This window comes from Roseovarius sp. MS2 (assembly GCF_051447875.1).
Lineage (GTDB): Bacteria > Pseudomonadota > Alphaproteobacteria > Rhodobacterales > Rhodobacteraceae > Roseovarius > Roseovarius mucosus_A.
This window is the reverse complement of record NZ_JBKHVF010000002.1, coordinates 1-45,967: the sequence shown is the minus strand read 5'-3', so window position 1 is coordinate 45,967 and position 45,967 is coordinate 1. Positions and strand designations below refer to the sequence as shown.

46 protein-coding genes and 6 pseudogenes are annotated in these 45,967 nt (G+C 61.1%); 22 read left to right on the top strand and 30 right to left on the bottom strand.

Going from position 1 to position 45,967, the window contains the following annotated elements:
* The 4 genes and pseudogenes from ACLGGT_RS20660 to ACLGGT_RS20645 all read left to right on the top strand — a co-directional run.
* Positions 1-224 (top strand): annotated as a pseudogene (locus ACLGGT_RS20660) (hypothetical protein); the annotation flags it as partial.
* Between the two features lie 178 nt (positions 225-402).
* Positions 403-651: a plastocyanin/azurin family copper-binding protein gene (locus ACLGGT_RS20655; protein WP_437197502.1), complete on the top strand. Its 249-nt coding sequence runs from the start codon at positions 403-405 to the stop codon at positions 649-651.
* A gap of 216 nt (positions 652-867) precedes the next feature.
* A pseudogene (locus tag ACLGGT_RS20650) lies at positions 868-1,032 on the top strand (sigma factor); the annotation flags it as partial.
* 65 nt (positions 1,033-1,097) lie between these two features.
* Positions 1,098-1,373 (top strand): sigma factor-like helix-turn-helix DNA-binding protein, encoded by a 276-nt coding sequence (locus ACLGGT_RS20645; protein WP_437197501.1) that lies wholly within the window; start codon positions 1,098-1,100, stop codon positions 1,371-1,373.
* A 229-nt stretch (positions 1,374-1,602) separates the two neighbouring features.
* Here ACLGGT_RS20645 and ACLGGT_RS20640 read toward each other — a convergent pair whose 3' ends face one another.
* Together ACLGGT_RS20640 and ACLGGT_RS20635 are read right to left on the bottom strand one after the other, a co-directional pair.
* On the bottom strand, positions 1,603-2,154 hold the full coding sequence (locus ACLGGT_RS20640; RefSeq protein ID WP_437197455.1) for a carboxymuconolactone decarboxylase family protein: 552 nt from the start codon (positions 2,152-2,154) through the stop codon (positions 1,603-1,605).
* Positions 2,155-2,223: 69 nt separating this feature from the next.
* A complete protein-coding gene (locus tag ACLGGT_RS20635) occupies positions 2,224-2,709 on the bottom strand; it encodes a YkgB family protein (RefSeq protein WP_437197453.1) in 486 nt (161 codons plus the stop codon).
* Positions 2,710-2,861: 152 nt separating this feature from the next.
* Here ACLGGT_RS20635 and ACLGGT_RS20630 point away from each other — a divergent pair, with 152 nt between their 5' ends.
* Positions 2,862-3,464, top strand: a complete 603-nt coding sequence (locus tag ACLGGT_RS20630; RefSeq protein ID WP_437197451.1) for a TetR/AcrR family transcriptional regulator — start codon at positions 2,862-2,864, stop codon at positions 3,462-3,464.
* A gap of 4 nt (positions 3,465-3,468) precedes the next feature.
* Here ACLGGT_RS20630 and ACLGGT_RS20625 read toward each other — a convergent pair whose 3' ends face one another.
* The 6 genes from ACLGGT_RS20625 to ACLGGT_RS20600 form a co-directional block, all read right to left on the bottom strand.
* Positions 3,469-4,440, bottom strand: a complete 972-nt coding sequence (locus ACLGGT_RS20625) for a YeeE/YedE thiosulfate transporter family protein (protein ID WP_437197500.1) — start codon at positions 4,438-4,440, stop codon at positions 3,469-3,471.
* A gap of 163 nt (positions 4,441-4,603) precedes the next feature.
* Positions 4,604-5,287 carry an IS6 family transposase gene (locus ACLGGT_RS20620; protein WP_437197499.1) on the bottom strand — a complete coding sequence of 228 codons (684 nt, stop codon included), beginning with the start codon at positions 5,285-5,287 and terminating at the stop codon, positions 4,604-4,606.
* Between the two features lie 158 nt (positions 5,288-5,445).
* Complete coding sequence (locus ACLGGT_RS20615) at positions 5,446-6,549, bottom strand: dimethylsulfoniopropionate demethylase (RefSeq protein ID WP_437197498.1); 1,104 nt, start codon at positions 6,547-6,549, stop codon at positions 5,446-5,448.
* 6 nt (positions 6,550-6,555) lie between these two features.
* Positions 6,556-8,166, bottom strand: a complete 1,611-nt coding sequence (locus ACLGGT_RS20610; RefSeq protein ID WP_437197497.1) for an AMP-binding protein — start codon at positions 8,164-8,166, stop codon at positions 6,556-6,558.
* 16 nt (positions 8,167-8,182) lie between these two features.
* Positions 8,183-8,992 carry a methylthioacryloyl-CoA hydratase gene (gene dmdD / locus ACLGGT_RS20605; RefSeq protein ID WP_437197496.1) on the bottom strand — a complete coding sequence of 270 codons (810 nt, stop codon included), beginning with the start codon at positions 8,990-8,992 and terminating at the stop codon, positions 8,183-8,185.
* Positions 8,993-9,013: 21 nt separating this feature from the next.
* A complete protein-coding gene (locus ACLGGT_RS20600; RefSeq protein WP_437197495.1) occupies positions 9,014-10,702 on the bottom strand; it encodes an acyl-CoA dehydrogenase in 1,689 nt (562 codons plus the stop codon).
* A 183-nt stretch (positions 10,703-10,885) separates the two neighbouring features.
* On the opposite strand from ACLGGT_RS20600, the gene ACLGGT_RS20595 reads away from it, so the two are divergent.
* Entirely contained in the window at positions 10,886-11,935 is a 1,050-nt protein-coding gene (locus ACLGGT_RS20595; protein WP_437197493.1) for an AraC family transcriptional regulator ligand-binding domain-containing protein, read from the top strand.
* Between the two features lie 88 nt (positions 11,936-12,023).
* Positions 12,024-13,180 (top strand): IS3 family transposase gene (locus ACLGGT_RS20590; protein WP_437197492.1). Its coding sequence is split into 2 segments (ribosomal slippage): positions 12,024-12,276 and positions 12,276-13,180, totalling 1,158 coding nucleotides; the frame shifts between segments, so codons are not numbered across the junction.
* Between the two features lie 101 nt (positions 13,181-13,281).
* Here the strand turns inward: ACLGGT_RS20590 and ACLGGT_RS20585 are convergent.
* Positions 13,282-14,433 carry a helix-turn-helix domain-containing protein gene (locus ACLGGT_RS20585; protein WP_437197491.1) on the bottom strand — a complete coding sequence of 384 codons (1,152 nt, stop codon included), beginning with the start codon at positions 14,431-14,433 and terminating at the stop codon, positions 13,282-13,284.
* Here ACLGGT_RS20585 and ACLGGT_RS20580 point away from each other — a divergent pair.
* The 3 genes from ACLGGT_RS20580 (at position 14,432) to ACLGGT_RS20570 (ending at position 17,499) form a co-directional block, all read left to right on the top strand.
* Positions 14,432-15,445, top strand: coding sequence for an alpha/beta hydrolase family protein (locus tag ACLGGT_RS20580; protein WP_437197490.1), 1,014 nt, complete (start codon positions 14,432-14,434; stop codon positions 15,443-15,445). The two genes, ACLGGT_RS20585 and ACLGGT_RS20580, sit on opposite strands and share 2 nt — an antisense overlap.
* 219 nt (positions 15,446-15,664) lie before the next feature.
* Positions 15,665-16,738 (top strand): bifunctional transcriptional activator/DNA repair enzyme AdaA, encoded by a 1,074-nt coding sequence (locus ACLGGT_RS20575; protein ID WP_437197489.1) that lies wholly within the window; start codon positions 15,665-15,667, stop codon positions 16,736-16,738.
* Positions 16,735-17,499 (top strand): isocitrate lyase/PEP mutase family protein, encoded by a 765-nt coding sequence (locus tag ACLGGT_RS20570; protein WP_437197488.1) that lies wholly within the window; start codon positions 16,735-16,737, stop codon positions 17,497-17,499. The genes ACLGGT_RS20575 and ACLGGT_RS20570 overlap by 4 nt, the downstream gene beginning before the upstream one ends.
* Positions 17,500-17,644: 145 nt before the next feature.
* On the opposite strand, the gene ACLGGT_RS20565 is transcribed toward ACLGGT_RS20570, so the two are convergent.
* Positions 17,645-18,850, bottom strand: coding sequence for an NADH:flavin oxidoreductase/NADH oxidase family protein (locus ACLGGT_RS20565; protein WP_437197486.1), 1,206 nt, complete (start codon positions 18,848-18,850; stop codon positions 17,645-17,647).
* An 80-nt stretch (positions 18,851-18,930) separates the two neighbouring features.
* Positions 18,931-19,239, bottom strand: coding sequence for an ArsR/SmtB family transcription factor (locus ACLGGT_RS20560; protein ID WP_437197483.1), 309 nt, complete (start codon positions 19,237-19,239; stop codon positions 18,931-18,933).
* A gap of 141 nt (positions 19,240-19,380) precedes the next feature.
* Here ACLGGT_RS20560 and ACLGGT_RS20555 point away from each other — a divergent pair.
* A pseudogene (locus tag ACLGGT_RS20555) lies at positions 19,381-20,039 on the top strand (IS5 family transposase); the annotation flags it as partial.
* Between the two features lie 368 nt (positions 20,040-20,407).
* Here ACLGGT_RS20555 and ACLGGT_RS20550 read toward each other — a convergent pair.
* The 7 genes and pseudogenes from ACLGGT_RS20550 to ACLGGT_RS20520 all read right to left on the bottom strand — a co-directional run.
* A pseudogene (locus tag ACLGGT_RS20550) lies at positions 20,408-21,346 on the bottom strand (IS3 family transposase); the annotation flags it as partial.
* The gene (locus tag ACLGGT_RS20545; protein ID WP_437197482.1) at positions 21,331-21,597 is read right to left on the bottom strand and encodes a transposase; all 267 of its coding nucleotides are present in this window, start codon (positions 21,595-21,597) and stop codon (positions 21,331-21,333) included. The pseudogene ACLGGT_RS20550 and the gene ACLGGT_RS20545, both read right to left, overlap by 16 nt.
* Before the next feature lie 64 nt (positions 21,598-21,661).
* Positions 21,662-23,428: pseudogene (locus ACLGGT_RS20540) on the bottom strand (ParB/RepB/Spo0J family partition protein); the annotation flags it as partial.
* 113 nt (positions 23,429-23,541) lie between these two features.
* Positions 23,542-24,675, bottom strand: coding sequence for a helix-turn-helix domain-containing protein (locus ACLGGT_RS20535; RefSeq protein ID WP_437197481.1), 1,134 nt, complete (start codon positions 24,673-24,675; stop codon positions 23,542-23,544).
* Between the two features lie 203 nt (positions 24,676-24,878).
* The gene (locus ACLGGT_RS20530; RefSeq protein ID WP_437197480.1) at positions 24,879-25,802 is read right to left on the bottom strand and encodes a ParB/RepB/Spo0J family partition protein; all 924 of its coding nucleotides are present in this window, start codon (positions 25,800-25,802) and stop codon (positions 24,879-24,881) included.
* Positions 25,792-26,937, bottom strand: a complete 1,146-nt coding sequence (gene repA / locus ACLGGT_RS20525; protein WP_437197479.1) for a plasmid partitioning protein RepA — start codon at positions 26,935-26,937, stop codon at positions 25,792-25,794. Before repA ends, ACLGGT_RS20530 begins: the two co-directional genes overlap by 11 nt.
* 293 nt (positions 26,938-27,230) lie before the next feature.
* Positions 27,231-28,115, bottom strand: a complete 885-nt coding sequence (locus ACLGGT_RS20520; protein WP_437197478.1) for a recombinase family protein — start codon at positions 28,113-28,115, stop codon at positions 27,231-27,233.
* Between the two features lie 157 nt (positions 28,116-28,272).
* Between ACLGGT_RS20520 and ACLGGT_RS20515 the strand changes: the two genes are divergently transcribed.
* The gene (locus tag ACLGGT_RS20515; protein ID WP_437197477.1) at positions 28,273-28,530 is read left to right on the top strand and encodes a type II toxin-antitoxin system ParD family antitoxin; all 258 of its coding nucleotides are present in this window, start codon (positions 28,273-28,275) and stop codon (positions 28,528-28,530) included.
* On the top strand, positions 28,527-28,862 hold the full coding sequence (locus tag ACLGGT_RS20510) for a type II toxin-antitoxin system RelE/ParE family toxin (RefSeq protein ID WP_437197476.1): 336 nt from the start codon (positions 28,527-28,529) through the stop codon (positions 28,860-28,862). Before ACLGGT_RS20515 ends, ACLGGT_RS20510 begins: the two co-directional genes overlap by 4 nt.
* A gap of 6 nt (positions 28,863-28,868) precedes the next feature.
* Here ACLGGT_RS20510 and ACLGGT_RS20505 read toward each other — a convergent pair whose 3' ends face one another.
* Positions 28,869-29,996 (bottom strand): tyrosine-type recombinase/integrase, encoded by a 1,128-nt coding sequence (locus ACLGGT_RS20505; RefSeq protein ID WP_437197475.1) that lies wholly within the window; start codon positions 29,994-29,996, stop codon positions 28,869-28,871.
* Positions 29,997-30,109: 113 nt separating this feature from the next.
* Between ACLGGT_RS20505 and ACLGGT_RS20500 the strand changes: the two genes are divergently transcribed.
* From ACLGGT_RS20500 to ACLGGT_RS20485, 4 genes are all read left to right on the top strand, one after another.
* A complete protein-coding gene (locus tag ACLGGT_RS20500; RefSeq protein WP_437197474.1) occupies positions 30,110-30,994 on the top strand; it encodes a DUF1403 family protein in 885 nt (294 codons plus the stop codon).
* A gap of 2 nt (positions 30,995-30,996) precedes the next feature.
* Complete coding sequence (gene scpB / locus ACLGGT_RS20495) at positions 30,997-31,611, top strand: SMC-Scp complex subunit ScpB (protein ID WP_437197473.1); 615 nt, start codon at positions 30,997-30,999, stop codon at positions 31,609-31,611.
* A 424-nt stretch (positions 31,612-32,035) separates the two neighbouring features.
* On the top strand, positions 32,036-32,344 hold the full coding sequence (locus tag ACLGGT_RS20490; protein WP_437197472.1) for a hypothetical protein: 309 nt from the start codon (positions 32,036-32,038) through the stop codon (positions 32,342-32,344).
* Between the two features lie 12 nt (positions 32,345-32,356).
* Positions 32,357-33,907 (top strand): hypothetical protein, encoded by a 1,551-nt coding sequence (locus ACLGGT_RS20485; RefSeq protein ID WP_437197471.1) that lies wholly within the window; start codon positions 32,357-32,359, stop codon positions 33,905-33,907.
* A gap of 11 nt (positions 33,908-33,918) precedes the next feature.
* Here ACLGGT_RS20485 and ACLGGT_RS20480 read toward each other — a convergent pair whose 3' ends face one another.
* From ACLGGT_RS20480 to ACLGGT_RS20470, 3 genes are all read right to left on the bottom strand, one after another.
* A complete protein-coding gene (locus ACLGGT_RS20480) occupies positions 33,919-34,116 on the bottom strand; it encodes a hypothetical protein (protein ID WP_437197470.1) in 198 nt (65 codons plus the stop codon).
* Positions 34,117-34,334: 218 nt separating this feature from the next.
* Positions 34,335-35,951, bottom strand: a complete 1,617-nt coding sequence (locus ACLGGT_RS20475; protein ID WP_437197469.1) for an ISL3 family transposase — start codon at positions 35,949-35,951, stop codon at positions 34,335-34,337.
* A 141-nt stretch (positions 35,952-36,092) separates the two neighbouring features.
* Entirely contained in the window at positions 36,093-36,632 is a 540-nt protein-coding gene (locus tag ACLGGT_RS20470) for a peroxiredoxin-like family protein (RefSeq protein WP_437197467.1), read from the bottom strand.
* A gap of 59 nt (positions 36,633-36,691) precedes the next feature.
* Here ACLGGT_RS20470 and ACLGGT_RS20465 point away from each other — a divergent pair, with 59 nt between their 5' ends.
* Entirely contained in the window at positions 36,692-37,459 is a 768-nt protein-coding gene (locus tag ACLGGT_RS20465; RefSeq protein WP_437197465.1) for a helix-turn-helix domain-containing protein, read from the top strand.
* A 44-nt stretch (positions 37,460-37,503) separates the two neighbouring features.
* Here ACLGGT_RS20465 and ACLGGT_RS20460 read toward each other — a convergent pair whose 3' ends face one another.
* Both ACLGGT_RS20460 and ACLGGT_RS20455 read right to left on the bottom strand, forming a co-directional pair.
* On the bottom strand, positions 37,504-37,806 hold the full coding sequence (locus tag ACLGGT_RS20460; RefSeq protein WP_437197463.1) for an LmrA/YxaF family transcription factor: 303 nt from the start codon (positions 37,804-37,806) through the stop codon (positions 37,504-37,506).
* Positions 37,799-38,662 carry a hypothetical protein gene (locus ACLGGT_RS20455; protein ID WP_437197462.1) on the bottom strand — a complete coding sequence of 288 codons (864 nt, stop codon included), beginning with the start codon at positions 38,660-38,662 and terminating at the stop codon, positions 37,799-37,801. The genes ACLGGT_RS20460 and ACLGGT_RS20455 overlap by 8 nt, the downstream gene beginning before the upstream one ends.
* A gap of 307 nt (positions 38,663-38,969) precedes the next feature.
* Between ACLGGT_RS20455 and ACLGGT_RS20450 the strand changes: the two genes are divergently transcribed.
* Genes ACLGGT_RS20450 through ACLGGT_RS20440 form a run of 3 tightly spaced genes read left to right on the top strand, consistent with a single transcriptional unit; the run spans position 38,970 to position 40,638 of the window.
* The gene (locus ACLGGT_RS20450) at positions 38,970-39,389 is read left to right on the top strand and encodes a hypothetical protein (protein WP_437197461.1); all 420 of its coding nucleotides are present in this window, start codon (positions 38,970-38,972) and stop codon (positions 39,387-39,389) included.
* Entirely contained in the window at positions 39,389-39,913 is a 525-nt protein-coding gene (locus ACLGGT_RS20445) for a plastocyanin/azurin family copper-binding protein (RefSeq protein ID WP_437197459.1), read from the top strand. Before ACLGGT_RS20450 ends, ACLGGT_RS20445 begins: the two co-directional genes overlap by 1 nt.
* Positions 39,913-40,638 (top strand): RNA polymerase sigma factor, encoded by a 726-nt coding sequence (locus ACLGGT_RS20440; protein ID WP_437197457.1) that lies wholly within the window; start codon positions 39,913-39,915, stop codon positions 40,636-40,638. Before ACLGGT_RS20445 ends, ACLGGT_RS20440 begins: the two co-directional genes overlap by 1 nt.
* Before the next feature lie 230 nt (positions 40,639-40,868).
* On the opposite strand, the gene ACLGGT_RS20435 is transcribed toward ACLGGT_RS20440, so the two are convergent.
* Positions 40,869-41,420, bottom strand: a complete 552-nt coding sequence (locus tag ACLGGT_RS20435) for a carboxymuconolactone decarboxylase family protein (RefSeq protein WP_437197455.1) — start codon at positions 41,418-41,420, stop codon at positions 40,869-40,871.
* A gap of 69 nt (positions 41,421-41,489) precedes the next feature.
* Positions 41,490-41,975: a YkgB family protein gene (locus tag ACLGGT_RS20430; protein WP_437197453.1), complete on the bottom strand. Its 486-nt coding sequence runs from the start codon at positions 41,973-41,975 to the stop codon at positions 41,490-41,492.
* A 152-nt stretch (positions 41,976-42,127) separates the two neighbouring features.
* On the opposite strand from ACLGGT_RS20430, the gene ACLGGT_RS20425 reads away from it, so the two are divergent.
* Positions 42,128-42,730, top strand: a complete 603-nt coding sequence (locus ACLGGT_RS20425) for a TetR/AcrR family transcriptional regulator (RefSeq protein WP_437197451.1) — start codon at positions 42,128-42,130, stop codon at positions 42,728-42,730.
* Positions 42,731-42,734: 4 nt separating this feature from the next.
* Here the strand turns inward: ACLGGT_RS20425 and ACLGGT_RS20420 are convergent, their stop codons facing one another.
* From ACLGGT_RS20420 to ACLGGT_RS20405, 4 genes and pseudogenes are all read right to left on the bottom strand, one after another.
* Complete coding sequence (locus ACLGGT_RS20420) at positions 42,735-43,601, bottom strand: YeeE/YedE thiosulfate transporter family protein (RefSeq protein ID WP_437197504.1); 867 nt, start codon at positions 43,599-43,601, stop codon at positions 42,735-42,737.
* 266 nt (positions 43,602-43,867) lie between these two features.
* Positions 43,868-44,550, bottom strand: a protein-coding gene (locus ACLGGT_RS20415) for an IS6 family transposase (protein WP_437197449.1) whose coding sequence is annotated in 2 segments (ribosomal slippage) — positions 43,868-44,013 and positions 44,013-44,550 — 684 coding nt in all. Because the reading frame shifts where the segments join, the coding sequence is not laid out codon by codon here.
* A gap of 157 nt (positions 44,551-44,707) precedes the next feature.
* Positions 44,708-45,804: pseudogene (locus ACLGGT_RS20410) on the bottom strand (dimethylsulfoniopropionate demethylase).
* Positions 45,795-45,967 (bottom strand): AMP-binding enzyme (locus tag ACLGGT_RS20405; protein WP_437197503.1); only part of this gene is annotated, 173 nt, incomplete at its 5' end. The gene ACLGGT_RS20405 and the pseudogene ACLGGT_RS20410, both read right to left, overlap by 10 nt.

Here is a 45,967-nt window from a genome sequence, read left to right as displayed (position 1 = left end):
ACCTGCATGTCGGCGCGCACAACGTCACCAGCGTCGACATCTACTACAATGCCGGCCATCCGGGCGTCGAGGCGCGCACGCCATGTCGTACTTTTTCACGACGAAGAAGCCCGCGGGCGTCTGGCCGAGTGATGCTGACACGTCGCCAGATCCTGGCGGCCGGGGTGGCAGTCTCGCTACCCTCGCTGCGCCGTCCCTGTTGCGTGCGCAACAGGTTGAAGTGATCGAGATGCGAGGCACGCCACGCGGCGAACGCATCTGGTTCAACCCGATCGGACTTGCCATTGTGCCGGGGGACGACCCTGCGCTTTGTCAACCGCGATCCGTGAACAGCCACACCGCCACCGCCTATCACCCGGAGATTTTCGACCGGACGACACGCATCCCAGACGGGGCTGCGCCGTGGGACAGTGGCTTCCTGCTGCCGACGAAAGCTTCGAGGTGACGCTGGAGGTGCCCGGCGTTCACGATTACTACTGCCTGCCGCATGAGATGGCCGGTATGGTGGTCGGATCGTGGTCGGCCGCCCTCGAATGCGGGTTGGCAGGGCGCCGCGCAGGACACGGGCAACCTGCCCGAAACGGCACTGCAGGCCTTTCCGACGGTCGGGGCGATCCTGGACAAAGCCGCATCGACCCCGAGGAAACGTGATGGCACGGCACACCCAGAGCAAGACGCCCGAACCAGATATCGGCCTTGCGACGCCCGACGCCGTCCTGATCGACGCTTCCCGCCCGGTCCGGACACTGCCCGCCGCGAGGCGGCCGTGCGCGAACTGGTCCGGCGTCTGAACCCACGCCTGTTCCGTGTCGCGCGCGGCATCGTCGATAGCGACGCAGAGGCGGAAGAGGTCGTCAGGAGGCCTATCTAGCCGCCTTCCGCAAGATCGAACAGTTCCGCGGCGAGGCGGCGTTTTCCACCTGGATCACCCGCATCACCATCAACGCCGCGCGGATGCATCAGCGCCGTGTGCGCCCGCAGGAAAGCTATGACACGGTGACCGAAGACCCGTCGACTCCTCCAATCTTCTGACCTTTCCGGGCCTTGGCTTCGAACGGCCAGAAGCAGCGCTTGGCCGGGCGCAGATGCGCGCGCTAATGGAACACGCAGTGGCCGCGCTGCCCTCCGATATGCGCTTGCCCTTCCTCCTGCACGAGGTCGAGGGCGTGAGCATCCGCCAGATCGCAGCCGACCTTTCGCTCAACCAGATAACAGTGAAAACGCGCCTGTTCCGTGCCCGCCGCCGGTTGCGCGCCAGCCTTGAGGCAGAGCTTCGCGGCGGCTTCGAGACGGTCTTTCCCTTCGACGGCGCGCGTTGTGTCGGCATGGCCGACCGTGTGGTCAACGCGCTGAGCAAGGCAGGGCGGCTTTAGTCGTCACGGCAGGCAGCGCGCCGCTTCGCTAAAGGAAAAAGCCACAAACGCGCGTGGGCGCTTGACCCACAGCGCGTCGGGGACTCGCGATTGCGTTCGGGAACTCTGTGACCTGACGGTCGAAGCCCCTGGTCGCAACACGTTGGACCAGGGGCTTGATGCGGTTCATCTTGGATTGCGCGCGGCCTTGTCACTGGTCGCGCATATCCCGATTTTTACCCGACCTGCGTCAGCCCACCTTGTGGGCCGAAGGATCGATTTCGGGGAAATCGATGACGGTCTGGGCGACATGGTTGATGTAGTTGGTCAAGATGTTGGCCACGACGTTCGCCACGGTTTCGACGATCTCGCCATCGGTTGCACCAGCGGCGCGCACCGCCGCCAGGTCGGCATCGGCCACCTCACCGCGCGTGGCCACGACCTTGCGGGCAAAGACCAGCAAAGCGGCCAGCTTTTGATCCGAGGACGAACCGCCGAGCCGGGCAAGAATCTCGTCCTGCGGGACCTTCATCCCCGAAGAGATGGCGACATGCGCTGAGGCGCAGTAGCCGCAGGCATTCGCCCCGGCGGTGGCGAGGGCAATCGCCTCGCGGGTCGAGGCATCAAAGCTGCCTGTGCCCAAGGCGACACCGATCTGCAGATAGGTGTCCAGCACAGCGGGTTCCTGCGCCATGACGCGCATCAGGTTGGGCGTCATGCCGATGCTCTTGCGAACACCGTCAAGCAGGTCCTTGGCGCGGCCGGTTGCGACTGCGGGATCGACGAGGGAAATACGGGACATATCATGTTTCCTTTGGGTTTTGGGGGTTTCGAGTGGGTAGAAGTCGGGACGATTGTCAGGGGGCGCGGCTCAACCGCGCCGCAGGTCCGAGAGCGCATCGCCAAGCGCCCAGAGCGCGATACCCAGCAACGGCAGATCCTTGATCAGGAACTGGCCGGGCACGACGGACAGGAAGGGAAATCCACCAAGGCTCGGCTCCCAGCCCGGGGCGGTGAACAGGAAGGTCACGGTCGTGATCAGCGTCGCGGAAATCACCGCCGCCCCGGCAGCACCGGCCCGGGCAGACCAGGGGCGAAGTGCGAGCAGGATCGCGGCCGAAACCTCGACCACACCGATGGCTGCGGAAAGCCCGCGGACGCTGAAGACGCCATAGAGCCAGGACAGGAGCGGGCTCGAGGCGACGAGGCCCTGGATCGCCTCGGCCTCGTAAGCGGTGAATTTCATCAGGCCGATCGCGGCGAACACGAAAGCCAGCCCGAAGACGGCGATGTTACGGCCGTGATTGCTGAGCGGCGACCCGTGACGGGCAACGGTTTGTATCGAGTAGTCGGTCATTCGAATTTCCTTGGGTTCGAGGCGGTCGCACGGTGGCGATATGCGGCTTCTAACTGTTAGGAACCGATTGGTCTATAACCCTCAGCACACGTTTTCGTGAGTTATGGACCAATTGGTTTCTTACGGGTATACTGACGTCAGGAGGTGCAGCGATGGCACGACCGCGCGAATTCGACATGGACGAGGCGACAGAACGCGCGATGGCGCTGTTCTGGTCCGACGGGTATGAGGACGTCTCGCTCGCGGATCTGCTGGAAGGCATGCAGCTGTCCCGGGGCAGCTTGTACAAGGCCTATGGTGAGAAACATGCGGTCTGGCTTGCCGCGCTCGATCTTTATGACCACCGGGTGGTCCAACCCACCGCCGCGGCCCTTTCGGATGTTGCGGCTGGCTCGGGGCTTGTGCGCCTGGCTCGATTCCTCGACGCCCCTGCCGCCGCTGTCCGCATCGGGGATGACCGCCGTGGGTGTTTCCTGTGCAACGCCGCAGTGGACCGGGCCGCCTCTGATGGCGATACGCGGGAGCGTGTGCTTTCCATGTTCCTGAACATCGAGCAGGGCATTCGGCTGGCTTTGGCAGATGCCGCCGCCGACCATGGCTGGACACCCGCCGTCATTGATAAGAAGGCAAAGACGACGCTGGCGGTTTACATCGGGCTTCGGGTTCTCGTGCGGGCCGGCTCCGCGCTGGATACGATCGATACGATCACGACCGCCCATCTTGAGACGCTCTCCGAAATCCCACGCCACAGTTGAGGGTTTACCTGTCGCGACCGGTCGCGACGAAGGACAGGCACAGGACCACCATCATCGCGGCGTAGCCGGTCAGCGCATGCGGCGCCAGGGATGGCAGGCCAAAGATCAGCATCGTGCCGTTTCCACCGGGGATCGCGGCGGCACTGGCGCCCATCACAAGTCCACCGCCAAGGCAGCGCAGAGTGGCATGATGTCCATCCCAGCGCAGCTGGAAGTGGCCCGACCTCCAAGCGGCGATCGCGCCTCCGGCTGCGACCGCCGCCGCCGCGAGAATGGCCACCAGACCATCCTCCGACGGGACTGCGCCGACAAGTCCGGCCGCCCGTTGCGACAAAACGCTGAGATACGTCCACTGCCCGGCCATTGCATAGAGAAGCCCACCACAAACGCCGAGCAACAGCATGGCGCGGTAAGGGCCTATGCGCATGGCGGAGGGATCACGGAGCGTCCGCAGCCAACGGGGCATTCGCCGCGAGAGAGCGATGACGACAATCGCAAGGAACATGAGAACGGCAGCAATGGCCTCCGTTGTCGGCACCTCGAGCGGCGATGGGCGGAGATCGGACGCCGCGCCACCGCCGTGCCCTGCCATCGCGATCAGCACGGCGCCAGCGACCATGCCCAGCACGCTGGCCGCATAGGACAGGTTGCCGCCGGTCAGGTTGGACAGCGTCCCGAGGGCGCATGCCCCGTTGAGCCTTGCGCCAAGACCGAAGAGTGCCCCTGCCACCAGCACCGTCGCGCTCACCGGATACCCGGGCGACAGCGAGACAGCATCCGGCCACACCCAGTGCGCCGGGACAATCACGATGCCGGACCCGGCTGCTGTGACCGCGAAGGACCGCAACCGCCCTGTCCGGCGTTGCCGCACGAGGCTTTCGGCCGCTGCCACGGCGCAAACCGAGCCGCGACGGATCGCGTAGCCGAGGCAAAGGGCAAGCAAGAGGAGAAACGGAAGGATCAGGGGCGGCATCATGTCAGTCGCAGCGGTCGCCGTCGATATAGCGGAACCCCAGCTTGGGCCGGGCGGAAAGCCCCGCGACCCGCGCGAGGTCTCCGGTTCTCATGGCGACCTCCATTTCGAAAGGTTATGTCGCAAATTTTCGTGCAGGTTGAGAGTGCGTGAGCGCTGGACATAATTATGCTGCCAGCGCCGCGAAAGTCTGGAAAGCAGTGGTCCCGTTTGCCGGGATCTGACCCTTGCGGATCATGTGGGCGGTCTCGATCCCGGCGAGGGTTGCGGCGGCTGAATGAAACGCCTTGAAGCCCATCGTGGGGCCGGTGATCCGCTTGATGAAGCGGTGGTCCTGTTCCAGTATGTTATTGAGATATTTGACTTGCCGCACCTCGATGGTGTGCCCGTTGCCGGTGAACTTCAGGATAGCGTTCACCGCCTGCAGGCCGGTCAGGTTGGCACCGCTCTTGTCGATCACGATCCGGTCCGGCACGCCGTTGGTGCCGATAGCTCGCTTGAAGAAGCGCCGGGCAGCGGACAGGTCTCGGCGTTCGGAAAGCAGGAATTCAAGGGTTTGGCCGTCGCGATCCACAGCCCGGTAAAGATAGGTCCACTTGCTCTTCACCTTGATGTAGGTCTCGTCCATCCGCCAGGATGTGGCGGTGGGCCGCTTCCTCGCTTGCGCCCGGACAGCGATTAGCAGCGCGCACTTTACTACCCAACGGTTCAGCGTGGCATGGTCGACCTTCACGCCGCGCTCGGCCATGATCTCCTCCAAGTCACGGTAGGAAACGGCGTAGCGGAGGTAGAAGAAGACTGCGTGAAGGATCACGGACTTCGGATAATGCACGCCCTTGAACTCGATCACGCCAACCACCTCTTGCCAACTCCTTGACAGCGCTGACATATCACGCGCGCTCAGAAAGTCGAATGTTTGCGACAGTACCATCCGATGTGCTGCTCGAATGAACCCTTTGGCCATGCCATGAGCTTGTGTGTTGTCTCCAATGTTGTTACGAAACGCGGCTAGGCCCAGAAATTCTTGCGAACTTTGGCTTGTCGCGGCCCGGCTGGCGTCTCGACGGTCAGTTCGGTGCCGTCGTTCCAATGGGTCATGCGCACCATGCCGATGGCGACATTCGTCTTGAAATCCGGCGACCAGGCGGACGAGGAGACTCGGCCAACGGTTTTCACCCCGTGCTTCAGCGGCCACCAGCGGTCGCAGCCGGGTACGGCCGGGCCGTCGATCTCCAGCGCACGGATCTGCTTGACCGGGCCTTCCTTGGCGACGCGAAGCAAGGCATCGCGGCCGATACAGCCAATCGCGGTCTGGGTGTTGCAGAACTTTCCGAGCCCGCATTCGTGCGGCGTGTTGTCGTCGGTCATGTCGTTTCCGTAGGATAGCAAACCACCCTCGATCCGTTCGATCAGGTTGGGGCAGCCGGCATGAACGTCCATCGACTTGCCGGCCTCCATCAGGGCGTTCCAAAGCGGCATGCCAAGGTCTTCACCCTCGACGTAGATCTCGAAACCGCCCTGTTTCGAGTAGCCCGATCGCGCAACAACCATGTCGTGCCCCTGGAAATCCAGATGTGCGAAACGGAAGAATCGGATGTCGCGCACCGCATCGCCAAAGACTGCCGCCATCAGGTCATCGGAGCGCGGGCCCTGCACGGCGAGAGGTGACACGTCCGGTTCGTCCACCAGCACGTCGAGGCGATAGCCGTATGCCAGCCCCTTGATCCAATAAAGCAGGTCGCTGTCCGCGATGGAGATCCACCAGCGATCCTCGGCCAGCTTGACCGCAACCGGGTCGTTCAGCATGCCGCCGGTCTCGTCGACGATGGGCACGTAGTAGCACTGTCCGGGCAGCATAGACCGCAGGTCGCGCGGGGTTAGCAATTGCATTAGACGCCCGGCATCGGGGCCGCGCAATTCAACCTGCCGTTCGCAGGCGACGTCCCAGACCTGCACAGCTTGCTTGAGGTGGTGGTAATCCTCCTCCACCGAACGAAAGACCGTGGGCAGCAGCATGTGGTTGTAGACAGTATAGGCCTTTACTCCGGCGGTCTCGACGCCGTTGGAAAAGGGGGTCCGCCGCAGGCGGCGCGAAGGGGAAATCAGGGCCATTCCAGGTTACTCCAAGCCTTTGGCACGATTGCGAAGCTGGAACTTCTGGATCTTGCCGGTTGATGTTTTGGGAAGAGTTGCGAATATGACAGCCTTGGGGGCTTTGAAGCCCGCCAGATGGGCGCGGCAAAAGGCGATGAGTTCGTCCGAAGTGGCCTGTACCCCGTCACGCAATTCCACAAAGGCGCAGGGGACCTCGCCCCATTTTTCATGCGGCATGGCGACCACGGCGGCAGCCTGAACCGCCTCGTGACGGTAAAGCACGGCTTCGACCTCGACCGAGGAAATGTTTTCCCCGCCCGAGATGATCACGTCCTTCAGGCGGTCGCGTATCTGGATATAGGCGTTGTCATGAACGACAGCGCCATCGCCGGACCAGAACCAGCCATCTGCAAAGGCCGCGGCGGTAGCCTCTGTGTCCTTGTAGTAACCCGCCATGACCGTGTTGCCGCGAATGGCGATCTCACCCTGCGTGGTGCCGTCGCGCGGGACAGGCCCGCCGCCAACGCGGTCGATTACGCTGACCTCTTCGACCATGGGAAAGGCAATGCCCTGTTGCGCCTGCAATTCGGCCTGCTCGGACGGGCTTAGACTGGCCCACGCCTCTTGCCAGAGGCACTGCGAGATATGGCCGTAAGTTTCCGTGAGGCCGTAGACCTGCATGACATCGAACCCCATGGCTCGGGTCTTTTCCAGCACCGAAGGCGGCGGCGGTGCGCCTGCGGTCAGAACGCGGATCGCGGGAACAAAGGGCGTGGCGTTGCTTTCGGCCTCGGCAAGCATCTGCAAGACGATGGGGGCTGCGCCGAAATGGGTCACGCCATGGGTGCGGATCGCGGCAAGGATGCGGTCTGCTGCCGGAACGCGGGTGAAGACCATCGTTCCCCCGAGCATCGCCATCAGCCAAGGATGCCCCCAACCGTTGCAGTGGAACATGGGCACGACCGAAAGGTAGACCGGATAGGGTGGCATCTGCCACGCGGTTCCGGTGCCAAGCGCCATCAGGTAGGCCCCGCGGTGGTGATATACGACACCTTTGGGCCGCCCGGAGGTGCCGGACGTGTAATTCAGCGCAATCGCATTCCATTCATCATCCGGCAGGACAACCGGCAAGGGCTCGTTTGACAGCAGGCTCTCATAGGTCGGGCCGCCAAGGGTTTCGCCGGGCGCATTCGGATCGGCGACCTCGACCACGGGCAGCGTGCGGCCAAGACGGTCAAAGGCCTGTGACAGCAGCGGCACCAGTTCGCGGTCGACAACCACCAGCCTGGTATCCGCGTGATCCAGGATATAGGCGATGGTTTCGGGTTCCAGCCGGGTGTTGAGCGTGTTCAGCACCGCGCCTGTCAGAGGGAGTGCGAAATGCAGCTCGAACAGTTCGGGAATGTTCGGGCTCAGCACCGAGACAGTATCGCCCGGCGCAACGCCAAGCTCCATGAGCCCTGCCGCCACCGCACGAATGCGGTCACAGGTTTCGCCCCAGCTGCGCCGGATGTCACCATAGATCACCGCCGTGCGCGCGGCATGCAGGCTTTCGGCGCGGCGCAGGAAGGACAGGGGCGACAGGGGCACATGGTTGGCCTCTGTCTTTTGAAGAGCCTCGAAATGTTGACGCATCCCGGATCCGCCTGGCTTAACTGTTGGGCCGCACGCGGGCGGCGGTCTTGTTTGCGAAGGCTTCCAGACGCTCGCGCGCGGCGGGCTGGGTGTTGACGATGCCGCCCACAAAGGCCTCGGCATAGGCGGCGTCCATGCCGGACATATTGTTCATGTGGCTGACGGCCGAACAGATCGCGAAGTTCGTCAGCGGCAAGTTCTGCGCGACCTTGTCCGCCAGTTCCATCGCCTTGGCAAAGCTGCCACCGTCTTCGGTGATATATTGCGCCAGACCCAGATCGACGGCCTGTTGGCCCTGATAGACACGGCCCGTCAGGATCATGTCGATCATGCGATACTTGCCGATCATATCAGACACCCGGATCGTCGCGCCGCCACCGGTAAAAATCCCGCGTTGGCCTTCGGGCAGAGCGAAATAGGTGCCGGGGTCGATCACGCGCACATGGGCGGCGCTGGCCAGTTCCAGCCCGCCCCCGACAACCGCGCCCTTGAGCGCGGCAATTATCGGAACGCCGCCATATTCCATCTTGTTGAAGGCTTCGTGCCAGCGCAGGCAGACGTGCATGAAGTCATCGGCGCTGCGGTCGGCTTTCCAATGTTCGACGAGATCGAGACCGGCGCAGAAGTGATCGCCCGCGCCTTCGAGCAACACCGCCCTGACGCCCGCCATGCGCGCGCCGCTGAAGAAGCGGATCAGCTCCTCGATGGTGAGCACATCCAGCGCGTTGCGTTTGTCAGGGCGGTTCAGCGTCACCACATAGAGGCCATTGTCACGCGCGGAAATCGCGAGGCGTTCGTAGGTGTCGGGGTTCACGACGTCATTCATGGGTTAGGTCCTTTCGATGGATCAATCGGGGAAGGCCGCGTCCAGCAGGCTTTGTGCGCCGTGCAGGATGCGGGCTTGTTCGGTGGCGCATTCGGGCAGGATGTGCTGGGCATAGAACAGCGCGGTGGCGATCTTCTGGGTCAGGAACGCAGTGTCCTGTCCCGCGTCGCGCGCGGTTTGCGCCGCCAGCGCCCCCTTGGCCAGCATCCAGCCCGCCGCCAGTGTGCCGGAAAGCATCAGGAAGGGGACAGAGCCCGCAAAGGCCGCGTCGATATCCTTGCGGCTGTTTTCCAGCATCCAGTCCAGAGCAGCTTCGAAAGCGCCGCGCGCCTGCGCGAGACTTGTGCCGATTGCCTGGGCCGATGCGTCGCCGCTTGCCAGCCTTGATTCGGTTTCCGCAATTCGGGCGGCGAACAGGCGGGCGATTGCCCCCCCGTCTCGCATCACCTTGCGCCCCAGCAGGTCATTTGCCTGAATGGCTGTGGTGCCTTCGTAAATCGGCAGGATGCGAGCGTCGCGGTAGTGCTGTGCTGCGCCGGTTTCTTCGATGAAGCCCATGCCGCCATGGATTTGTATGCCCAACGATGCGACCTCGACCGCGCGTTCGGTGCAAAAGCCCTTGACCAGCGGGACCATGAATTCGGCCTCTGCGATGGTCTCGGGATCACCCCTGTGGTGCGCCATGTCCAACAGCCCCGCAGTCGCAGCGGCCATCGCCCGTCCGCCTTCGGTCAGGCTGCGCATCCGCATCAACATGCGGCGCACGTCGGGGTGTTCGATGATCGGAACGGCGTGCTTGCTCTTACCATTCACAGGGCGGCTCTGCACGCGGTCGCGCGCGTAGGCCAAAGCCCGCTGATAAGACCGCTCGGAGAGCGCAATCCCCTGCACACCCACCGAGAACCGCGCGGCGTTCATCATGATGAACATGTGTTCCAGCCCGCTATTTTCCTCGTCGATCAGGAATCCGGTGGCATCGTCGTATTCCAGCACAGCCGTCGGGCTGGCACGCACGCCCAGTTTGTGTTCGATGCTGACACAGTTGACCGCGTTCTCGGCCCCCGGCGTACCGTCCGGTTCCACCAGTTTCTGCGGCACGATGAAAAGGCTCAACCCCTTCGGCCCGGATGGCGCATCAGGTGTGCGCGCCAACACGAGGTGAATGATGTTCTCGGTCAGATCATGGGCGCCATAGGTGATGAAAATCTTCGTGCCAGAGATGCCATAGGTGCCGTCGGCGCGCCGCACCGCCTTTGTCGCCACCCGGCCCAGATCGCTGCCCGCCTGCGGTTCGGTCAGGTTCATCGTGCCGGACCAGCGTCCTTCGATCAGCGGCCCAAGGTAGGTGGCTTTCTGCTCGTCCGAGCCGGTCAGCAGCAGCGCCTCGATCGCCCCGTCGGTCAGCAGCGGACAAAGACCAAAGCTCATGTCGGCGGCATTCAGCATCTCTATCGCTGCCGCGCCCACGGCACGCGGCAGCCCGATGCCGCCATATTCCGCCGGATGGGTCAGCGCCTGCCAGCCCATTTCGATAAACCGAGCATAGGCCTGCGCGTCACCTTCGGGCATGGTCACACGGCCATTCTCAAACCGGGCACCCAAGGTGTCGCCGACATGAGACAATGGCACGATCTGTTCGGCGCAAAACCGGGCATAGCTTTCCAGTGCGGCACCGATATCCGACAGCTCGCAGTCAGAATACGCGTCCATATCGGACACCCTTTCCCAATGGGACAGGTGTTCGATACAGAACATCAAATCTTGCACGGGCGGCAGATAGGACATTCGAGGCACTCCAAGGTAACTATTGCTTCCTGTCATTTATCTGGTGAATAACTTGCCAATAAGCTCATTTTATGCCAAAATTATATCAGATCACGCCATCGAGCCCCCATGACCAGTCATGATCCTATCTCTCTGACGACCGTTTCGGCGGGGTTCATCCAGGACTGGCTCGACGCTCTGAACTCTCGATGCACACCGCAGGCGATGGCCTCTCTGCTGGAGCGCTCGGGTCTGCAAACCAACCCCATGGTGCCCACGCAGCGCGTGACGCTCAAGGAAATCGCCACCCTTTACCAGCTGGCCGCGCCGGAGACCGGGGATGAAATGATGGGGCTCTGGAGCCGCCCGATCCGCCCTCGCGCTTTGCAGCATCTTTTGACCGTGCAGCGTGAGGCGAGCAGCCTGGTCTCAGCGCTGTTTCGGTTCTCGACGTTCTGGAACCTGCTCCTGGATGATTTTCGCCTGGAATTGCGGAACAGCTATGAGGAGGTGGAGCTGTCATTGATCCCTTGCTCCCCGGACACCAAGCCCCAGCGATTTGGTCACATGCTGATCCTCAAATTGGCGCATGGGCTTCTGTCTTGGCTGGGCGGGTCGGAAACCTCGGTGAAAGAGATACGCTTTGCCTTTGCCCGTCCGCATTTCGCGGCAGACTACGCGGTGGTTTTTCCCTGCCCGGTCGCGTTCGACGCACAGCATACCAGCATCCTATTCGATCCGCGCCACTTTGACCGTCCGATCACCCGCAGTCCGGCTGAAGCATCCGTGTTTCTAAAACGGGCGCCGCTTGATTGGATTTTCACCAGCTCGCGCGCCCACACGAACAGCCTTCGCGTCCGCGCCTTTCTTTACGGAGCGACATGGCAGAGCTGCCAACTTCCGGATGCGGCCCACGCCCTGAAGATGACGCCCCGGACGCTGAACCGCCGCCTGAAGGAGGAAGGAACATCCTTTCAGGACATAAAGGACGCTCTGCGCCGCGACATCGCTATCCGCGCGCTTCAGCAAGGGACGGACAGTATCGAACAGATCGCCTTTGATACCGGCTTTTCCGCACCGTCGAACTTCCACCGGGCCTTTCACAAATGGACCAACCGGACGCCCGGATCTTACCGATTGCAAGTTCGGGTTCGAACATTGACATCTCTTCACGGGTGATCTGATCCGGCACTTTTGCCACTGTGTGAGGTGCCCCTAGATTTGTAGATGCTTTGCTTGGTAATTTTGGAACCAAGGAGAAGCGCGGATGTCATCGCAAAATCAGTTTACGAAAGAGTTCAAAAGGGACGCTGTGGCGCAGATTGTTGACCGCGGCTATGCGGGCAGCGAGGTGGCCGAGCGGTTGGGTGTGAGCACCAAGTCGCTTTACACATGGAAGGCGCAGTTTGCGACGCCTGCCGAGGTTCGTGAGGCTGAGGCGGATCTGGCCCTTGAGCTCCGTCGGGTGAAGAAGGAACTGGCGCGCGTCACCGAGGAGCGCGACATATTAAAAAAGGCCGCCACATACTTCGCGCGAGAGTCCCGTTGAAGTATGGTTTCATCCGGGCTCATCGATCCGAGTTTTCGGTTCGGTCAATGTGCCGTGTGCTTATGGTCCACGTCAGCGGATTTTATGCATGGCTTAAAGAACCGTTAAGCCAGCGTGCGCAGGACGATGAACGGCAGACAGAGTTGATCCGACAGGCTTGGTGCGAGAGCGGCAAGATCTATGGCTACCGCAAGCTGGCCGATGATCTGCGCGATCTCGGCGAGCAGGTTTCTGAGAACAGGGTCGCCCGGCTGGCCAGCCTTGCGGGCATCTTGGCCCAGATTGGCTACAAGCGCCGCCCGGGACGATATGGCGGGAAGCCTGCTGTCGTCGCGTTCAACACTCTGGATCGGCAGTTCGAAGTAGATGCGCCCGACAAGGTCTGGGTCACGGACATCACCTACATCAAGACCCACGAGGGCTGGCTGTATCTGTCTGTCGTTATCGACCTCTTCTCACGGCGTGTGGTAGGCTGGTCCGCGCAACCCCGCATGACGACCGACCTGGCGCTGCAGGCCTTGCTTGCAGCGGTCTGGCGACGCAAACCCAAGACGAAGGTGATGATTCATTCAGATCAGGGGTCGCAGTTCACCAGCCGTGAGTGGCAAGTATTTCTCAGCCAGCACAACCTGCAAGCCAGTATGAGCCGGCGTGGGAATTGCCACGATAACGCTGTCGCCGAAAGCTTCTTCCAACTCTTGAAGCGGGAACGGATCCGTCGCCGCACCTACCCGACACGCGAAGCCGCAAGGCAGGACGTTTTCGACTACATCGAGATGTTCTACAACCCAAAGCGCAAGCACACGAACAACGGCATGCTGTCACCCGTTGACTTCGAAACCAGACAGCAGAAACTGAACGAAGCAGGTGTCTAGGAAACTAGGGGCACCTCAAAAGTCACTTCTGAAATCTGTGGAATCCATTGTATTTGGCGCACAAATCTTGGCAGCGCGCTTATGTCCGGCTGCGCGCCGGGTCAGGGCGCGTTTCTCGCCTGAGCGATTAACGTCACTTTTGAAAGACTTTGCTCCTCATCGTGCCATTTGCTTGGTGCGACACCCGTTTCCCGCAGAAACTCCCGGTTGAAGTTGGATTTGGTGTTGAAGCCGCTTTCCAGCATCGCCTCGGTAACGCTCATGCCGTCGCGGATCAATTGGCAAGCATGACGAATGCGCCATGAATTGATGAACCGCGAGACATTGGTTCCGGTCACGCGATTGACCGCAGCTGACAGACGCTTTTCGGGAAGATGCAGTCTACGGGCGAGGCGTGCTAGGGTCAGGTTGGGATCAAGATGCATCGGCTCCCGCTTCAGAAAAGCTTCGAGATTGGCGACGATCTGAACGTCTTCCTGACTGGTTTGAGGAGGTGGAGCGGCCGCGGGCTGGCCGTCGTCGCCTGCGGCGCCGCATGCAGAGGGGCTCCCGCTGAGCAGCCCGACAACGAGCAGTACCAGCGATGAGGACGCCGTAACCATCCAGCCGACCCAATCCGCGTTCCCCGTGGCATAGGCGACGGCGATCAACACATCGCTGACCGATGATGCTAACAAGGCCCATCCGAGGACCTGCCAGATCATTGCCGGGACGCGCCCCGCATCCAGCCTGGCGAGTGGCATGTCCTTTGCGCCCCGCAATTGGAGGAGGATCGCGCCGCCATACGCGGCGAAGACAAGCGGCACGACAAAGTCGATCGTCTCGGGCGCAAAGAGCCGACAGAACAGGGTGAATGCCGGGGTGGCTGTGTGGGCGGCCATGGCACGCAGGGACATCCGGCTGACCAGCGCGTCCTGAAACGTGATCCAGGCCAAGGGCGGAACGATTGTTGCGCTGACCGGCAAGATGGGGCGTAACCCTTCAACACCATAGCCTCCGACAAGCGTCACAAGACCGGATTGCGCGGCGCAGGCGGCAAGAAATGCCACAAGAAGCGGCCTCCCACCGGACAGCAGGGTCCGCAGGGCAAGATAGCCCAGAACAAAGGCGACGAAGGCTAGGATCGGAAGCATGGGCATGGGGCTACTATTGTCCAAAAACCGGATCGTGACGACCTGAATCCCGAAAACAGGACGCCGGTGGGACCTTTTTCGCTGCATCCGTCGGGCAACGTTCAACGAGGAGGTTCCCATGCAACGTCTTGCTCTTTCTTTCGTTCTTGCCCTGTCCCAAGCCGTACCTGCAGCTGCGGACATGCTTCCGGGCTATGACAGGTTCGACTTGATGGCCGACCATCGGTCACGGCCGATCGCCGCTTCGATTTGGTATCCTGCCGCAAACCGCACCTACCGCGCTCCAGTTGGAGACGGGCCGATCTTTGACCCTACCTTTGCCTATGTCGGGCCTGCCATTGCGGAGGGAGAGCATCCTCTTGTGCTCCTGTCGCATGGGTCGGGCGGCAATGCGGAAAGTCTCGGCTGGCTCACCAGCGGACTTGTGGCGCACGGCGCGATCGTACTGGCCGTCAACCATCCCGGTTCGACCTCCGGGGACAGCTCTCCGCGCCGCTCCGCCGATCTTGAAGCCCGTGCGAACGATCTGTCGGCCGCGCTCGACATGGTGCTCGCAGATCCGGCCTTCGCGTCCTTCATCGACCCCGACCGGATCGGGATCGTCGGATTTTCCCTGGGCGGCGCGACAGCACTGGGCATGGCCGGTGTGCGCTTCGACGGTGAGGTTCAGGATGCGAACTGCACGACGGATCCGGACGCCGCCGATTGCGTGTTCTTTCGGCTTGGAGGTGTCCGGTTCTCGAATTATCCCGGATACGAGGCCGACGCACGCGACCCTCGCGTCACTCGGGCGGTCGTCGTTGACCCCGGCTTCGGAGGGTCCGTCGAGCCGGAAAGCCTGGGCGACGCGCTTGCGGGGATGACGCTCATCAACCTTGGCGAGGCAGACCGCCTGGGGGCCGCTGATGTGGGTCCTAGTGGCAACAACCTGGCGAACCGACTCCCTGCCGCGACCTATGTGGAGATCGCGCCCGCCAATCACTTCACTTTCTTGGGCACCTGCAAGACCGGCGCAGCCGACCTGCTGGAAGAGGGTGGAGATGATCCGATCTGCACCGATCCAGAAGGTGCTGATCGGGAGGCCGTTCATGGCCAATTGGTTGATGCCATCGCTGCGGGCCTCGGTCTCTGAGGCGGATCGGTTGCTCATTAATTCGAAGCGGTGCGACCATTGGCAAACCGTCCAAAGGCCGCACCGCGCTGCCGGAACTCAACCGTTTCTGTGATGGACCGTAAAGACGGGAGTTGAGCAGCACAGGACAATCAGACGTTTTTGTCAATTCCGTCGGGAAACAGAATAGACGCCTGAAAACCGGCGACGGGGGACAGTTTGCGATGGTAGACGTGGCATATGTTATTTGATCTCCCTGACCACGCGACTCTCTATGCTGCGCTGCTTGCCCGCGATGACCGTTTTGATGGGCAAGCCTTTGTGTGCGTGTCGTCCACTGGCATATTCTGTCGGCTGACTTGTCCGGCCCGCAAACCGAAGCCGGAAAACTGCACCTTCTTCGCCACGATTGGCGACTGTATCGAAGCGGGTTTTCGTCCCTGCAAGCGGTGCCATCCGCTCCAAGCCGCCGCCCTGGCTGATCCGACCATCGCAGCGCTTCTTCATGCGCTGGATGAACGCCCTGACCTGCGCTGGTCAGAAGGGCATATCGAACAGCTCGGCTACGATCTTTCTACCGTGCGACGCTCCTTCAAGCGGCAGTTCGGCATGACCTTTCTGGAGATGGCACGCCAGCGCCGCCTGCGCGAAGGGTTCGAGACGCTGGCCACAGGCGGCAAGATCATCACCGCCCAACATGATGCAAGCTTTGAATCCTCAAGTGCTTTTCGGGCGGCTTTTGCGCGTCTTCTCGGATGCTCCCCGGCTGATTTGCGCGCGGACCGGTTGCTGCGCGCGACGTGGATACCGACCTCGCTGGGTGACATGATCGCAGTCAGCAGTCGCAGCCATTTGCATTTACTAGAATTCGTGGACCGGAAAGGTCTGCCTGCCGAACTGGCGCGATTGCAGGCAGCGTCAAAGGAAGGGATCGGGATTGGCGCTCTGCCCCCAGCAGAACAGGCTGCGGAGGAGCTTGCAGACTACTTTGCAGGCCGATCAAGCCGCTTTCTGACGCCGTTGGCCATGGCAGGCAGCGCCTTCACGAGGCAGGTCTGGGCAGCGCTTCGAGAGATCCCCGTTGGCGAGACGCGCAGCTACTCAGATATCGCTCGGCAGATTGGGCGACCTGCGGCAACACGGGCAGTAGCGCGCGCCAACGGCGCTAACCAGATCGCACTGATGATACCATGCCACCGCGTGATCGGAGCGGACGGCTCACTGACCGGCTATGGCGGCGGCCTCTGGCGAAAACAGCGGCTGATCGAGATCGAGCGGCACCTCAAGACATCGCAGAAAGAGACAATCAAATGACATCACAGATCGACAAGGCTGAATTTTTCCGCAGCCTGCACACCCCTCATGATCCACTCATCCTCTACAACATCTGGGATGCAGGCAGCGCGACGGCGGTCGCAGCGGCCGGCGCGAAAGCCATCGCGACCGGTAGCTGGTCAGTGGCTGCGGCTCAGGGCTATCAGGATGAGGAAGTGCTCCCACTTGATGACGCGCTGGCGGTGGTGGCAAGGATAACGCGCAGCGTGGATCTTCCCGTCACGGTGGATTTCGAGGGTGGCTATGCCGCTGACCCCGAAACGGTTGGCCAGAACGTCCGCCGTCTGTTGGCGCTTGGCGTTATTGGCCTCAACTTTGAGGATCAGGTGGTGGGCGGCAAGGGCCTGTACAGCATCGAGGATCAGGTGGCGCGTTTGCGCGCTGTCCGTGAAGCTGCCGATAGCCTGGGTGTTCCAGCCTTCATCAACGCGCGCACAGACGTTTTCTTGAAGGCTGCACCGGATTCGGAGCATGCAAATCTGCTCGAAGATGCTTTGGCGCGCGCTGCGGCCTATACCGAAGCGGGCGCAGACGGTTTCTTTGTGCCGGGACTGACAGATAAAACGTTGATCCGGCAGATCTGCGAAGAAGTCGCTCTGCCTGTCAACGTGATGATGGCAGCCGATCCGGAAAACATCAGTGACGTGGCTGCCCTTGGTGTTTCGCGCATCAGTTTCGGGCCTCACCCATACATTAGCCTGACCTCAGCCTTGAAGCGCGAAGCGAGCGCTTGCTTCTGATGGTGAGGCCAGCGCCTTGATGCGGATCGTCTCTACAGGGCTGGGGGGGTATAGGCGGCAGCGGCCCTTGACGGAGAGCGCGGTGAATTCCCGGTTCTGCGCCCTCACCACCAACATGCTGCAGAGCGTCAAACGACCGCTTGTTTCAGCCGAACCTCTTGCGCCACGTTTCACAACGCATCGCATCCCGCGAGTTATAGGCTTCCAGGGCCTCTGCAGGGCTGAGGACGAATTGCTCTTCACGGTCTTCACCAAGGGCTGTCAGGCGCATTGAGTACCATGCCGTGACACCTCCGCGCGGTGGTGCATCAAATGTTGGAAATTCAGGACCACCGCTTGCATCGTTGAGCCACGTATTGGCGAGAGATGGATTCAGCACCATTGCACGGGCGAGACTGATCGCATCGGCAGACCCATCCGCCAAAACACTTGCTGCTTGATTCCTTGTCTCAAATCCACCTGTAAGCATGATCGGAATGGATGTAATCTTCTTTGCCTGTCTGGCGAAGTCGGTGAAGTAGGGACCGGTAGAGGACGTGCCTTCTGAGCTTGATGCAGCGCCCGGGAAGTAGGTGCCTCCACTGATATCGATCAGGTCGACTGATGTTTCATCGAGCAATTGAACGAGCCGCAAAGCATCGTCAGTCGTCAAGCCGCCATCAAGCTGGTCAGTCGAGTTTATTTTGATTCCAATTGGATAAGCGGGTCCGATGGCCTGCCGAACGGCGTCGATAACCTCACCAATAACGCGAAAACGTCTTTGGACCGTGCCGCCATAAGCGTCTGTCCGATGGTTGAACAGTGGCGACAGAAACTGGCTGAACAGAAACCCGTGACCGGCATGAATCTGTACACCGCCAAATCCAGCTTTCTGTGCGAGGCGCGCCGCTTGTGCGTAGGTTCGGGGCAAGTCATGAATCTCCGCCAAAGACATGCCATCACAATGAAGTCCTTTGACGGCAATGGAAGAGGGCCCTTTCGGGTCGCTGATCGGCCCGTACGCCAATGCTCCCGCGTGACCGAGTTGTGGCCAGATATGCGAACCGTTGGTCGATCCGCGTTTCGCCAATGTTTGCAGTGCAGTCAGGTTTGCGTCTGGCACCAGTACGAGATTACCAGGTTTTTCCGGATAGTGTGGATTTGTCTGCACCTCACCGATCAGCGATAGCGCTGCACCCCCTTCAGCCCATCGCTCATACAAGCGCGTTTGCACCTCGGTGGGATTGCCTGCACCATCACCAAGGGAGTCGGACATGGCAGATTTCACGAGACGGTTCTTCAGCCGCACACCGCAGGGCAGGTCCAGTGGTTGGCCAAGCAGGTTCTTTGCGTTGTTGCCAAACTTATTCATCTCCACTCTCCATCTGAATATTTCGATATTCCGTTTTTGTTAGGCAAGATTCAACCGGGATAGGTTTCCTTGCCTGCAAGCTACGTTTTTAAAAGTTCGTCCTGGACTGCCGCAAGGAACGCTTGGATGTTCTCTTCGTCGCGCCGATAGAATGTCCACTGGCCATGGCGTTCTGCCTTCACAAATCCCGCTTGTTTCAGCAATCCCATGTAGTTCGAGATTGTGGACTGAGACAGTTTCGCTTTCTCCTGAATGTATGCGACACAAACACCTTCAAGATCCTCGTGTCCCGGTAGCGCAGGAGGAAAGTTGGAACGGTCCTTGAGCCATTCCAGAATCCTGCGGCGTATCGGATTGTTCAGTGCTGATATTGATCTCTCAAGGTCCATAAATCGAGATACCTCGATATATAATGCGGTGTCAAGACAGCGTCCAGTTGGCCAAAGCAGACATTGGCGCTGCCGCAGCTAAAGTCCGCTGCGTCGGTTCTGCCGCAAACTTTTTCTAATGTTGGATGGGGCCGAGCTGCGGACAGCACGCTTTGCCGTCGCCAGAAGACCCTGAATGTCAGCCTTCCATATCGCGGAGAACCCGGACCGCTGAACCTGTTGATCGACAGTACCGGCATCAAATCCGAAGGGGAGGGGGTGAGTGGAACGCGCGCAAGCATGGTGGCCCGAAGCGGCACGTTTGGTGCAAGATACACATAGGGATCGATGCAGAAACGCTGGAATTCCGGGCCATGGAAGCGACGACCAGTAACGTCGGTGACGCGCTGATTCCGCCTGAATTGCTAAACCAAATCCCGCCCGATCAGGATATTGGGTCCTTAACCGCCGACGGCGAATACGGCACGCGCAAGTGTCACGACGCAATTGCCGCCCGCAATACCCATACCGTCATCCCACCCCGCAAAAGTACCAAGCCGTGGAAGCCCACAAACGCGGGCGCCATCGCTCGGAACGACGAGGTAAGCGCGCCTCGATACCTCGGCTGAGCTATCTGGCGACAGTGGAGCGGATACCATCGCCGGAGCCGCGTCGAGAGCAAGATGCATTGTGTGAAACTGATGGGGCAGAGCCTCACGGCGCGGGACTTCGACCGGCAGATTGCCGAAATCCAAGTCCGCATCGCCGTGCTCAACCGCTACACCGCACTTGGCATACCCGTCACTGTGCCCAGAGGGTAACTGTGTCCGGGGACAGCGGAAGACCGTCCTTCAAACGATTTGTGCAACATGTGTAACCGGCCCTTGCGCAAGAGGTATTTTCAGAGCTAATCTTGGCGCGTCATCGGGTGCTGACATGTGTCCGGCCTCATGATGCGGCCTCTTACATGCCGCAGGCCCGTATGGTGTTCGAAGGTCGGGTCCAGATCAAAGCCGCGTGCTCGATGGCACTCTGTTGCACACTGGTTCTCCCGATCCCGTCTCACGACTGTTGCGCCAAACTGCTCCTTGCCCTCTTATGCTCCGACGTTCTCGCGACCGATGGTCGGCTTATGCCGCCGTGGCCGGAGACTGGTAGACGCCGCCCCGGGTGACGTTGCCCCCAACTTTTATCCAGCGTGAGCGAGACTCCGGGTTTGAGTTTTGCCGTTTTCGGCGGATTGGGCAACGGGGTCTGGCGCGGAGCTTTGCGTATTGCGCAGCGTCAGGCCCCGTTGCGGGGTGAAGGTCTGTGCGAACTCGGCGGGCGTTTGCCAGCCGAGGCGGGAATGGGGGCGTTCGGTGTTGTAGTCCTTGCGCCAGGCGGCCAGCGTGACGCGAGCATGGTTCAGGGACGGAAACAGGGTCTCGTTCAACAGCTCATCGCGTAGTCGACCGTTGAAGCTTTCGATGAAGGCATTCTGGGTCGGCTTGCCTGGCGCGATGTAATGCCAGTCGATCTTGCGGTCATCGGCGAAGGTCAGGATCGCGTTCGAGGTGAACTCGGTCCCATTGTCGCTGACCACTGTTCCGGGCTTTCCACGGGCCTCGAACAGCGTCGCCAGTTCACGCGCCACTCTGGCCCCGGACAGCGAAGTGTCGGCGATGAGCGCGAGGCATTCGCGGGTGCAGTCATCGACCACGGTTAGGATTCTGAACCGGCGGCCATCCGTCAGTTGATCGGATACGAAGTCCAACGACCAGCGCTGGTTCGGCATCAGCGGCAACACCATCGGGGCCCGTGTTCCCATGGCACGTTTGCGCCCACCGCGACGGCGCACATGCAGCCGCTCTTCGCGGTAGATGCGGAACAGCCGCTTGTGATTGACCTCATGGCCCTCACGCCGCAAAAACACATGCAGACGCCGATAGCCGAACCTGCGGCGAACTCGTGCCAGTTCCTTCAGCCTCTCCCGCAGCGCGGGATCATCCTGCCGGATCGCCTCATAGCGCATCGTCATCCTGCAGCAGCCGATGACCCGACACGCCCGCCGTTCGCTCATCCCGTGGCCTTCCACAAGATGTGCGACCGCTTGCCGCTTCGCGGCGGGCGTCACCATTTTTTTCCGAGCAAGTCTTTCAGAGCCGAGTTGTCCAACATGGCGTCGGCGAGCAGCTTCTTCAGCTTCCCGTTCTCATCCTCAAGCGCCTTCAGACGCTTCGCCTCACTGACATCCATGCCGCCATACTTGGCTTTCCATTTATAGACAGTTGCATCGCTGACACCGTGCTTGCGGCACAGATCGCCCACGGAAATACCAGCCTCATGCTCTTTCAGGAGGCCAATGATCTGATCTTCGGTAAATCTGCTGCGCTTCATCTCTGGTCCTTTCGGTTGGGCCAGAGTCTATCTCAAACTGGATTAGATGCAGGGGGCAACGTCAAGAGATGCCTGCCCCGTAAGGGTTGACCTTCTCATGCAGCGCGTTGACGCCGAAGCTGAGGCAATGCGCCAGCAAGGCCATACGGCTGCCCTGGTCAAGGACCGTCAGATAGTCCCAGAGCGCTGCATCGTCGCCAAGCGGCAGATCGGCTTCCCATTCCGCGTGACGCTCGTCGACCAGCTTTGCCACCACGCTGTCCTTCAGATCGGGCGCCTGTGCAGACATGTAGACGTGGCGCACTGAGGCTTCGAGACAGCTTCCCGAAGAAGAGGAGGTGCGGAAGGTGTCCGTCACCAGCTTCAAAAGCAGCAGCGTCAACGCCACGTCGGGCGAGCGCCCGATCGCTTCACGCAGCGCCAGCGTCCGGTGGGCCGTCAACTCCATGACCAACCGCTCGGGCAGTGGCTTCAGCGCCCCGTCATCCTCATCCTCCGGCAAGTCAGCTCCGATCGGTTGGCCACCCGACATGATGACGGTTCCGCCATGAGCGGCACTGGCATGGCCATCGGTGAGATCACGATCGCCCCCCTGCCCCGCCACCGCAGGATCAGTACCATCCTGGACCGCGGTCTCCTCAACGGGCTCATCCTCTGGACGCACATACCCGCGATAGACTGCCAGCGCACCGTAGCGGTCGAGCGTGACGAACGCCCCTGCCCGCCCGATCTCTGTCTGATCGAAGATCAACGGCCGGGTCTCGATCTTTTCCATCTCCGTTTCCAACACGCCAAGCCGTGTGTCGATATCGTCGGGGATTTCATCCTGACCCGCGTATTCTTCCTCGAGCGCCCGATACTCGGCGAGCAGCTTGGCATGGGCCGCACCTTCGTCATCCGTCATTGGTGCCGGATCGCCAGACAGGGATCGCAGGCCGTGGCTGTAGCCGTAGGGCAGGTCAAGTGCGACCTCGACCCACTTCCAGCCCTCAACGGCAACCGTCTCAGCCTCGGCCTGGAGTTTTTCTGTCACCAGCCGATCAAGCAGGGCAGGGTCCTCGAGCCAGCCACCGTCATCGCCCTGAAAGAGGTCATGCAGCATCGTGCCGCCCGCCGCTTCATAGGCCTCAATACCCACAAAGACCGCACGCCGGTCTGACGCCCGAACCGAGGTCTCGGTCAGCATGCGCCGGATCTGGAATGGCTCCTTGTTCCAGGATGAATGGATCACATCCCAGACCTGGACCTGACGCGCGTGATCGGGGTTCACGGTGAAGGCCATGAGCTGCTCCAGCGTCATGCCATCCTCGGCATAGACCTCAAGAAGGGCAGGGGCGACGGAGGCAAGTTTCAGGCGCTGCTTCACGACCTGCGGCGTCACGAAGAAGGCCGCAGCAATCTCTGCGTCGCTCTGACCCTTGTCCCGCAGGGCCACAAACGCGCGGAACTGGTCGAGCGGGTGCAGGGCGACGCGCTGCATGTTCTCGGCCAAGGAATCGTCCTCGGCCAGGATATCGGACGCAGCATCGCGAACGATGCAGGGAATGGGCGTGGTCTTTGCCAAACGCTTCTGCTTCACCAGCAAGGACAAGGCTTGGAACCGGCGGCCCCCGGCCGGGATTTCGAACTTGCCGGTCTCGGTGCCATCGTCAGCCAGGACGGGCCGCACGCTCAGGCTCTGCAAGAGGCCCCGGCGGGCGATGTCTTCCGCCAATTCCTCGACGGACACGCCAGCCTTGATGCGCCGCACATTGGACTGGCTCAGCACCAGCTTGTCGAAAGGGATATCCCGCGAAGGGGACATGGTGATTTTCTGGACAGCTTTCGTCATCAGATATTCTCCACGACGGGCGTCGGAAGCCACTCTCCCGATCTCACTTCCCGTCACCCTCAAACCAACACTCCTTTCCCTCTCATGATCGTTCTTGACCGCGGTCAAGAAGTTCATGTGGGAGCAAGTTGTGTGCGTAGGATCCTTTCGAAATAGGCGTCAGGGTGTTTGATCGTGTCTGCTCTTGCTATCAGGTAGTCGAAGACGAGAAGCAGTTTTCCCGCGCCAGCTTTCTGGATGCCATACCGAAGTTCGTCTTGGCTTATTCTAAGTAATCGACCGAGGTCGTATAGAATGCGGGTAAGGGCTTCTCCTGTCCGCGGCGGTTCTGGGAAAAATCCTGCAACATGGGTGAAATCTTCCCATGCCATGCGTGCTGGGTCTCGGTTCATCGTCGGCTTGGTTTGCGCGGTTTGTTCACCGCGATTGACCGTAGCGGGAGCATTCTTTTTAATTTCTTTTTTTATAGACTCTATGTGCCGGACATTTTGTCCGTTTGTGGCGGGCAGATAGTTGGATTCTGGTTCATAAGGTCGGTGTTCGACAGTTTGTAAATTATCTTCGGAACTAGCTTCTGTTGCGGCATGGTGTTCACCGTAGCTTGGGTCGGTATCGGCTCCGAGGGCTCTAAGTTCCGAGATAACGCTCAGGACTGCATCAACGGTTAATGTTGCTCGACGCAGGACATTTCTGATCATGTTGAGGGTAGAGAGCTTTGCTTCATCGAAGCGCGTCCGTTGGAGTAGCGAAGCTCGTAGGGCCAACGCCTCAGCCTTCAGTGAGCGCAAGCGCTCGCGTTCTTCGGTGAGTTGCAAGGCTTGTGTCGCGAGCGAGCCGTACCTCTCGATCAAGGGCTTCAGGTCGATACCGAAGGCATCTCTGATAACGCCTCCATACCGCAGCGGAAAGCGTTTGCAATTTGCTGAATTCTTGCGTTGGATCAGTTCAGCAGCTGAGAGGCGTCCCAGGCTGCGTCGAAGTGTTCTCTCATCGAGTCCATTGGCGCGCTCTGACAGAGAAGCGTTCGATGGGAACACGACAGTGAGCGTAAGTCGCTGGCTGTCCTGAATCTCACGTTCTTTGCGGGGTAGGAAGCTAATGAGCGCGGTCAGAACGGCGAGGTCATTGGTTGTGAGACCGAGCTCCTTCCTCAGTACGCGAACTGGGCCCAGAAGCTCATAAGGGTTAGGGCAGGGCAGAGTTGTCCGTTCCGCCAGGGCGGTTGTTGTTTCAGTTGCATGTCTCATGGTGTTTCGGAAGAAAAAGCTTCCCAGTTCACCGCGAGCGGTGTTGAAATCGATTCGTTTTGGGGGTATCAATCAGGTGTCGAGACTGATTGAGGCCCTTCGGAAGCATCGCTTTCGAGGGGTCTTTCTTTTTCTAGCCGGTCCTCCTTTCGTTTTCTGCTCGTTGCTTTTGATGTCTTGACCGCGGTCAAGACACGGGGTCGTCACTTTGGCCCGTCTTGACCGCGGTCAAGAAGCTCCGTGACCAGCTTCCGGACTGCCTCCTCAACACGAGGGACAAGATCAGCGTCCACATCGATGGTGATGCGGTTGCCCTTTCGGCCGATCTTCACGCGCTCACTGGGATGTGTCTTCTGTGTCGATGGTTTAGTGGCTGTCAGCAAGGCAACCGCCGCTTCGAGACGGTCGGGGCCCGGTATGTTGCGAGGGATTTCGCTGGCAACTTCTCGGGCTCTCGCGACGTCTTTCTCGCACAGCCTGAAAAGCTTTTCCCAAACCCGTCGGCCAACGCCGTGTGCAGGTCCGATAGCCTGGATCAGTTCCATCGGGATGCCCGTAGCGATACGGTTCATCCTCGAGACGAGCGATTCATCGATCTGAAGTGCCCGATACGCGATCGTTTGAGCGTTCTTGCGCGTTTCGTCGGTTTTCCCAAGTTCTCGAATGATCCCGGCGACAAACAGAGCCCTTTCGATGAACGATGGGTCTTGGCGTGCATTATTCTCTACGCCTTGGGCAATGAGAGCGTCCTCGTCGGTCATCTCCATGACTGTGGCGCGCACTTTCTGACCAAGTTGGCGACAAGCGAGAAGCCGACGGCGTCCATAGACGATCTCAAGCGCACCGTCCTGGGTTCGGCGAACCAGCACTGGAACCTTTTGACCGTGCTCGCGGATCGACGAGACAAGCTCATCCAGACCATCGCTTGGATCGATGCGGTCCATGACCGCGGACATCCGTATGGCGCTTGGGTCGATCAGCCGCGTGGCGTGTTTATCCTCTTCGAGCACGGATGCTTGTGCGCGAGCTACGGTCGGGCTCGTTCGCTTCACATCCAGATCCTCGTCCGAAGGCGGCGTTTTGCCCATCGCGTTCTTGAGTGAGTCCCCGAAGACCTTACGCGCCATGGCTACGCCCCCATGCTTTCAGGATTTCGCGTTCGACTTCGTCGGTCACGCGCGAGACGGACTCGATCGCGCGCTCGTAAGTCCTGCGGTTCACGTCGCGAGGTTCGACCTCGAAGATGCTCTGCTGGGTGTTCGCAGCATCACCCACGGCTGTTGATTTCAGGAACTCGGCAGATAGGACGGCATCCCCGAGGACTGTCCGAAGCAGAGACGAAATCTGCACCTGCGGACCATCCGTATTTTCGTAGCGGGTGATCAGAACTCGCACGAAGTTCAGTCCATGTTCCGGGGCGTGTGCCTCGACGACGCCCATTAGGTTGCTCGCCATGCCCAGAAAGCTCGCCAGCGACATGACATCGAGCATCGACGCGTTGAGCGGGATCAGGACCCCGGTCGATGCAAAGAGGGCAGAGATCACCGAGAAGTTCAGCTGCGGTGGGGTGTCAAATATCACCACATCATATTGGTTGAGGACGGGCTCAAGCGCTTCCCGGATGCGGCTATGAAACGTGGTGGCGCCGTGTCTGAAGCTCAGGGCGACCTCGAACTCGTACTCCATGATGTCCATGGATGCCGGGATCAGATCCACGGTCGGGAAGTTTGTTTTGCGAATGATCTCTGCTGCGGGCAGTGGATCATCGGATCGGATAAGATCGTATGACGTCGGCATATCCGGATCCAGCTCGGGAGTAACCCCGAATAGGTTTGTCAGACTTGCCTGGCTGTCGAGGTCGATCAGCAAGACCCGGTATCCGCGCAGACCCAGTAGTTGTCCTACATGGGCAACAGATGACGTCTTTGCCGAACCACCCTTCAGGTTGAAGATCGTCAAGACCTGACAAGCCTCTCCCGGTCTTCTGTGCGGGTGTTCTTCTGGCTTGATCCTTCCAGTCTCGAGAAGTACGCGTTGTGCCTCGACCATCTCCTCGGCAGAGAAGCTACGGCGGTTGCCCCCCTCCAGAACACCTTCGGGGAAGCCTTCGAGGTTTGACACATGATGGCGGAAGGTGTTCTGGTTAATGCGAAGAAGTTCAGCCGCTTCCCGCATGGCGAAGCGGCGGAGGCCCTTCTGAGCGTCCGGTGGGAAGGTTTCCTGCGCATGTTCACGCAACCGACTACCAAGCCGCTTGGACATGACTTCAAATCTCTGGGAGGCCCGTATCCCGTTCATCACTGCCCTCAAGTCTTTATTGTTTTGCAAAGCTTAACAGATATTGTGGATAAATCCAGACCAAACCGTTGAGCGGCCTGGAGGCGTTGAAGGCACCCATTTCTGTCGACGGTAAACTGTTAAAAATCAGCGTCTTGGGCGACTGCGCTCTCACTTTACTTCAACACCTCGTTGCCAGCTGCGAAGTGACCACAAGATGTATTGTGAGTGCGTAGAGAATTCAGTCGGCAGAATCGGTTGGACGATTCTCCGGGATCTCAGTCGAGCAACCTCAGCCTCTCGGCCCGCTCCAGCAGCATCTTCACCGACGAAGGCTGCCAGCTTGTCCGCCCGCGGGGCGTGCGCTCGCGCATCGCTTCCAGCCGGGTGCAGATCGCCTGGAGCGTAATGCCGGGATCCGCGCCCTTGATGGCGGCGACGATGGCGGGCAGGCGGTCGTCGGTTTCGCGGCGGCCGGCGCGCGCTAAAACTGTCTCGGGCAGGAAGCCGTCGCGGACATAGGCCTTCACGGCGCGCAAGAGACGGCCTTGGGTCCAGCGACGCGCCTCGGGCAGGGGGCCGTTGATGATGCGCACCACGTCTTCCCAGGCCAAGTCGGGGCGCAACCGGCGCACATGGGGCACCCAGTCCTGTGCCGTCTCGTTCAGACGCTCCATGTAGCCGTCCTGTCGCGCCAGCCGCACCTTGCGAAGAGCAGCAGGGTCTTTGGCACGCAGTCCGGGGTTTCCGCCCACGCGGCCCTTTGTGCGCGCGCTGGCGAGGCCGGCCTTGGTGCGCTCCCGGATCAGGGCGCGCTCGAACTCGGCCGCAGCGCCCAAAACCTGCAGCGTGAACTTGCCCTGCGGGGATCCGGTGTCGATCGGGTCCTGGATCGAGCGAAAGAACGCCCCCTTGGCCTCCAGCCGCTCGATCACCTCCAGCAGATGCGACAGCGACCGCGCCAGTCGGTCAATGCGCACGACCACCAGCGTATCGCCCTTGCAGATGCGCTCCAACACCCGCGCAAGCACCGGCCGCGCACGATTGCCGCCCGAGGCCTGTTCTTCGTGGATTTCGGCGCAGCCTGCGGATTTCAGGGCCTGCGACTGGGGCAGGGGGGTTTGATCCTCTGTTGAAACGCGCGCGTAGCCTATCAATGGCATCAAAACAGGCCTTTTGCAGTTTCGTATATTATTAATAAACGACCAAATGATAGCGACGAGAGGAGAGGCCGCATGATGGCTGTTCGTCGCCCAAGATCAGCTTCCATTGACCAAAACTGAGCATTGGCATATATTGCCAATAAAGGAGACCCGACCCATGGTGACACGCAACGTTGTCCTGACCGAGACCCAAGACCATCTGGTTCAAGCACTGGTGGCGTCCGGGCGCTACCAGAATGTGAGTGAAGCCATGCGCGCTGGCCTGAGGCTGCTCGAGCAGGAAGAGGCACAGTGGGCCGGGATCCGAAAGGGTCTTCTTGAAGGCCTGGCGCAGGCCAAGGCGGGCGATCTTGCGGAGGGCAGCGGAAAAGATGCAATCCGTCGGGCTTTTGCGACTGCGCGCACGCGATCATGAGTCGATCCTTCCGGCTGAGCCGTCGTGCGGAAGCCAGCCTCACTGAAATCGCCAGATGGACGATCGAAAATTTTGGGCTGCGCCAAGCAGAGCTCTACGAGGCGGAATTGCTCAACTGCTGTGAAAGTATTCTGAACGGTCAGGCCCATAGCCGGAATTGCGCGGTTCTCGTGGATGAGGCTGCTGACTTGCGGTTCGTTAGGGCAGGGGAGCATTTCCTGGTCTTTCTGGATCGATCGGACGAGGTCATCATCGTGGACATCCTCCATTCCCGCAGCGATCTACCTCGCCATATTGCCTCACTTTCAGCTTTGAAGCCCGAAGACTCCTGATCCAAGTCACAACCCCGCTGCCTTGGTCAGGTTCACGCGGAACCTGTCTCGGCGGCGCTGGTAACGGCGGGTCATTTCGGCGCTTGCATGACCAAGCTGCTTCTGGACATAGCGCTCGTCGACTTCTGCCGAGCTGGCGAGACCGGCGCGCAGCGAGTGACCGGAGAACAGCGCCAGGCGGTCTTTCTCAGGAAGGTCGGATCGAATACCGGCGTCCAGGACCGTGCGCTTGATCAGCCGCGCGACATGCTTGTCGTTCAGTCTCGTTTCCCATGCGCGTTTGCCATCCCGCGAGGTGCCGACGAAGACTGGACCGAAGTCGATCTTGGCGAAATGCAGCCATTGCTCGAGCGCATGGACTGGGCAGGTTTGATCCTTGGAGCCACGGCCAACCTCGACCTCGCGCCAGCCGGTCTTGGCATTGAGGGTGAGCAGGGCGCCCTTGTCGAAGATTTCGATCCAGCCGCCCGAGTCCGGCGTGTCGTCCTTGTGAACGTCGAGGCAGACGATTTCAGACCGGCGCAGACCACCTGCATAGCCTATCAGCAGGATCGCCCGGTCCCGCAGACCGCGCAGGTCGTAAGGCAAGGTGGCGACCATCGCGAGAATGTCCTCGGCCAGGATCGCTTCCTTTTGCACCGGCGGACGGGCGTGTTTGCGTTTGATCCCGGCCAGTACGGTGGCGATGTGGCGGTTCTTGCGGTCGAGGGTGAAGCCGCGTTGTGCGTAGTTCCAGCCGAGGCCCGACAGGCGGCGGTCTATGGTGCTGACCGATAGGGGTCGGGACGCCGACTGCGAAGGGGAGGGGCCCGAGCCGCTGGCCAGATCGGCCAGATAAAGCCCGATCATCTCTGGTGATGGAGGCAGCGGTTCCGCGCCCTTCATCCGGCACCAGCGTGCAAAATGTGTCCAGTCCTTGGCATAGGCCTTCAACGTGTTGTCCGAGGCCGCAGCGCGGGCATAGTCCCGGGCCGTGTCCACCAGCCGGTCGAGCGTGCCGGAGCCAGCCACACAGGTGGGGAGAGTCAAAGCCTCGCTGGACGTCGGATCTCTCTCGTCGTCCTCGTTGACGCAGGACCCGTTTGGCGGCGCTGAGCTCGATTTCTCGTGGTTTTCTGACATGGCGCGGAGCATATCTCTTCGTGTCCGATAATGCAAACTTATTGGACATTATAGGTTATCGCAAAGCGGGGCGGTTCATGTGCTATTTGCTGGTAGAAAGCGCCGCAACGATGTAGGCTTCCGGCATGTCATTTGCCCGGCCCGATCACATCAGCGACCTAGACACGCTACCCCGGATGCCCGCCTGGATCACCTCGGTCCGTGTTGAAACCCTTGAAGATGTGGCGTTTTTGTCGGGCGCCGCGCTGACCCACCTGCATCTGGTGTTGGGGCGGGACTGTGTCCCCGAAACCTTGTTGCGGGACAGACTCGCGCTGCGGGCAGCGGAGGCTTGCGTGGGGTTTTCCGGGAGACCGGAACGGGCAGGGGCGTTGCGCGATGCGGTTCACCTTCTGCGTCCCGGCGACCTGCCCGGACCGGCGGGGGAGACCTGTCTGGCCTGGCGTCGGGCGACAGAGCGGGCGGTGTCAGTCAAGGCCCTGAACCGGGCACTTTCCGATCGTTCGGCTCAGACCATCGCTGCCTGGCTTGATGCGGGGCAGGGGGCACCGGTGACCCAGGCTGCGAAGGTGCTGGAGGCGGTGCTGACCGAGGCGCACCGTGCCGAAGTTCCGGCGCTGATCCTGGCGGAGGCGACCCTGGCGCAGGCCCTCGGATGGGATCATCTCGTACCACTGCTGGCTGCGGGTCTCAAACGCGCCGACCTGCGAAAACGGGGCGATGACCTTCGACTGGCCTGTCATCACGCGCTCCTCTCCTCGGTGGTCGAGGCCGTGCGTCTCGCCGCGGACCTCGCGCGTCGGGTGGCGCATCTGAAGACGGTCGCACCCAAACTGCGGGCGAAGGCGGCAGGCGACGCGGTTGAGATGTTCCTGACCCGCGACGCCGTGGCGCCTTCGGCCTTGCCTTTGCCGGATCGCGCTGCGCGGCGGCTCTGCGACCGGCTGGTCGATCTCGGCGCGGTGCGCGAGCTGACCGGTCGTGACACGTTCCGGCTCTACGGGGTGTAGCGATGGCGAAGGACAGATCTGAGCCGGAGCTTGATCGCGAGTTGTCCGACCTACCAGCCGATCTGCGCTGGCGGGAATGGATGCGCCGGATCGAGGCGGTGTTGTTTGCCTCGGCCTCGCCGGTCCCGCGCGAGGATCTGGCCCGGGTCGTGGGGCAGGGGGCCTCGGTCGATTTGCTGGTCGAGGACCTTGCCGCCGATCTGGAGGGGCGGGCCTTCGAGATCGCCCAGGTTGCTGGCGGCTGGATGTTCCGCACGCGCGCCACCTACGCCCCCGCGATCCGCGCGGCGGCAGATGTCGGGGATCAACTGCTGGACCTGAGTGAATTCGACGTCGCGGTCCTGGCGGCCATCGCCTATCACCAGCCGATCACGCGCGACGGGCTCAAGGATATCTTCGGAAAGGAGATTAGTCGCGATCTGATCGGGCGGCTGCATGCACGCAACCTGATCGGGACTGGGCCAAGGTCGCCCCGGCGAGGGGCTCCCTATACATTTGTGACGACCGAGCAGTTTCTCGTGGCGTTCGGGTTAGAGAGCCTTCGCGATCTTCCGGATCGGGAGCAGTTGGAGGATGCGGGGGTTGTGGGCGAAGTACCACAAGTCGATTTTGGCTAAGTTGTTGGCGATCTTTTTGGCAGCTAAGGCACTGTGAAATAAATTTTTTCTCCCCAATGGTTTCGTGTCTTGCCGGTTTCCGTTGCCGATACCAGATTTAGATTCTGTTGTTCCCGTTATCGTTGCATTCGCCGCGCAACGATTAATATGGGGACCAGAAAATACTTACAATTTCAATGTAATAATCGTTTCACCCCTTTGAAGGCGTCCACAACCCAGTTTGTAACAGAGCCTGGGGGTTGTCCAATCCATCAGAACCGACAGATCAACCACCGCCATGAAACCGGTAAGTTCGCGACAGAACCCATTGGAAGCGCATCTTCGGCTAAAGGTATTGAATACCCCACCTTGAGCCCTTGCCCCCTATAGGCAACACTCGGGAAAGTTGTTTCGGTCATAGTGTCAGCAAGTGTGGAGGGTTTTCATGAAACGATGGGTTTCATTTTGCGCGGTGGCCGTCCTCACCGCCTGCGGTCCCGCCCCTGAAAACGATCCTCGATATCAGGCGCTTCGCGCCAACCCACCCACTGAAATCCCGGCGAAACACTTGTCGAAACTCCGGCGCGGCATTGTGTCTTGTGACTTCTTTAACGAGGGAACGGTGGATCAATATATGACCTGCTGGTGGCCAGCAGGAAAACCAACTCAAGCCGTTGGCCTGCACTTCTACAGCCGGATTGTTCGTGGTGGGATTTATCCCTCTAACAAATATGTCACTATTATCAAAATGTAAGGTAAAAAATACATGACAGTCTCAAACCCATCTACGCTTGATGATTTCGCCGTTATTGCAGCACAGACATATCTCGAACCTGATCCGGAAACCGGCGAAGACCCCGGCTCTTTACCAGTGATGGGGGCAAATGGATCGGTTTACACTGAGGTTCTAAAGCAAATCGACGGCCCGCTTGGCTTTCAGGCGCGAGCGTTTCTCAACGACAGCACGAATGAACTGGTCATTGCCTTTGCCGGAACCGAGGGGCTGCAGGGAAGTAACTTAAGCGGCAGCGAGTTTCTGGCCGACATGATCACTAACCTGGGCCTGGCCGTGGCCGGAACTGGCCCGCAGGTTGCCTCGGCTCAAGCGTTTATTGATTTGGCCGAGGCCACGGCACAGGTGATGGTGGGACCTTTTGCGTCTTTGAACTTCACCTATGTGGGCCATTCGCTTGGCGGGTTCCTCGCACAGGTGGCGAGCGCAAGTGGAGACGAAGGTGAAGTGGTGGTGTTCAACGCCCCCGGCGCGGGCGGGTTTCTGGGGTTCCCGGAAAATCATCCGTTCCCAGAGGAGAACTTCACCTATGTCTATTCCGACCCGTCCGAATGGGGTCTGCTAGGTGGCGCAATCCACAGTGTCGGAACGCCACTGTCCGATAACATATACTACGTGCCAGGTTCGGAAGGCCACGCGCTGAACACAAGCGGTGGCACTGGCTTGGGCGACGTCCTGACCGACAGCACCACGCTTGTTTCAGCGGGAGACGGTATCTTCCTGCCCATCGACGAAGCTCTCCAAATTCTGGGCGCGACCAGCCTGCTCGATTTCTTTGACGAGGGCGGCTCAGGACCGGCGGAACCGACAGGCACGGCGGGTGCAGATTTGCTTGACGGGACAAGCGGCAACGACACCCTAGAAGGCCTCGGCGGCGACGACACCGTGAATGGCAATGACGGCAACGACTTCATACGTGGCGGCGATGGCGATGACGTTCTGAATGGCGGGAATGGCAATGACAGCCTCGTAGCCGGGGACGGCGACGATACGATTTTCGGCGGCGCGGGCCATGACCAGATTTCTGCCTTCAATGGCAACGACGAGGTGCATGGCGGGTCCGGGAATGACAACATCGGCGGTGGCAATGACGTCGATAACATCTGGGGCGACAGCGGCAACGATACCGTGGGGGCCGGTGGTGGCAATGACATCATCCGGGGCGGTGACGGGGACGACCAGTTGAGCGCCGGGAGCGGCAACGACAGGGTCTACGGCGATGGCGGCAACGACCGGCTGATTGGCAGCACAGGCAATGACAGCCTTTGGGGTGGGTCCGGGTCTGACGATTTTGTGTTCACCACTTTGGTCAATGGGGAAACCGATCGCATCTTTGATTTCGACCCCAACGGCGACCAGTTGGATTTCCGGGGGACGGGGCTGACGAGCCGGTCTCAATTCGATCAGTATTACAACACAGTCATCGGCAACGTTGACTACGTTGTGATCAACGAGGGCGGACATAAAATCTTGCTGGCGGACACGAGGATTTCAGACCTCACAGCCGATGATTTCATCTTCTGAACAAGCGCCTATCACCGCTCTAACCCTTGCCCTCGGTCGCGTTCTGCCTGTCGCTCGATTTCCTGCTGACGCGCCAGCTCTTTCACCCACTCTTGTTCTCGGGCGGCCTCCTGCGCCACGTCCCGTTCCTCGGCCTCGCGGCCTTCGCGCAGGGTGTACACCAGGTCACTAAGCGCGTCCCGGTCGATCCCATCTGCCGCGGCCCGCAACCGCGCGGCCAGATCGTCCGGAGCCTCCCGCTCTGGGGTCTCGGCCTTCCTTCCGGGGTGGTGTCACAAAGTTTCCGGTTTGGTGGGGCCCCGAATATGCCGGGATTGTAAGTGAGTTGGTGAAAGGCGGTTGACGGGATCGAGTTCAAGAATGAGCACCATCCGAAGTCGGTGATGCTCCTACCGTTGTGTCGCGTAGCCCTTAATTGGGCTCTGCCTCAATCTGTGTGGCGGAACGGTAGCATTCTCGCCCGCAACAATTCTGGACCGGCCCGACCGTACATGGCGCGTTTGAGCGTCTTCAGGCGATTGATCTGACCTTCCGCCTGGCCGTTGCTCCATGGCATCTCGATGGCGTTTTTGACCGCATCGAAGTCCCGATTCAATGTGCGGGCAAAGCGCACGAGTGGCGCCAGGTCAGTTTCGATCGCCTCGTCGATCCATGCCGGGAGCGGGTCTGCTTCGCGGCCGCGCAGGATACCGTTGAACCGCATGGCGAGGCGGCGCATCGTTGCGAAGTCGGGAGAGCCGGCCTTGAGCGCGTCGACTTTCCGCGCCTGATCCGAAGTGAGCTTTCCGCGCGGTTTGATGCACAGCGCGGCCGCGATGACCGGGGAGATCGCGTGCCCCGTTTCCGGGTCCCGGACTGGCTTAAGGATTTCGTGCTTTACCTTGGGGCCGCTCGCTTGCTGTTCGGCTCTGCGCCAACCCGCCAGCAACCGCTGCAGATGCGTTTGACTCCCCTCGTAACCGCGCTCTCGGATCAGACGGAACAGGGCGCTTCCAGTTCGAATGCCGTCCTTCCAGCTTTGGCCCAGGAACTCTTCAAAGTACCACGGCGAAGTCCGCTTCAAGGCTGCCCGCCTGCGGTCTGGTGGTGTCTCGAACTGCAGCCATTTCGCGATGCTGCGACGCGGGAACCCTGTTCGCCGCCCGATCTCGCTGCAGGAAAGCCCTTGATTTCGGAGAGCATGGATGGTGGCGAAAACCTCCTCCCGAGATGTTCTGTGCGCAAGGCGTGACTTCAGAAGGCTGCCGGCTGCGGTGATGTTGTCGGCGTCGGACAGCAGCGCCCGGCCGGTCGCACGGCCGTGAAGGTTCATTTGTTCCTCGATGGCCTGCCGCAGGTTTTGCACGATATGGAACCGGTCAGCGACCTGCTTCGCCTGCGGTGCACCTAGCCGTGCAGCCTGGGCGTAGAGACCACACCGATCTCTGCTGATCACTTCAACCTCGGGGTGTCGCTTCAGCCAGTTGGCGCAGGTGGCGACATCACGATCCTCAAGAATGTCGATCACCACGCGACGCTCCAGATCCACAATGATCGTGCCGTAGGTTTGCGACTTCCGCCAGCTCCAATCGTCGATCCCGATGACCGTTGACGCCTCGGCGGTGCCTTGAACACACTTCTTCAGCTGCCTGAGCACCGTGTCATCGCTGACCCCAAGGCCCAAACGATGCAAGAGCCGCTCGGCAGGCCGTCCGCCTGTCGCATGCCCAAGAAGGCTGACTATTTCCCCGACACGCGAAGTACGACGTGCAAATGGACACGCAATCGCGGCGATCTGGTCGGAGAAAGTTCGGCGTGGGCAAGTGGGTGCCTGACATCGCCAACGGCAAATCGCGAGATCAACCGTTACCTCGTCTCCATGGGCGGGATAATCCTGCAACCGCCGGCGCCGCCAACCTTGACGTCGGCGTGAATGCAATCCACAGTCTGGGCAAACGCCGATGGGCGCCAAGACACCAGATACAATCCACCCGCCGGATTCACTTCGCTCAACGCTATGAACGGCAACATCGCTCCCGGGCGACCAGTGCTTCTTCGAACTCACAACTATCCCTCCTGAATTTTCCAGTTTCAGGATAGTTGCGCCACACAGATTGAGGCAGAGCCCAGTTAAGGGCTATGCGACAGCACCCTAAGGGCGGCAATGGGTTCCTTGCGACTGTGGTGCTACTTGCTGCGGCTGGCTTTACCCAAGGCTACCGATGTATTCGCCGCGCGCGGGATAGTTCTTGTCGATGGCGAAATCGACCGCAGCCAGCAGCTCCCGAAAGCTCGGCCGCACAAAAGGCATCGATTGAACCGACAGGTAGTAAATGGAACGGTCAGCGTTTACGATGAAGAGACCTGGCTCTGAGAAAAACGCGGGTTCTTCGATCCCGATGGAGGTCTTGCCGCGCGAAGTCGAGATGTAAAGGCCCCAGTCCCTCGCCGCGGACAAGGCAAGGTCATGTCCAAAGCGCAGCGCGGTGGCGCCGATCTTGTCGGCCATCGCACGAGCGCGTTCCGCCCCATCAGCGCTGATGGCAATCGTTGCATAGCCGCGCTCTGCGAAGGCCGGGGTCAGTTTTTCAAGTTCCGTCAGATAGGTAGCGCAGATCGGGCAGTGCAGGCCGCGATAAAAGCAGATGACTGTGCCGCGTTGCTGCGCGGCTGTTGTCAGATCGAAAGGGCCGTGGTCCAGCGTGGGAACGGTCAGTGCTGGGGCGGTCTGGCGGGGAATGAGCATGGGTTCTTCCATTGTGAATGCTTGGTTCCTGATACACTATGGGAGTTATGAATACAGATGTGCCCATATTTCTATCTGATCGTCCCGTTTTGCGTCGGGACCGCCTTTCGGCGCTGATCTCCGCGCTGCGGCCGGTCGCGACGCTTTGTGCGCCTGACGATCCACAGGCGGCACTGGTCCTGACCGAAACGTCACTGGTCCTGATCGCGCGCCCCCGCGCCGCGCCCGAACCCGATGCGGTAATCGCCGCCCGCCTTGAATGTGCAATGCCTCTAGCTCAGGTTCTGCATGGCAGCCCAGACCGCCTGGAGGTTGCGAAGGATGATTGCCCGGGTCTTGCCGCGCTTGCCCATGTAATGACTACCGAGGCTCAGGCCAATCGTTGCGGGTCGCATCATGCCGTGGCCCGCCTGTTCGAGACGATGTTGGTTCTGGTGCTGCGCCGCGCGATTGATGCAAGCCCGCCAGAACCCGGTTTGCTGTCCGGTCTGTCGCACCCGCGACTGCACCGTGCGCTGGTTGCCATCCACGAAGCACCTGCCCGGCCCTGGACAATCGAGCTGCTGTCGGCCGAGGCCGGTATGTCCCGGTCACGCTTCATGGCAGACTTTACCGACCGTATCGGGACCAGCCCGCTGGCCTATGTCACGCAGTGGCGGATGGGACTCGCACATGTCGCGCTGAAGCAAGGCGCTTCGGTTCGCGACGCGGCACGCAGCGTCGGCTATGAAACCGCAGCAGGATTTCGCCGCGCATGGCTCCGCCATTTTGGGGCTTTAACCTTGGCAGCAGCCCCAACTGACGACACGGCACACCCCTTCACTTGACCCGGCCGAGGAACGTCGCGGAGGGGACGGCACAGCGCCTGCAATCAGGCTGCGATCAGATCCCGTCTTGCGGCAATCAGCGCGGCGCCGAAAGGCGCACAATCATCCAGCGCGCGGCACAGAAGAAGCGCCCCCTGAAGCCGCGCGATGGCGTCCTGCGCGGCTTCGCGCGCTGCGGTCGGTGATGCGCCAGTCTCCTGCAGCGCCTGCTGCAGTGCGTTCATCCAGTCTGCAAAAGCGGCTCGAATGGCTGGAAAGACTGGTCCAGCCTCGGCACCCACCATCATGCTGGCAATGACGCAGGGTTGCTTGCCACCATCATAAAGCGTTGTGACGATTTCAAGCATCGCCTCGATGCGCTGTTGCCGGGTTCCCGCCGCCCATCGCCTCGAGTTCATCCGCGACCAGCTGGTGGCGGTTGTTCACGGTGATATCCTGGCGAAAGCCTGACGCCTCGGCCTCGGCCACGCGGACAACCCCTTCGGACGCATCGGCGCGCGTGGGTTCGGGCGACAGGTCCAGATAGCGCGACGACCAGGCCGAAATCCGATCGGCGGCGTATTCGGCATCTGCTTCGCGCGTCAGCAGATGATCGGCATCATCCAGCGAGACAAAGCTTTTCGGGTGCCGGGCGGCGACGAAGATGCTCCGGGCGTTGTCGATCCCCACCACGCTGTCACGCGGCGCATGCAGCACCAAAAGCGCCGCCCCCAGACGCGGCAGCGCATCGGCCAGCGACGCGGCAGAGATATCATCCAAAAACAGCCGTCGGATCGTCAGGTCACGGCCACCCAGGCTGACAATGGCTTCGCCCTGCGTGCGGATCTCGTCCAGCTTGCCGCAAAATATTGCGCCAAATGGGCAGGGTCCGCGGGGGCCGCGATGCTGACAACCGCGCGCAAGCTCTGCACCTGCGGCGCGGCCTTCAGCACCGCCGCCCTGCCCAGTGAATGTCCGATCAGCAGTTGCGGCGCCATGCCTTGCGCTGTCATCCAGCCCACAGCGGCCAACAGATCGCCCACATTCAACGAAAAGTTGGTATTGGCAAATTCGCCCCCGGAAAGGCCCTGCCCGGTGAAATCGAACCGCAGCACCGCAATGCGCCAGCAGCGCTGCCGCCCGCAACGAGCCTTCTGGCCGATCCAGCCGCGCGGCCAGGGTATCGCCCAAGGCCCCGGTGAATGTGATGCGATCGGTCTTCATGGCGGCCCTCTGGAAATAGCAACAAGTCAAGTCGGTGGTCGAATACTGCGGCCTGCGCCGCCCTGCACCTTGTTCGATTGGAACTGGGTCAGGATGGCGCTGATGCGGCCATCTGTTCCCGGTCGTCACTTGCCTCTGCCATATAGTGGTGGTGCGCGAAGAGAAATCGCGGGATGGCATCCGCGGCCACAGGGCCGGATCGTAAAAAAAAACCACCCGAACCGGGAACCTTTCGTGGGTGCTTGCATCCAACAGGTCGTGACGGTGGAAAAACCGCTGTCCGACCGAAAACACGAAAGGATCATCCATGACCAAGCTGTTCGCCCTCGCCGCTGCCCTTCTGGCCGCTACCGCCTTGCCGACGCTCGCCCATGACGAGACCGTGCTGCGCCAGTCGCCGCCGCCCGCGCCCTTCATCAAGGTCAGCGACGCGCTGCCCCTGCCGCATTTCATCCCCGGCCTCGGCACGTTGTTCGTCGATCCGGCAACTTTGCCCGCAGGCCCGTTCCTGGCCTATGACCGCGACGGCACCCTGTCTGCGACCGTCTACATGACGCCTCTGGAGGAACTGGCAAACGGCACCGCCTACGACAACCTGCATGTCGGCGCGCACAACGTCACCAGCGTCGACATCTACTACAATGCCGGCCATCCGGGCGTCGAGGCGCCGCACGCCCATGTCGTACTTTTTCACGACGAAGAAGCCCGCGGGCGTCTGGCCGAGTGATGCTGACACGTCGCCAGATCCTGGCGGCCGGGGGTGGCAGTCTCGCTACCCTCGCTGCGCCGTCCCTGTTGCGTGCGCAACAGGTTGAAGTGATCGAGATGCGAGGCACGCCACGCGGCGAACGCATCTGGTTCAACCCGATCGGACTTGCCATTGTGCCGGGGACGACCCTGCGCTTTGTCAACCGCGATCCCGTGAACAGCCACACCGCCACCGCCTATCACCCGGAGATTTTCGACCGGACGACACGCATCCCAGACGGGGCTGCGCCGTGGGACAGTGGCTTCCTGCTGCCCGACGAAAGCTTCGAGGTGACGCTGGAGGTGCCCGGCGTTCACGATTACTACTGCCTGCCGCATGAGATGGCCGGTATGGTGGGTCGGATCGTGGTCGGCCGCCCCTCGAATGCGGGTTGGCAGGGCGCCGCGCAGGACACGGGCAACCTGCCCGAAACGGCACTGCAGGCCTTTCCGACGGTCGGGGCGATCCTGGACAAAGGCCGCATCGACCCCGAGGAAACGTGATGGCACGGCACACCCAGAGCAAGACGCCCGAACCAGATATCGGCCTTGCGACGCCCGACGCCGTCCTGATCGACGCTTCCCGGCCCGGTCCGGACACTGCCCGCCGCGAGGCGGCCGTGCGCGAACTGGTCCGGCGTCTGAACCCACGCCTGTTCCGTGTCGCGCGCGGCATCGTCGATAGCGACGCAGAGGCGGAAGAGGTCGTTCAGGAGGCCTATCTAGCCGCCTTCCGCAAGATCGAACAGTTCCGCGGCGAGGCGGCGTTTTCCACCTGGATCACCCGCATCACCATCAACGCCGCGCGGATGCATCAGCGCCGTGTGCGCCCGCAGGAAAGCTATGACACGGTGACCGAAGACCCCGTCGACTCCTCCAATCTTCTGACCTTTCCGGGCCTTGGCTTCGAACGGCCAGAAGCAGCGCTTGGCCGGGCGCAGATGCGCGCGCTAATGGAACACGCAGTGGCCGCGCTGCCCTCCGATATGCGCTTGCCCTTCCTCCTGCACGAGGTCGAGGGCGTGAGCATCCGCCAGATCGCAGCCGACCTTTCGCTCAACCAGATAACAGTGAAAACGCGCCTGTTCCGTGCCCGCCGCCGGTTGCGCGCCAGCCTTGAGGCAGAGCTTCGCGGCGGCTTCGAGACGGTCTTTCCCTTCGACGGCGCGCGTTGTGTCGGCATGGCCGACCGTGTGGTCAACGCGCTGAGCAAGGCAGGGCGGCTTTAGTCGTCACGGCAGGCAGCGCGCCGCTTCGCTAAAGGAAAAAAGCCACAAACGCGCGTGGGCGCTTGACCCACAGCGCGTCGGGGACTCGCGATTGCGTTCGGGAACTCTGTGACCTGACGGTCGAAGCCCCTGGTCGCAACACGTTGGACCAGGGGCTTGATGCGGTTCATCTTGGATTGCGCGCGGCCTTGTCACTGGTCGCGCATATCCCGATTTTTACCCGACCTGCGTCAGCCCACCTTGTGGGCCGAAGGATCGATTTCGGGGAAATCGATGACGGTCTGGGCGACATGGTTGATGTAGTTGGTCAAGATGTTGGCCACGACGTTCGCCACGGTTTCGACGATCTCGCCATCGGTTGCACCAGCGGCGCGCACCGCCGCCAGGTCGGCATCGGCCACCTCACCGCGCGTGGCCACGACCTTGCGGGCAAAGACCAGCAAAGCGGCCAGCTTTTGATCCGAGGACGAACCGCCGAGCCGGGCAAGAATCTCGTCCTGCGGGACCTTCATCCCCGAAGAGATGGCGACATGCGCTGAGGCGCAGTAGCCGCAGGCATTCGCCCCGGCGGTGGCGAGGGCAATCGCCTCGCGGGTCGAGGCATCAAAGCTGCCTGTGCCCAAGGCGACACCGATCTGCAGATAGGTGTCCAGCACAGCGGGTTCCTGCGCCATGACGCGCATCAGGTTGGGCGTCATGCCGATGCTCTTGCGAACACCGTCAAGCAGGTCCTTGGCGCGGCCGGTTGCGACTGCGGGATCGACGAGGGAAATACGGGACATATCATGTTTCCTTTGGGTTTTGGGGGTTTCGAGTGGGTAGAAGTCGGGACGATTGTCAGGGGGCGCGGCTCAACCGCGCCGCAGGTCCGAGAGCGCATCGCCAAGCGCCCAGAGCGCGATACCCAGCAACGGCAGATCCTTGATCAGGAACTGGCCGGGCACGACGGACAGGAAGGGAAATCCACCAAGGCTCGGCTCCCAGCCCGGGGCGGTGAACAGGAAGGTCACGGTCGTGATCAGCGTCGCGGAAATCACCGCCGCCCCGGCAGCACCGGCCCGGGCAGACCAGGGGCGAAGTGCGAGCAGGATCGCGGCCGAAACCTCGACCACACCGATGGCTGCGGAAAGCCCGCGGACGCTGAAGACGCCATAGAGCCAGGACAGGAGCGGGCTCGAGGCGACGAGGCCCTGGATCGCCTCGGCCTCGTAAGCGGTGAATTTCATCAGGCCGATCGCGGCGAACACGAAAGCCAGCCCGAAGACGGCGATGTTACGGCCGTGATTGCTGAGCGGCGACCCGTGACGGGCAACGGTTTGTATCGAGTAGTCGGTCATTCGAATTTCCTTGGGTTCGAGGCGGTCGCACGGTGGCGATATGCGGCTTCTAACTGTTAGGAACCGATTGGTCTATAACCCTCAGCACACGTTTTCGTGAGTTATGGACCAATTGGTTTCTTACGGGTATACTGACGTCAGGAGGTGCAGCGATGGCACGACCGCGCGAATTCGACATGGACGAGGCGACAGAACGCGCGATGGCGCTGTTCTGGTCCGACGGGTATGAGGACGTCTCGCTCGCGGATCTGCTGGAAGGCATGCAGCTGTCCCGGGGCAGCTTGTACAAGGCCTATGGTGAGAAACATGCGGTCTGGCTTGCCGCGCTCGATCTTTATGACCACCGGGTGGTCCAACCCACCGCCGCGGCCCTTTCGGATGTTGCGGCTGGCTCGGGGCTTGTGCGCCTGGCTCGATTCCTCGACGCCCCTGCCGCCGCTGTCCGCATCGGGGATGACCGCCGTGGGTGTTTCCTGTGCAACGCCGCAGTGGACCGGGCCGCCTCTGATGGCGATACGCGGGAGCGTGTGCTTTCCATGTTCCTGAACATCGAGCAGGGCATTCGGCTGGCTTTGGCAGATGCCGCCGCCGACCATGGCTGGACACCCGCCGTCATTGATAAGAAGGCAAAGACGACGCTGGCGGTTTACATCGGGCTTCGGGTTCTCGTGCGGGCCGGCTCCGCGCTGGATACGATCGATACGATCACGACCGCCCATCTTGAGACGCTCTCCGAAATCCCACGCCACAGTTGAGGGTTTACCTGTCGCGACCGGTCGCGACGAAGGACAGGCACAGGACCACCATCATCGCGGCGTAGCCGGTCAGCGCATGCGGCGCCAGGGATGGCAGGCCAAAGATCAGCATCGTGCCGTTTCCACCGGGGATCGCGGCGGCACTGGCGCCCATCACAAGTCCACCGCCAAGGCAGCGCAGAGTGGCATGATGTCCATCCCAGCGCAGCTGGAAGTGGCCCGACCTCCAAGCGGCGATCGCGCCTCCGGCTGCGACCGCCGCCGCCGCGAGAATGGCCACCAGACCATCCTCCGACGGGACTGCGCCGACAAGTCCGGCCGCCCGTTGCGACAAAACGCTGAGATACGTCCACTGCCCGGCCATTGCATAGAGAAGCCCACCACAAACGCCGAGCAACAGCATGGCGCGGTAAGGGCCTATGCGCATGGCGGAGGGATCACGGAGCGTCCGCAGCCAACGGGGCATTCGCCGCGAGAGAGCGATGACGACAATCGCAAGGAACATGAGAACGGCAGCAATGGCCTCCGTTGTCGGCACCTCGAGCGGCGATGGGCGGAGATCGGACGCCGCGCCACCGCCGTGCCCTGCCATCGCGATCAGCACGGCGCCAGCGACCATGCCCAGCACGCTGGCCGCATAGGACAGGTTGCCGCCGGTCAGGTTGGACAGCGTCCCGAGGGCGCATGCCCCGTTGAGCCTTGCGCCAAGACCGAAGAGTGCCCCTGCCACCAGCACCGTCGCGCTCACCGGATACCCGGGCGACAGCGAGACAGCATCCGGCCACACCCAGTGCGCCGGGACAATCACGATGCCGGACCCGGCTGCTGTGACCGCGAAGGACCGCAACCGCCCTGTCCGGCGTTGCCGCACGAGCTTTCGGCCGCTGCCACGGCGCAAACCGAGCCGCGACGGATCGCGTAGCCGAGGCAAAGGGCAAGCAAGAGGAGAAACGGAAGGATCAGGGGCGGCATCATGTCAGTCGCAGCGGTCGCCGTCGATATAGCGGAACCCCAGCTTGGGCCGGGCGGAAAGCCCCGCGACCCGCGCGAGGTCTCCGGTTCTCATGGCGACCTCCATTTCGAAAGGTTATGTCGCAAATTTTCGTGCAGGTGAGAGTGCGTGAGCGCTGGACATAATTATGCTGCCAGCGCCGCGAAAGTCTGGAAAGCAGTGGTCCCGTTTGCCGGGATCTGACCCTTGCGGATCATGTGGGCGGTCTCGATCCCGGCGAGGGTTGCGGCGGCTGAATGAAACGCCTTGAAGCCCATCGTGGGCCGGTGATCCGCTTGATGAAGCGGTGGTCCTGTTCCAGTATGTTATTGAGATATTTGACTTGCCGCACCTCGATGGTGTGCCCGTTGCCGGTGAACTTCAGGATAGCGTTCACCGCCTGCAGGCCGGTCAGGTTGGCACCGCTCTTGTCGATCACGATCCGGTCCGGCACGCCGTTGGTGCCGATAGCTCGCTTGAAGAAGCGCCGGGCAGCGGACAGGTCTCGGCGTTCGGAAAGCAGGAATTCAAGGGTTTGGCCGTCGCGATCCACAGCCCGGTAAAGATAGGTCCACTTGCTCTTCACCTTGATGTAGGTCTCGTCCATCCGCCAGGATGTGGCGGTGGGCCGCTTCCTCGCTTGCGCCCGGACAGCGATTAGCAGCGCGCACTTTACTACCCAACGGTTCAGCGTGGCATGGTCGACCTTCACGCCGCGCTCGGCCATGATCTCCTCCAAGTCACGGTAGGAAACGGCGTAGCGGAGGTAGAAGAAGACTGCGTGAAGGATCACGGACTTCGGATAATGCACGCCCTTGAACTCGATCACGCCAACCACCTCTTGCCAACTCCTTGACAGCGCTGACATATCACGCGCGCTCAGAAAGTCGAATGTTTGCGACAGTACCATCCGATGTGCTGCTCGAATGAACCCTTTGGCCATGCCATGAGCTTGGTGTTGTCTCCAATGTTGTTACGAAACGCGGCTAGGCCCAGAAATTCTTGCGAACTTTGGCTTGTCGCGGCCCGGCTGGCGTCTCGACGGTCAGTTCGGTGCCGTCGTTCCAATGGGTCATGCGCACCATGCCGATGGCGACATTCGTCTTGAAATCCGGCGACCAGCGGACGAGGAGACTCGGCCAACGGTTTCACCCCGTGCTTCAGCGGCCACCAGCGGTCGCAGCCGGGTACGGCCGGGCCGTCGATCTCCAGCGCACGGATCTGCTTGACCGGGCCTTCCTTGGCGACGCGAAGCAAGGCATCGCGGCCGATACAGCCAATCGCGGTCTGGTGTTGCAGAACTTTCCGAGCCCGCATTCGTGCGGCGTGTTGTCGTCGGTCATGTCGTTTCCGTAGGATAGCAAACCACCCTCGATCCGTTCGATCAGTTGGGGCAGCCGGCATGAACGTCCATCGACTTGCCGGCCTCCATCAGGGCGTTCCAAAGCGGCATGCCAAGGTCTTCACCCTCGACGTAGATCTCGAAACCGCCCTGTTTCGAGTAGCCCGATCGCGCAACAACCATGTCGTGCCCTGGAAATCCAGATGTGCGAAACGGAAGAATCGGATGTCGCGCACCGCATCGCCAAAGACTGCCGCCATCAGGTCATCGGAGCGCGGGCCCTGCACGGCGAGAGGTGACACGTCCGGTTCGTCCACCAGCACGTCGAGGCGATAGCCGTATGCCAGCCCCTTGATCCAATAAAGCAGGTCGCTGTCCGCGATGGAGATCCACCAGCGATCCTCGGCCAGCTTGACCGCAACCGGGTCGTTCAGCATGCCGCCGGTCTCGTCGACGATGGGCACGTAGTAGCACTGTCCGGGCAGCATAGACCGCAGGTCGCGCGGGTTAGCAATTGCATTAGACGCCCGGCATCGGGGCCGCGCAATTCAACCTGCCGTTCGCAGGCGACGTCCCAGACCTGCACAGCTTGCTTGAGGTGGTGGTAATCCTCCTCCACCGAACGAAAGACCGTGGGCAGCAGCATGTGGTTGTAGACAGTATAGGCCTTTACTCCGGCGGTCTCGACGCCGTTGGAAAAGGGGGTCCGCCGCAGCGGCGCGAAGGGGAAATCAGGGCCATTCCAGGTTACTCCAAGCCTTTGGCACGATTGCGAGCTGGAACTTCTGGATCTTGCCGGTTGATGTTTTGGGAAGAGTTGCGAATATGACAGCCTTGGGGGCTTTGAAGCCCGCCAGATGGGCGCGGCAAAAGGCGATGAGTTCGTCCGAAGTGGCCTGTACCC

Excerpts from the sequence above, each read along its gene's own strand:
- ACLGGT_RS20645 (WP_437197501.1), top strand. The coding sequence starts at position 1,098 with ATGGAACACGCAGTGGCCGCGCTGCCCTCCGATATGCGCTTGCCCTTC.
- ACLGGT_RS20640 (WP_437197455.1), bottom strand. The coding sequence starts at position 2,154 with ATGTCCCGTATTTCCCTCGTCGATCCCGCAGTCGCAACCGGCCGCGCC.
- ACLGGT_RS20635 (WP_437197453.1), bottom strand. The coding sequence starts at position 2,709 with ATGACCGACTACTCGATACAAACCGTTGCCCGTCACGGGTCGCCGCTC.
- ACLGGT_RS20630 (WP_437197451.1), top strand. The coding sequence starts at position 2,862 with ATGGCACGACCGCGCGAATTCGACATGGACGAGGCGACAGAACGCGCG.
- ACLGGT_RS20625 (WP_437197500.1), bottom strand. The coding sequence starts at position 4,440 with ATGATGCCGCCCCTGATCCTTCCGTTTCTCCTCTTGCTTGCCCTTTGC.
- ACLGGT_RS20615 (WP_437197498.1), bottom strand. The coding sequence starts at position 6,549 with ATGGCCCTGATTTCCCCTTCGCGCCGCCTGCGGCGGACCCCCTTTTCC.
- ACLGGT_RS20610 (WP_437197497.1), bottom strand. The coding sequence starts at position 8,166 with ATGCGTCAACATTTCGAGGCTCTTCAAAAGACAGAGGCCAACCATGTG.
- dmdD (WP_437197496.1), bottom strand. The coding sequence starts at position 8,992 with ATGAATGACGTCGTGAACCCCGACACCTACGAACGCCTCGCGATTTCC.
- ACLGGT_RS20600 (WP_437197495.1), bottom strand. The coding sequence starts at position 10,702 with ATGGACGCGTATTCTGACTGCGAGCTGTCGGATATCGGTGCCGCACTG.
- ACLGGT_RS20595 (WP_437197493.1), top strand. The coding sequence starts at position 10,886 with ATGACCAGTCATGATCCTATCTCTCTGACGACCGTTTCGGCGGGGTTC.
- ACLGGT_RS20580 (WP_437197490.1), top strand. The coding sequence starts at position 14,432 with ATGCAACGTCTTGCTCTTTCTTTCGTTCTTGCCCTGTCCCAAGCCGTA.
- ACLGGT_RS20585 (WP_437197491.1), bottom strand. The coding sequence starts at position 14,433 with ATGGGAACCTCCTCGTTGAACGTTGCCCGACGGATGCAGCGAAAAAGG.
- ACLGGT_RS20575 (WP_437197489.1), top strand. The coding sequence starts at position 15,665 with ATGTTATTTGATCTCCCTGACCACGCGACTCTCTATGCTGCGCTGCTT.
- ACLGGT_RS20570 (WP_437197488.1), top strand. The coding sequence starts at position 16,735 with ATGACATCACAGATCGACAAGGCTGAATTTTTCCGCAGCCTGCACACC.
- ACLGGT_RS20565 (WP_437197486.1), bottom strand. The coding sequence starts at position 18,850 with ATGAATAAGTTTGGCAACAACGCAAAGAACCTGCTTGGCCAACCACTG.
- ACLGGT_RS20560 (WP_437197483.1), bottom strand. The coding sequence starts at position 19,239 with ATGGACCTTGAGAGATCAATATCAGCACTGAACAATCCGATACGCCGC.
- ACLGGT_RS20545 (WP_437197482.1), bottom strand. The coding sequence starts at position 21,597 with ATGAAGCGCAGCAGATTTACCGAAGATCAGATCATTGGCCTCCTGAAA.
- ACLGGT_RS20535 (WP_437197481.1), bottom strand. The coding sequence starts at position 24,675 with ATGAGACATGCAACTGAAACAACAACCGCCCTGGCGGAACGGACAACT.
- ACLGGT_RS20530 (WP_437197480.1), bottom strand. The coding sequence starts at position 25,802 with ATGGCGCGTAAGGTCTTCGGGGACTCACTCAAGAACGCGATGGGCAAA.
- repA (WP_437197479.1), bottom strand. The coding sequence starts at position 26,937 with ATGTCCAAGCGGCTTGGTAGTCGGTTGCGTGAACATGCGCAGGAAACC.
- ACLGGT_RS20520 (WP_437197478.1), bottom strand. The coding sequence starts at position 28,115 with ATGCCATTGATAGGCTACGCGCGCGTTTCAACAGAGGATCAAACCCCC.
- ACLGGT_RS20515 (WP_437197477.1), top strand. The coding sequence starts at position 28,273 with ATGGTGACACGCAACGTTGTCCTGACCGAGACCCAAGACCATCTGGTT.
- ACLGGT_RS20510 (WP_437197476.1), top strand. The coding sequence starts at position 28,527 with ATGAGTCGATCCTTCCGGCTGAGCCGTCGTGCGGAAGCCAGCCTCACT.
- ACLGGT_RS20505 (WP_437197475.1), bottom strand. The coding sequence starts at position 29,996 with ATGCTCCGCGCCATGTCAGAAAACCACGAGAAATCGAGCTCAGCGCCG.
- ACLGGT_RS20500 (WP_437197474.1), top strand. The coding sequence starts at position 30,110 with ATGTCATTTGCCCGGCCCGATCACATCAGCGACCTAGACACGCTACCC.
- scpB (WP_437197473.1), top strand. The coding sequence starts at position 30,997 with ATGGCGAAGGACAGATCTGAGCCGGAGCTTGATCGCGAGTTGTCCGAC.
- ACLGGT_RS20490 (WP_437197472.1), top strand. The coding sequence starts at position 32,036 with ATGAAACGATGGGTTTCATTTTGCGCGGTGGCCGTCCTCACCGCCTGC.
- ACLGGT_RS20485 (WP_437197471.1), top strand. The coding sequence starts at position 32,357 with ATGACAGTCTCAAACCCATCTACGCTTGATGATTTCGCCGTTATTGCA.
- ACLGGT_RS20470 (WP_437197467.1), bottom strand. The coding sequence starts at position 36,632 with ATGCTCATTCCCCGCCAGACCGCCCCAGCACTGACCGTTCCCACGCTG.
- ACLGGT_RS20460 (WP_437197463.1), bottom strand. The coding sequence starts at position 37,806 with ATGCTTGAAATCGTCACAACGCTTTATGATGGTGGCAAGCAACCCTGC.
- ACLGGT_RS20455 (WP_437197462.1), bottom strand. The coding sequence starts at position 38,662 with ATGAAGACCGATCGCATCACATTCACCGGGGCCTTGGGCGATACCCTG.
- ACLGGT_RS20450 (WP_437197461.1), top strand. The coding sequence starts at position 38,970 with ATGACCAAGCTGTTCGCCCTCGCCGCTGCCCTTCTGGCCGCTACCGCC.
- ACLGGT_RS20445 (WP_437197459.1), top strand. The coding sequence starts at position 39,389 with ATGCTGACACGTCGCCAGATCCTGGCGGCCGGGGGTGGCAGTCTCGCT.
- ACLGGT_RS20440 (WP_437197457.1), top strand. The coding sequence starts at position 39,913 with ATGGCACGGCACACCCAGAGCAAGACGCCCGAACCAGATATCGGCCTT.
- ACLGGT_RS20435 (WP_437197455.1), bottom strand. The coding sequence starts at position 41,420 with ATGTCCCGTATTTCCCTCGTCGATCCCGCAGTCGCAACCGGCCGCGCC.
- ACLGGT_RS20430 (WP_437197453.1), bottom strand. The coding sequence starts at position 41,975 with ATGACCGACTACTCGATACAAACCGTTGCCCGTCACGGGTCGCCGCTC.
- ACLGGT_RS20425 (WP_437197451.1), top strand. The coding sequence starts at position 42,128 with ATGGCACGACCGCGCGAATTCGACATGGACGAGGCGACAGAACGCGCG.